The organism is Alsobacter sp. R-9 (assembly GCF_054612375.1).
In genome coordinates this window covers 1-44,674 of record NZ_JBTSWJ010000009.1, presented here as the reverse complement: position 1 = coordinate 44,674, position 44,674 = coordinate 1, and the positions used below count along the sequence as shown (strand labels likewise).

The window sequence follows — 44,674 nt, the reverse complement described above, 5'->3', positions numbered from 1 at the left end:
AGCGCCAGCACACGCGGCTCGCTGCCTGACCGGCTCAACCGAATCGAGTCCCCCGACATCGCATTGCCTCAAGAATATCGGTTACGAAACGACCCTCGGCTCAGCCCGTTCGACCACCAGGATCCGCCCCCTGGAGTCGGTTTTGCTGGGCACCGTCGTTGTTCGGATACTCCAATATTTAGCGGCTTGGGTCAATTCATCCCCCACATCTTGCCCCTTGGGGAAGAGTCCGAGGGTCCCGGTTGTCAACAGGTTTCCCCCCAGCCGAAGCAGCGAGTCGAGGGGGGCGAGCGCGCGGGCGCTCAGGACGTGGACCGGACCGGGAAGGGTGGGCAGTACGTCCTCGACCCGCCCATTGTGGATCGTGGCCGGCAGCTTCAGGATTCGTGCGACTTCCCGCAGGAAGGCGCATTTGCGGCCATTGCTCTCGATGAGGTGGACACGGAAGCCCGGGCGGTTCCGGCCCATGATGGCCATGACGAGTCCCGGAAACCCGGCACCCGAGCCGATGTCGACCCATGTCGTGGCCGAATCGGGCGCCAGAGCAAAGAGCTGGGCGCTGTCCGCGAGGTGGCGCAACCAGACGGAGTCGAGCGTACCAGGACCGACGAGGTTCTTGGCCGCCTGCCATCGACGCAGCATGTCGACATACTGTTCGAAGAGGGCTTCCGTTTCACGTGAAACGGGCACCGCCGCCAGCGCGTCGCGACGATCATCATTGCTCATGGATCACGCGGCCCTGCGGCGACGCGAGTGAGCGACGAGCAGCGTCAAGGCGGCAGGCGTCATCCCCTCGATCCGCCCAGCCTGCCCGATTGTCCTCGGTCGGGCCGCGGTAAGCTTGTTCCGCAGCTCGGTCGAAAGGCCCGACAGCGCGTTGAAGTCGAGATCCGCCGGCAACACGAGCGCTTCATCCCGTCGGTACGCCTCGACGTCCGCCGCCTGCCGATCGAGATACACCGCATAGCGGGCATCCGATTCAACACGATCCACGGCCCAGGAGGGAAAGCCGGCCAGGTCAGGCCAGATCCGCGCGACGTCGGCATAGCCGACATCCGGAGACGCGAGCAGATCGAAGGCGGAGCGGCGTTGGCCGTCCTGGTTGACGCGAAGCCCGTGCCGGGCCGCCTCCGTCGGGGTGACCCGACAGGCTTCCAGCCGTGTTCTCAGCGCGCGCAGGACATCCATCCGCTCACGGAACCGCCTCGAGCGCTCCGACCCCACCAAACCGATCGCCTCGCCCCACTCCGTCAGCCTGTCATCGGCATTGTCGCAGCGAAGGCTGAGGCGGTACTCGGACCGCGAGGTGAACATGCGATAGGGTTCCGACACGCCGCGGGTCGTGAGGTCGTCGACAAGGACGCCGAGATAGGCCTGGGCCCGATCCGGGACAACGCCGTCCTGCCCGGCCGCGTATCGCGCCGCGTTGATCCCGGCGATCAGCCCCTGCGCCGCGGCTTCCTCATAGCCGGTGGTGCCGTTGATCTGGCCAGCAAGGTAAAGGCCTCTCAGGGCACGGCACGCCAAGGTCGTGTCGAGCTCGCGGGGATCGACGAAATCATACTCGATGGCATAGCCCGGCCGCAGCATCGATGCCGATTCGAGTCCCGGGATCGTGGCCAAAAGAGCGCGCTGCACATCCTCTGGAAGAGAGGTCGAGATTCCGTTCGGGTAGACCGTCGGATCGTCCAGGCCCTCCGGCTCGAGAAAGATCTGGTGGCTTGTTCTGTCTCCGAATCGAACCACCTTGTCCTCGATTGACGGGCAGTACCGGGGGCCGCGGCCCTCGATATCGCCCGAGAACATCGGCGACCGGTGCATGTTGGCGCGGATCAGCGCATGGCTGTGCTCTGTTGTACGGGTGATCCCGCACTGAATCTGGGCCTGTGCGGGAGCTGCGCTCATCCACGAAAAGAGCTCCGGCGGATCGTCGCCAGGCTGCATCTCGAGCTGGTCCCACGCGATCGTCCGACCGTCGAGGCGAGGCGGGGTGCCCGTCTTCAGCCGGCCCATGCGAAGACCGAGCGCCTTCAGTGACGCAGAGAGGGACCGGGCCGGCGGCTCCCCGATCCGACCGGCGGGAATCTTGACCTCACCGATATGGATCAAGCCGTTGAGGAAAGTCCCCGTGGTAACGACGACGGCACCCGCCCCTATGGTCTCCCCGCCAGCGACAACGCCAGCCAGGACGCCGTCGCTCACGCTGAGACCCTCGCACGGGGCCTCGATCACCGTCAGACCCGAGCTGGCCTTCAGGAGGTCCTGCACGGCAGCCTTGTAGATTTTCCGGTCGGCTTGCGCCCTCGGACCGCGAACGGCTGGGCCCTTGCGGCGATTCAGCAGCCGAAACTGGATTCCGGCACGGTCAGCGGCACGGGCCATGATCCCATCGAGCGCGTCGATCTCGCGGACGAGGTGCCCCTTGCCAAGGCCACCAATCGCCGGATTGCACGACATCTCGCCCACCGTCTCCCAGCGGTGGGTCAAGAGGGCCGTTCGAGCGCCGAGTCGCGCGGCGGCCGCGGCAGCCTCCGTGCCTGCATGGCCCCCGCCCACGACGATGACGTCGAAGCTTTTCATCAGCTGCCCGCGTCCGGTTTCACGTGAAACGTCATTTGCCAATACAGAAGCTGGAAAACAAGCGGTCGAGCACGTCCTCGACATCAACTCGACCGATCAGCGCGTCGAGGGACCGCAGCGATAGCCGTACGGCCTCCGCGGCCAGCTCAAGACGATCAGGCTGGAGATCCGCGAGAGCGCGGTCCAGATGGTTCGCCGCCGAATCGAGCGCCGCCCGATGACGCGCGCGCGTCAAGAGCGCCGGCTCCGCCGTGCCGGCGGTAACGATATCAACGATTCGTTTCAGGAGTGAATCGAGTCCATCGCCGCTAAGGGCGGAGATGGGGAGGCGACCGTCATCGACATGTTGCGAGTCCGAATCGATTTTCGTGGCAACGCTCAGGACAGGTTCCGCCAGCCCCGGCTCCGGATCGGACGGGTCGTCCCAGGGCGTGAGCCAGAGAATCAGGTCGGCCCGTGCCGCGTGGGCAAGCGCCCTCCGCACCCCCTCCGCCTCGACCGGATCCGCCGTTGCCCGAACGCCAGCCGTATCGACAATGGTCACCGGCACGCCGCCCAGTTCGAGATGAACCTCCAGCGCATCCCGCGTGGTCCCGGGGACCGGGGAAACAATGGCGACATCGCGCCGGGCCAGGCGGTTCAGAAGCGTTGACTTGCCTGCGTTCGGAGGCCCGGCGATGACGACCACCGCTCCCTCCCGCAAGCGCTCGCCCCGCCGGCCATCCGCCAGGACAGCGAGGATGGCGCCGCGGAGGTGGGTGATGGTGCTGCGCAGCGGCTGCAGGTCCTCCTCCGGCACATCGGCCTCGTCGGAGAAGTCGAGCTGGGCCTCGATGCGCGCAAGAACCTCGACCAGGGGCTCCTGCCACCCGGCGACGGCCTGTCCGAGCGCGCCCTGCATCTGGCGCAGCGCCTGGCGTCGCTGAGCCTGCGTCTCTGCATCGATGAGGTCGGCAAGGCCTTCCACCTGCGAGAGGTCGAGCTTCCCCGCCTCCCATGCCCTCCGGGTGAAGGCTCCGGGCTCGGCGGGTGCGAGCCCCAGCCCCGCCAACGCCTCGATCAGCGAAGCGACGGTCGCCGAACCCCCGTGAAGGTGGAACTCCGCGAGATCCTCGCCGGTGAAGCTCGCCGGGCTCGGAAACCAGAGCACCAGAGCCTCGTCGATGATCTCCTGGGTCTGCGGATCGCGGAGACGTCGCAGCGAGGCACGGCGCGGCTCCGGCGCGCGTCCGGCGATGGTTTCGAGGGCGAATCGAGTCCGGGGCCCGGATACGCGGACGACGGCAACGGCGCTGCGGCCCGGCGGCGTCGACAGCGCGTAGATCGTCCCGGACTCCATGGGCCGTGTCCGGCCGGGCGAAGGCCCGGCGTCAGGTGTTCATCGACTCGAAGAAGTCGCCGTTCGTCTTCGTCTGGCGCAGCTTGTCGAGGAGGAACTCGATCGCGTCGACGGTTCCCATCGGATTGAGAATGCGGCGCAGGACGTACATCTTCTTGAGCACGTCCGGCGGCACCAGGAGTTCTTCCTTGCGCGTCCCGGACCGCGTGATGTCGAGCGCCGGGAAGACGCGCTTGTCCGAGACCTTGCGGTCCAGGATGATCTCGGAGTTGCCGGTGCCCTTGAACTCTTCGAAGATCACTTCGTCCATGCGGCTGCCGGTGTCGATCAGCGCGGTCGCGATGATCGTCAGCGAGCCGCCCTCCTCGATGTTGCGCGCCGCGCCGAAGAAGCGCTTGGGCCGCTGCAGGGCGTTGGCGTCGACGCCGCCGGTGAGCACCTTGCCGGAGGACGGAACGACCGTGTTGTAGGCCCGGCCGAGGCGGGTGATCGAATCCAGGAGGATCACCACGTCGCGGCCATGCTCGACGAGCCGCTTGGCCTTCTCGATGACCATCTCGGCCACCTGGACGTGCCGCGAGGCCGGCTCGTCGAAGGTCGAGGACACGACCTCGCCGCGGACGGAACGCTGCATGTCGGTGACTTCCTCGGGCCGCTCGTCGATGAGCAGCACGATGAGGTAGCACTCCGGGTGGTTCGACGTGATCGACTGGGCCACGTTCTGCAGCAGCACGGTCTTGCCGGTGCGCGGCGGCGCCACGATGAGGGCGCGCTGGCCCTTGCCGATCGGGGAAACGATGTCGATGAGGCGGGCCGAGAAATCCTTGCGGGTCGGGTCCTCGAGCTCCAGCTTGAGCCGCTTGTTGGGATAAAGCGGCGTCAGGTTGTCGAAGTTGACCTTGTGCCGGGCCTTCTCCGGATCCTCGAAGTTGATCGTGTTGACCTTGAGGAGCGCGAAGTACCGCTCGCCTTCCTTGGGGCTGCGGATCTGCCCCTCGACCGTGTCGCCGGTGCGCAGCGCGAAGCGGCGGATCTGGGACGGGGAGACGTAGATGTCGTCAGGGCCGGCCAGATAGTTCGAATCGGGGGAGCGGAGAAAGCCGAAGCCGTCGGGCAGGACCTCGACGACGCCCTCGCCGATGATCTCGACCTCGTTGGAGGCGAGCTGCTTGAGGATGGCGAACATCAGCTCCTGCTTGCGCATGGTGCTGGCGTTCTCGACCTGCAGTTCCTCGGCGAAGGAGAGCATCTCGGTCGGCGACTTCGCCTTGAGGTCCTGCAGCTTGATTTCCCGCATGGAAATGTCCTGGAAGGCGCCCGGAAAGGAGGCGTGGGGCGCGACACGAGTGGGAACTTGCGAAACGTGGAGCTGGAGCAGCCAGTTCCACCGTGGGCCTGTGTCGAACGGCGGCTCGCGGAGCGCAACCGGAACAGACCGACGGCCATCGAGGAGGGTGTGCGACCGTTACTCCGATTCCGCCGGCCGGGCAAGCCCCGGCGCAACGGCCCAGTCTGAGGCGGTTAAAATGGCTTCACGATGACGAGAATGACGATCCCGATCATGAGCAGCGTCGGCGCTTCGTTCCAGACGCGGAAGAAGCGCTGCGGCCGCGTGTTGCGATCCTCGGCGAAGGCGCGGCGCCACCCGCCCATCATGCCGTGCACGGCCGAGAGCGCGATGACGAGCGCGAACTTGCCGTGCATCCAGCCGGAGGACAGCCATCCTCCTGCCCAGACCAGGTAGAGGCCGGCCAGCCACGCCACGATCATGGCCGGCGTCATGATCGCCTTGTAGAGCCGCCGCTCCATCACCTTGAACGTCTCGGACTGCGGCGAGCCGACGGGAGCCTCGCAGTGGTAGACGAAAAGACGGGGAAGATAGAGCAGCGCCGCCATCCAGGAGATGATGGCGACGACATGCAGGGCCTTGATCCACTCGTACACGCGGCTCAGCCCTTCCGGATCCGGGCGACGAGTTCCGCGACGTGCTCCGGCGGCGTCTCGGGCACGATGCCGTGGCCGAAGTTGAAGATGTGCCGGCCCCCGCCGAATTGCTGGAGCACCCGGTCGATCCCCTGCCGCATGGCGTCGCCGCCGGCGACCACGGCCAAAGGATCGAGGTTGCCCTGCACGGCGAGCCTCGGCTGCACCTCGCGGGCCGCCCAGGCGCCGTCGACGCCCCAATCGAGGCCGGCGGCGTCCGCGCCCGTCTCCCACACCCGGGCGTGGCCGGTCCCGGCGCTGCGGGTGAAGACGATGATGCGCGCGCCCGGGACCTGCGCCCGCACGCCCTCGATGATCCGCCGGATCGGCCCCAGCGACCAGCGCTCGAAGGCGGCCGGCGTCAGCGCCCCGGCGAAGCTCTCGAAGATCTGCACCGCATCGACGCCCGTCCTGAGCTTGCGGACGAGATAGGCGATGGACGCCCGCACCAGCCGGTCGATCAGCGCCTCGAGGAAGGCCGGGTCGCGGTAGGCGACGAGGCGGGCCGGCGCGAGCTCCGGCGTGCTCTTCCCCGCGATCATGTAGCTCGCCACCGTCCAGGGAGCCCCGCAGAAGCCCAGGAACGTCGTCTCGGCCGGGAGGGAACCCTTCACCCGCTCGATCGCCTCGAAGACCGGGTTGAGCCGGTTCAGGTCGATCTCCTCGCTGAGCTTCGAGAGGTCGGCCATCGAGGTGATCGGAGGCAGTCGGGGACCCTCGCCCTCGGCGAAGCTCACCGGCTGGCCCAGCGCGTCGGGCACGACGAGGATGTCGGAGAACAGGATCGCTCCGTCGAGGCCGTAGCGCCGGATCGGCTGCAACGTCGCCTCGGCGGCCATCGCCGGGGTGTAGCAGAACTCCATGAAGGAGGACGCCTTGGCCCTGAGCTCGCGGTACTCGGGCAGGTAGCGTCCCGCCTGCCGCATGATCCAGATCGGGGGGATGTCCAGCTTGTGGCCGGAGAGGACGTCGAGGAGCGGCTTGCCCGTCCGGGCCGGTTGTTCAGAGGGCAAGGAATAAGACCACTTCTTTGAAAGGACTCTCTTGAGTCTGTTTCTAGACCGGGAGATGCCGGGTTTCCAAGCCGTCCACAGGTCCCCCACAGCTTTGCCCGGTCCGGTTCAGGGTTCGGTCCGTGCCGCCCGGCATGCGGCGGTCGGCGGGACGTTCACGATTTCTTAACCTTTACCGTTCGTTAACCACCCAGACCGAAACCCGGCGGGGCCGACAGGGCACCCCGTCCCGACGCTGTGCATGCAAAGGCGCTCGATGCGTCCCCGCCGCCGGGCCTGTTGATCGCAATCCACCGGCGGGCGACAGTCGGAACCGAGCCGGCGCCGGGGAGGCCGAGTCGTCCCCGCCGTCCACAGTCCTCCACAGGCCCCGGGATAACCCGCGGCGCGAGCCCGTCCGGTGAACCGCAGCTATTTCCACCTCCACCTCGTGTCGGACGCGACCGGCGAAACCCTGATCGCCGTGAGCCGCGCCGCGGCGGCCCAGTACCAGGGAATTTCCGCCATCGAGCACGTCTACCCGCTCGTCCGGTCGTCGGCCCAGCTCGACAGGGTGCTGAACGAGCTGGAGTCCGCCCCCGGCATCGTCCTCTACACGCTCGTCGAGCCGGAACTCGCCCAGCGGCTGGAGGCGGCGTGCAAGGAGTTCGGGTGCCCCTGCCTGTCCGTCCTCGACCCGGTCCTGACGCTCTTCCAGTCCTATCTGGGGACGGCATCGACGCAGCGTCCCGGCGCCCAGCACGTGCTGAACGGCGACTACTTCAAGCGCATCGACGCGCTCAACTTCACCATGCTGCACGACGACGGACAGCTGCCCGCCGACCTCGACGACGCCGACGTGATCCTCGTGGGCATCAGCCGGACCTCGAAGACGCCGACCTCGATCTACCTGGCCAACCGCGGCATCAAGACGGCCAACATTCCGCTCGTACCGGGAATCCCGGTCCCTCCCGGTCTCGAGGAGGTTCGCCGCGCCCTCGTCGTGGGTCTCGTCGCGACGCCCGAGCGCATCGTCCAGATCCGGCAGAACCGCCTGCTCACCCTCAATGCGTCCGGCGACAGCCCGTATGTCGACAAGACGGCGGTGACCGAGGAGATCGCCGCTTCGCGCAAGCTCTGCGCGCGGCACAACTGGCCGGTGATCGACGTGACGCGCCGATCGATCGAGGAGACCGCGGCCGCGGTCATCGAGCTCTACCGGACGCACCGCATGCGGTTCATCGTGGAATGAGCGCCGGCCATCCGCTCTGGCTGGCCGACCGGCCGCTCGTCCTCGCCTCGAAGAGCGCGACCCGGATCGCGATGCTGGAGGCGGCGGGCCTGCCGGTCGAGGCCGTCCCGGCTGCCATCGACGAGCGTGCTCTGGAAGACGAGACGCGACAGGTGGGCGGGGATGCGGCCACGGTCGCGGCATCCCTGGCGCGGGCCAAGGCGCTGGCGGTGTCGTCCGTGATGCCGGGCCGGATCGTGGTCGGCGCCGACCAGACGCTCGATCTCGGCGGCGAGGCTCTCCACAAGCCGTCCGATCGCGCCGCGGCGATCGGGCAGCTGCGCAGGATGGCCGGGCGCGACCACGTCCTCCATTCCGCGGCCTGCATCGCACGGGACGGGGTGGTCGTGGCGGACGTCGCGGCGGACGCGCGGCTGCGGGTGCGTGATCTTTCCGAGGCGAGCCTGGCGCGATACTGCGATGCCGCGGGGGATGCCGTGACCGCGAGCGTGGGCGCCTACCAGCTGGAAGGGCCGGGCATCCATCTGTTCTCCGCCATCGACGGCGACCACTTCACCATCCTCGGACTGCCCCTCCTCCCGTTGCTGGCCGCACTGAGACACGAGGGCTGGGTGGTCCCATGACGAAACCGGCTCCAGCGCCGCCGAAGGCGTGCGTCATCGGCTATCCCGTCGCGCATTCCCGGTCGCCGCTCATCCACGGGTACTGGCTGGAGACGCTGGGCATTTCCGGGTCCTACGGCCGCGAGGCCGTCAAGCCGGAGGATTTCCCCGCGTTCGTTGCCTCCATGCGTGAGCGGGGCTATGTCGGCGGGAACTGCACGGTGCCCCACAAGGAGGCGGCCTTCCGCCTGGTCGACCGCGCCACGGAACGCGCCCGGACGATGCAGGCCGTCAACACGCTGTGGTTCGAGGACGGACTGCTCTGGGGCGACAACACCGATGGCCTGGGCTTCCTCGCCCATCTCGACGACAGCCTGCCGGGATGGCGGGAGCGCACGCGGACGATCCTCGTCCTCGGTGCCGGCGGCGCGGCGCGGGGATTGGTGGCGGTCTTCGCAGCCGAGCATCGCTTCGCGATCCGCCTCGCGAACCGCACGGCTGATCGCGCGGTGGCTCTCTCCCGGGAGTTTCCGGGCGTGACCGGCCACGGCTGGGACGCGATACCGGCGCTGCTCCGGGAGGCGGACCTCGTCGTGAACACGACGTCGCTGGGCATGGAGGGACAGCCGCCGCTGGAGATCGACCTCGCGCCGCTGCGTCCGTCCGCGGCTGTGGCGGACATCGTCTATGTGCCGCTGGTGACGCCTTTGCTCGCACAGGCGGCCGCGCGAGGACACCGGACCGTCGACGGTCTCGGCATGCTGCTGCACCAGGCGGTGCCGGGTTTCGAGCGCTGGTTCGGCCGCCGACCGGCGGTGACGCCGGCGCTGAGAGAGCGGATCGTGGCGGACCTGCTGAAGCCGAAGGACCCGTGATGACCTTCGTCCTCGGGCTGACTGGCTCCATCGGGATGGGGAAGTCGACGACGGCCAGCCTGTTCCGACAGGCCGGCGTCCCCGTTCACGACGCCGATGCCACCGTACACGATCTCTATGCCGGCGCGGCCGCGCCGCTCGTCGAGGCCGCATTCCCCGGCACGACCCGCGACGGCGTCGTCGACCGGGCGGCGTTGTCCGCTCGGGTGCTCGGGCAACCGGAGGCCATGGCGAAGCTCGAGGCCATCGTGCATCCGCTGGTGGCGGCGGCCCGGGATGCATTCCTAGTGCGTCACGAGGGGGCGCCGCTCGTGGTGCTCGACATTCCCCTGCTCTTCGAGACGGGCGGGGAAGGCCTTTGCGACGCGGTGGCTGTGGTCTCGGCCCCCGCGCCTGTGCAAAGGGAGCGCGTCCTGTCGCGGCCGGGGATGACCCCGGAGCGGTTCGAGGCGATTCTGGCGCGGCAGGTGCCTGATTCGCAGAAGCGGGCGCGGGCCCACCTCGTGATCGACAGCGGCCGGGGCGTGCCCGCGGCGGCGCGGCAGGTGGCCGAGGCGATCCGCATCCTCGCGCACCGGCGGGGACGGCGCCGGCAAGGGTGAGACAAGAGGGTCTGGCATGGCCATCCGCGAGATCGTGTTCGACACGGAGACCACGGGGCTCAACCCGAACGGCGGGGACCGGATCGTCGAGATCGGCTGCGTCGAGATGCTGAACCACATCCCGACGGGCAACACGTTCCACGTCTACCTGAACCCGGAACGGGACATGCCGGAGGCGGCGTTCGCCGTCCATGGGCTGTCCTCGGCGTTCCTGGCCGACAAGCCCGTGTTCGCGGCGGTCGCGGAGTCCTTCGTGGAGTTCATCGGCGATGCGCGGCTCGTGGCGCACAATGCCGCGTTCGACATGGGCTTCATCAACGCGGAGCTTGCCCGTCTCGGCTTTCCGGCGGTCGAGGAGCAGCGCGTCGTCGACACGCTGCTGATCGCGCGACGCAAGCATCCCTTCGCCCAGAACAGCCTCGACGCCCTCTGCCAGCGCTACGGGATCGACAATTCGCGCCGCACCAAGCACGGCGCGCTGCTCGATGCCGAGATCCTGGCCGAGGTCTACATGGAACTGCTCGGCGGCCGGCAGGCCGACCTGGGCCTGTCGGTGTCGGCGGGAGCCTCGGCGCCGGGCCGCGGCGGGACGGTGGTACCCCTCACGCTGAAGCGGCCCGAGCCGCTCCCGTCCCGTCTGGACGCCGCGACGCTCGCGGAGCACGCGGCGTTCGTGGCGACGCTCGGCGGCACCGTCCTCTGGAAGGACTACGTCGACGAGGAAGGCGAGCCGCGGGACGCCGCCGCCTCGGCCTCCTGAACGCAAGAAGCCCCGCCGGAGCGGGGCTTCGTCGCAAACTCGAAGGCGGGCGCCGTCAGGAGACGGGCTGGTCCTGCATCTCGTTCAGCCGCTGGCGGAACAGCGCCGCGAAGTCGATCGGATCGATGAAGAGGGGCGGGAAGCCGCCGTTGCGCACCGCATCCGCGACGATCTGGCGCGCGAAGGGGAACAACAGGCGCGGGCACTCGATCATCACGACAGGATGGCGATTCTCGGCCGGGATGTTCAGGAGCCGGAACACGCCCGCATAGAGCAGCTCGAAGCTGAACAGCAGGTTCGGCGCCTCGCCGGCGCGACCCTCGAGCGTCAGCTCGACCTCGAAGTCGGTGTCGGACAGCTGCTTGGCGTTGACGTTCACCGAGATCTGGATCTGCGGCGGATTGGCCTGCGGCGCCAGCGAACGCGGGGCGTTCGGGTTCTCGAAGGACAGGTCCTTGATGTACTGGGCGAGCGCGTTGAGGGCGGGAGCCGCCTCTTCAGCGCCGGGCGCGCCATTTCCGTTGGTGGTCATCACAATCTCCATCGCCCGCGGCGCGGGCCTATCCCCCCCGGGCGGCCGGGCGACCGCCGTCGCGCTGCGGGCTAGCATGGATGACGGGGCGGAACAAGGATTGGCGCCCGAGGTGAATTCTCCGGGCGGGTGGATGTTGTTCGGGGAATTCCATATATGGTCGGGGGGACGGCGCCGGGCCGCTCCCGGACACTGGACGGCTCGACGATGCAGGACGGCTTCGATCTCACGACGATCATCTTCCTCGCCCTCGCGGTGTTCGTCATCTGGCGGCTGCGCTCGGTGCTGGGGCAGCGGACGGGTCACCAGGGCCCGCCTGACACGATGATGCGTCGCCCCGAGCCGAAGGCGCCTGCGCCGGCGAACGACGCCAACGTCGTGCGGCTGCCCGGCCGGGCCAACGAGTCGACGCCCGTGGCCGACGACCCGGACCGCTGGAAGGGCATTGCCGAGGTCGGCACTCCGCTCGCGGCCGGGCTCGACGCCATCGCCAGGGCCGACGGCGGCTTCGATGCCAAGGGGTTCGAGGAGGGCGCCAAGTCTGCCTACGAGATGATCGTGACGGCCTTCGCGCAGGGCGACCGCCGGACCCTCAAGGATCTCCTGTCGAAGGACGTGTTCGACGGATTCGTGGGCGCGATCTCGGAGCGCGAGAAGCGGGGCGAGCGCGTGGAGACGACGTTCGTCTCGATCGACAAGGCCGAGTTCGTCGACGTCCAGCTGAAGGGCAAGCAGGCGCAGGTGACGATGCGCTTCCTCTCCAAGCTCATCACCTCGACCTACGACCGCGAGAACGCGGTGGTCGACGGCGCGCCGGACAAGGTCGTCGACGTCACCGACGTCTGGACCTTCGCGCGCGAGGTCGGCACGCGCGACCCGAACTGGAAGCTGGTCGCCACCGAGGCGGGTCACTGACCGTGCCATGGGCCGGGCATGGCGCCATGCCGTCCGATTCAGCCTTGAACCACTTCGCCGCCGCCCAGCCGGGCGGCGGTTTCGCGTCGCGTCCGCCGCGGCGCTGATCCTTGCGGGGCTGGCCGTGACGGGTCCGGCGAGCGAATCGGCTGCCTCGGAGCAAAGCCGCGCGGGTCCGCAGGGCTCGACGCTCCGGCCGGTCTCCTTCGAAGGTCTCCCCGGGTGGGCGGCGGACGACCACGCCGCGGCCTTCGCCGTCTTCCGCCGCAATTGCGAGGCCATGCTCGCCGGAACCCCCGAGCTCCGGCCGGGCCTCACGCCCGGGGACGACCTGCTCCGCGTCTGCCGCGAAGCCCTCGCCGCGGACCTAGTCGACGGTTCGGCCGCGCGTCGGTGGTTCGAGCGGTCCTTCCGGGCATGGCAGGTGCTACCGGCGTCGGGAGTGCCGTTTCTGACCGGGTACTACGAGCCGGAGATCGAGGGCTCCCGCGAGGCTGCGCATGGCTTTCCGACACCCGTCTACGCCCGGCCGCCGGACCTCGAGTCCTACCCGGAGGGCGCCCCCGGACCGCTCGCGGGTCTGACCGCGGCGCGGCGGACGCCGGCGGGTCTCGAGCCCTATCCCGACCGCGCCGCCATCGAGGACGGCGGCCTCGCCGGCCGGGGCCTTGAACTCGTCTGGCTGCGTGACGACGTCGAGCGCTTCCTCGTGCAGGTGCAGGGCTCGGCGCGCGTCCGCCTCGCCGACGGCACTGTGGCCCGCCTCGTCTATGCCGGGCGCAACGGCCACCCCTACACGTCCATCGGCCGAGTGATCGTGACCGAGGGCCACGCCACCCCCGAGGAGATGCACCTCGAAGGCCTCAAGGCGTGGCTGCGGGCCAACCCGTCCGAGGCCCGCCGCATCATGCGGCTGAATCGGTCCTTCATCTTCTTCGAGTTGCGAGGGGACCTCGACCCGGCGGAGGGGCCGATCGGAGCCGCCGCGCTTCCGCTGACGCCCCTGCGTTCGCTCGCCGTGGATCGCACGGCGTGGCCCTACGGCACGCCGGTCTGGGTCTCGGCCGACATCCCGTCTCGCGACGGCGCGAGGATGGAGACTTTTGCACGCCTGTTGGTGGCGCAGGACACCGGTTCCGCCATCGTCGGCGCGGCGCGGGGCGACCTGTTCTTCGGGTCGGGGGCCGCGGCGGGGGAGCAGGCGGGCCGGCTCCGGCACCGAACCGACTTCGTCGTTCTCCTGCCGCGAGAGGGAGCGCGATGACCGGGCGCCGGCGCCGCGTGCTGACGGCCGACGAGTTCGCGCTCTGGTCGCACGTCACCCAGCACGTCCACCCGCTGACCGGGAAGCCGCGCCCCGCGCCCGAGGCGAAGGCTGCGGAACCATCGCCGGCAGCCCCCGAACCGCGCCCCGCCGCGAACGGGCCGAAGCCGGCCGCCGCCGCCCCGCCGGCCAGGCCGCGCCCGGCCCCCGCGCCAACGATGCCGCCGATCGTGCCCCTCGAACGGCGCCTCCGGCAGCGGCTGTCGCGCGGCAGCCACCCCATCGACGCCGTCATCGACCTTCACGGGATGCGGCAGGACGAGGCCCACGGGGCGCTGCGGTCGTTCCTCGGCCGGGCGCAGGCGCAGGGTCACACGGTGGTGCTGGTGGTGACCGGCAAGGGCGGCCGCGCGGCGGAGTCCGCCGGAATCTTCGAGGAGCGGGGCGTGCTGCGCCGCTCGGTCCCGCACTGGTTGCGGATGCCGGACCTGCGCACCATGGTCGTGGGGTTCGAGGAGGCGGTCGAGCATCACGGCGGCGCCGGTGCGCTCTACGTCCGCCTGCGCCGCCGCCGCGGACCGGGGGCGTCGCCGTGACCCCGTTCGGCGCTCGCCTGCGGCAGCTGCGCGCCGAGCGCGGCGTGTCGCTGAAGGAGATGGCCGAGGAGATCGGGGTCTCGCCGACCTACCTGTCGGCGCTGGAGCACGGCCGCCGGGGCCGGCCGAACTGGGGCTTCGTGCAGCGCGTCATCCAGTACTTCAACGTCATCTGGGACGACGCCGAGGAGTTGCAGCGCCTCGCCGACGTGTCCCACCCCCGGATCGTGATCGACACCGCCGGCCTCTCGCCCCGTGCCACGCTGCTTGCCAACCGCCTCGCGCGCGGCATCGGCACTCTTTCGGCGGACGAGATCGAGGCCCTCCTCGCCCTCCTCGAAGGCACCGCGGGTCGCCCCGGCCCTTGATTCCGGCGGGCGGCGGTGTCAAGCACCCCGCAACAGCACCGGAGTCCCCATGACTGAACCCCGCTACGACGTTCTCGGCCTCGGCAACGCCATCGTCGACGTCCTCGCCCGCACCGAGGACGACTTCCTCATCGCCAACGACCTGCACAAGGGGTCGATGCGGCTGATCGACGAGGCGGAGGCCGAGCGGCTCTATGCCGCCATGGGCCCGGCGACGATCATTTCGGGCGGCTCGGTGGCGAACTCCATCGTCGGCGTCGCCTCCTTCGGGGGCCGCGGCGCCTACATCGGCAAGGTCAAGGCCGACGCGGTGGGCGAGGTCTTCACCCACGACATCCGTGCCATGGGCGTCCACTTCCCGACGGCCCCGGCAATCGACGGCCCCGCCACGGCGCGCAGCTTCATCCTGGTGACGCCGGACGGCGAGCGCACCATGAACACCTATCTCGGCGCCTGCCAGAACCTCGGGCCCGTCGACGTGGACCGGGCGACCGTCGAGGCCTCGGCCTATGTCTACCTCGAGGGCTACCTGTGGGACCGCGAGCAGGCGAAGGAGGCGTTCCGCAGCGCCGCCGACATCGCCCACGCCGCCGGCCGCAAGGTGGCGATCACGCTGTCCGACAGCTTCTGCGTCGACCGCTACCGCGATGAGTTCCTGGGCCTGATGCGCTCGGGACGGCTCGACATCGTCTTCGCCAACGAGCACGAGCTGATGAGCCTCTACACCACCGCCGACTTCGACACCGCGCTCGCCGCGCTGCGCGAGGAGAGCGTCACCGGTATCGTCACGCGGTCCGAGAAGGGCTGCCTCGTCGTCGAGCGCAGCGGCACGCTGGCCGTGCCGGCTCACCCGGTCGAGGAGCTGGTGGACACGACGGGAGCGGGCGATCTCTTCGCCGCCGGCGTCCTGTTCGGCCTCGCCCGCGGCTTCGACGCCACGACGAGCGCACGGCTCGGCGCGCTGGCCGCCGCGGAGATCATCCAGCACGTCGGAGCCCGGCCCGCCGTCAGCCTGAAGCGGCTGGCCGAGCAGACGGGCCTCCCCGTCTGACCGGAGTGATTCACGTGAAACATCCGGGACGGCCCCCCGCCGCCCCGGCGCAGTGATTCACGTGAAACACGGGAGCCCGGCGGCCGAGGCCTCGCCGGGCGGAAGGCTCACAGCTTGCGCAGCGCCACCTGCTCGATGCGGTGGCTGGCGCCCTTGGTGAGGATCAGGTCCGCGCGAGGGCGGGTCGGCAGCACGTTCTCGCGCAGGTTCGGCAGGTTGATGCGGTGCCAGATGGCGTGCGCCGTGGCCTCCGCCTCCTCGTCCGAGATCTGCGCGTACCTCTTGAAGTAGCTGCGCGGGTCACGGAACGCCGTGTCGCGCAGACGCATGAAGCGCTGCACGTACCAGGTCTCGAGCAGATCCTCGTCGGCGTCGAGATAGACCGAGAAGTCGAAGAAGTCGGAGACGAAGGGCACCGGCTTGCCGTCGCGCGGCATGCGGCTCGGCAGCAGGACGTTGAGCCCCTCGACGATGAGGATGTCCGGCCGGTCGACGCTGATCGTCTCGCCGGGGATCACGTCGTAGACGAGATGGGAGTAGACCGGCGCCTCGACATGGTGCTCGCCGGCCTTCACCTGCGACAGGAAGCGGATCAGGGCGGCGCCGTCGTAGCTCTCGGGGAAGCCCTTGCGCTCCATGAGGTTCTCGCGCAGGAGCACGGAATTCGGGTGCAGGAACCCGTCCGTCGTCACGAGGTCGACCTTGGGCGTGTTCGGCCAGCGCGACAGCAGCGCCCGCAGCACCCGGGCGGTCGTCGACTTGCCGGCCGAGACCGAGCCGGCGATGCCGATGATGTAGGGGACCTTCCCGTCCTCCGCGAGCAGGAACCGCTGCGTCGCCTTGAAGAGACCCTGCGTCGCCGCGACGTAGAGGGAGAGGAGGCGCGACAGCGGCAGGTAGATCGCCACGACCTCCTCGAGCGAGATCGGGTCGTTGAGCGACTGGATCTTCATCAGATCCTCGACCGTCAGCGTCAGCGGGGTGTCGGCGCGCAGCGCCGCCCACTCGTCCCGGCTGAAGGTACGGAAGGGCGAGACCTCGGCGATCTCGGCGGGGGGCACGCGGACGTCCATGCGCAAGCTTCCCGGTTGGCAGGCGCGGCCGGCTCACTCCGGCTTGCGCGATGCCTTCTCCTGGAGCCCGGACTGCGCGGTGCGCCGCCCCAGCTCGTCGAGGACATCCTGCAACGCCACGCCCCGGGCGCGAAGCACGACCAAGAGATGATAGAGCACGTCCGCGCTCTCCATCACCAGCGCCTTTCGATCGCCCTCGACGGCGGCAATGACCGCCTCCACCGCCTCCTCGCCCAGCTTCTTGGCGGCGTGGGCGGGACCCTTGGCGATGAGTTTCGCGGTGTAGGACTGCTCCGGCGACGCCTTGGCGCGCACCGCGAGGAAGGATTCGAGTTCGTCCAGCGTGAACGGCATCAGTCGAGCCTCACCGGGATGCCGGCCGCAGCCAGCCGCTCCTTGGCCTCCCGCACGGTGTGCTGGCCGAAATGGAAGATGGAGGCGGCGAGCACGGCGCTCGCGTGGCCCTCGGTGACCCCGGCGACCAGGTCGTCGAGCGTCCCGACGCCTCCGGACGCGATCACCGGCACGGGCACGGCGTCGGCGATGGCGCGCGTCAGGGCGACGTCGTAGCCCGACTTCGTGCCGTCCCGGTCCATGGAGGTGAGGAGGATCTCGCCGGCGCCGAGCTCGCAGACCTCCTCCGCGAAGGCGATGGCGTCGATGCCCGTCGGCTTGCGGCCGCCGTGGGTGAAGATCTCCCAGCGGCCCGGCTCGTCCGGCCCGGACACCCGCTTGGCGTCGATGGCGACGACGATGCACTGCACGCCGAACTTCTCGGCCGCCCGGCGCACGAACTGGCGGTCGTTCACCGCGGCCGTGTTGATCGAGACCTTGTCGGCCCCTGCCAGCAGCAGGGCGCGGATGTCGTCGACCGTGCGAACGCCGCCCCCGACCGTGAGCGGCATGAAGCAGGCCTCGGCCGTGCGTGTCACCACGTCCAGCAGGGTGCCGCGGTTCTCGTGGCTGGCGGTGATGTCGAGGAAGCAGAGCTCGTCGGCACCGGCCGCGTCATAGGCGATGGCGCTCTCCACCGGGTCGCCGGCATCGCGCAGCTCGAGGAACTGCACGCCCTTGACGACGCGCCCGTCCTTGACGTCGAGGCAGGGAATGACCCGGACCTTAAGCACGGACCCCTCCGGCGGCGGTGGCGGCCTGCGCCCGCGCGGCGATCAGCGCCAGCGCCTCGGCGGGGTCGAGCCGCCCGTCGTAGAGCGCCCGCCCCGTGATGGCGCCCTCCAGCACGGCGCAGTCCGGCTCCAGCAGGCGGCGCACGTCATCGATGGACGCGAGCCCGCCCGAGGCGATCACGGGAATGCCGACCGCGTGGGCCAGCGCCAGCGTCGCCTCGATGTTGAGACCCTTCAGGACGCCGTCGCGGGCGATGTCCGTGTAGACGATGGCGGCGACGCCGGCGTCCTCGAAGCGCCGGCCGAGATCCTCGGCCGACATCTCCGAGAGGTGCGCCCACCCTTCCACCGCCACGCGGCCGTCGCGCGCGTCGATGCCGACGGCGATCCGGCCGGGGAAGAGGCGGGCCGCCTCGCGGACGAAATCGGGGTCGCGGACGGCGGCCGTGCCGATGATGACGCGCCGCACCCCGCGCGACAGCCATCCCTCGACGGTCCGCATGTCGCGGATGCCGCCGCCGAGCTGGGTCGGCAGCCCCACGCGCGCCAGGATCGCCTCCACTGCCGCGGCGTTCATCGGCCGTCCGGCGAAGGCGCCGTCGAGGTCGACGAGGTGGAGCCACGGGAAGCCCTGCCGCTGGAAGGCCTCGGCCTGGGCGGCCGGATCGTCGTTGAAGACGGTGGCCTGCGCCATGTCGCCCTGCACGAGGCGGACGCAGCGGCCTTCCTTCAGGTCGATCGCGGGAAAGAGGATCACGGGCGCCACCTCAGGAAATTGGTGATGAGGGCGAGCCCGAGGGACTGGCTCTTTTCGGGATGGAACTGCGTGCCGGCGATGTTGTCGCGCCCGACGATGGCGGTGACGGTGCCGCCGTAGTCGGTCGTCGCCACCACGGTGGACGGATCGGCCGCCGCGAGGTGGTAGGAGTGCACGAAATAGGCGTGCCAGCCGGTCGGGCCGGTGGGAATCCCCGAGAGCAGGGCGTGATCCTGCTGCTTGTCGAGCGTGTTCCACCCCATGTGGGGGATCTTGAGCGCCGGATCGGACGGCTCGATCAGCACCACGTCGCCCGGGATCCAGCCGAGGCCCCGGCTGGTCACGTACTCGAGACCCCGCTCGGCCATGAGCTGCATGCCGACGCAGATGCCGAGGAACGGCCGGCCGCGGCGGCGAACGCTCTCCTCGAGCGCCTCGACCATGCCGGCGACGCCGTCGAGTCCGGCCCGGCAGTCGGCGAAGGCCCCGACGCCCGGCAGCACGACGCGCTCGGCGGCCAGGACGGCCTCGGGATCGCTGGTCACGACGACCGGCACCGAGAGGCCGGCCTCGCGCGCGGCCCGCTCGAAGGCCTTGTGCGCCGAGTGCAGGTTTCCGGACCCGTAGTCGATGATGGCGACGCTCATGGCCGCGGAGCCTCCGGGAAGAGGCCGAGCACCTGCGGCGCCGTCCCTCCCGGCACGGCGGCGGCGGGCCGCCCCCGCGACGCCGGAGGCGCGCCTGCGAGCCAGCGCTCGAAGAAGCGGCGGGAGGCCAGTTCCTCGTCCTCGCCGGCGACGACGTCGGCCAGGCGGTAGCCGCGTCGGCCGAGCGTCCAGCCACGCAGGTCCGGCGCCGCCACGGCCAGCGCCAGCCCCAGGAGCAGCTCACCGGCGACGAGCGTCCCGCCCGGCAGGTCGCCCAGCGCCACGACGGCCATCAGCGCCACGCTTGCGGCGAGGAAGACGAGCAGGGCAATCCAGGCGCGGTGGTAGAGAAGCCAGAGCACCGGGAACACCAGCGCCAGCCAGTGGAAGCCGTCCTTGACCAGCACGGCGCGGTCGAGCCCATCCGGCTGGCCGCGCTCGGCCTCCGCGGGGACGTGGACGAGATAGGTGGTCATGGCGCCCTCAGAGCGAGCCCTTGGTCGACGGAACCCGGTCGGCCTCCCGCGGATCGACGGACACCGCCTCGCGCAGCGCGCGGGCGAGGCCCTTGAAGCAGCTCTCGGCGATGTGGTGGTTGTTGTCGCCGTAGAGCGTCTCGACGTGCAGCGTGATGCCGGCGTTCATGGCGAAGGCCTGGAACCACTCGCGCACGAGCTCGGTGTCGAACGTGCCGATCTTGTCCCGGGTGAACGTCGTCCGGAAGACGAGGAAGGGCCGGCCGGAGATGTCGATGCTCACGCGTGTAAGCGTCTCGTCCATCGGCAGGTGGACGCTGGCATAGCGGCGGATGCCCTTCTTGTCGCCGAGCGCCTTGGCGAAGGCCTGGCCGAGCGCGATCCCGACGTCCTCGACGCTGTGGTGCTGGTCGACGTGCAGGTCTCCCGCGCAGGTGGCGGTGACGTCGAAGAGCCCGTGCCGCGCGAAGAGCTCGAGCATGTGGTCGAGGAAGCCCACCCCGGTCCCGATGCGGCACGACCCGGTTCCGTCGAGCCCGATGCTGACGGCGATGTCGGTCTCGGCGGTCTTTCGCGACAGGCTCGCGGAACGCATGTCACTCTCCTCGGGACGCCCGGACGGGGCGACAGGGCCGGCTTCTAGCAACTCGCGTGCCCGATGGCCACTGCCGCTGCCGCATGATTGGGCACGGTATGCGATAGCCCTGACGGACTCGTTGACGGCCGGCGCCCCCCGCGAGCGAGTGCCCATGAATCGGGCAGGGCTGCCGCCGCGTTGGTAATCGTCGCTCCGGTCGCCTACATCTGGGGCACCGATCGAAAAGGACCCGCCCATGGCTGAGCATGACGACGACCGGCGCTGGCGCGCCACCACCATCTGCATGGTGCGGCGCAACGGCCGGGTCGTCATCGGCGGCGACGGGCAGGTCAGCCTCGGCCAGACGGTGATGAAGGGGAACGCCCGCAAGGTCCGCCGGCTGGGGAAGGGCGACGTCATCACGGGGTTCGCCGGCGCCACCGCGGACGCCTTCACCCTCTTCGAGCGACTCGAGGGCAAGCTCGACCAGTATCCCGGGCAGCTCATGCGGGCCTGCGTCGAGCTGGCGAAGGACTGGCGCACCGACCGCTATCTGCGCCGCCTCGAGGCCATGCTGCTCGTCGCCGACCGCCAGGTGGGCCTGGTCCTCTCCGGCACGGGAGACGTGCTGGAGCCCGAGCAGACGGAGCACGGCAGCGCCGTCGCCATCGGATCCGGCGGCAACTACGCCCTCGCAGCCGCCCGCGCGCTCCTGCCGATGGGTCTCGAGGCGGAGGACATCGTCCGCCGCTCGCTGGGCATCGCGGCCGACATCTGCGTCTACACCAACCACAACGTCGTCATCGAGAGCCTCGCCACCGAATGACGCCCCTGCGCAAGGAGGACCTGACGGCCGCGGTGGAGGCGGGGATCATCTCCGCCCGCCAGGCGGACGCGCTGGCCGACTTCGCCGCAGGCCGGGCCGGGCGGGCGCGGCCCTCCGACGAGCGCTTCGTCATCCTGAACAACTTCAACGAGCTGTTCGTCGCCATCGGCCTCGTGCTGCTGGCGACGGCGGCGCATCTGGCGCTGCGTTTCGCGCCGCAGCCGCTGCCGTTCTACGCCGCCCTGGGCTTCGCGGTCCTGTCGTGGGGCATCGCCGAGGTCTTCGCCTTCCACCGGCCGATGATGCTGCCGGCCATCGTCGCGGCGCTGGCGGTATGTCTCTTCGCCGTCCAGGCGCTGACGCTGTCGGGCATCGCCATGCGCTTCAACGGCACGGCGATGCTCGGCTCCCTGTCGGTCTGGCAGGGGCAGGCGACGCTGATCGGCGGCCTGCTCGCCGTCGTGCTGCGTTTCCGGGTTCCGTTCCTGGTGCTGCCGCTGGCCGGGGCGGTCGCCGCCACGGTGACGATCGGCTCGGGCGACCTCGCCCTCCTCGTCGCTGGCCTGTGCGGCGTCGTGCTGCTGGTGCTGGCGGTGTGGTTCGACCTGCAGGATCCCGCACGACTGAAGCGGGCGAGCCAGTTCGCCTTCTGGCTCTACGTCGCCGGCTCGCCGCTCACCGTGCACCCGATCTTCCTGCTGGTGCTCGGCCTGCAGCAGGACGGCGGCGGCATCGCGCCGCTGACGATCCTCGCCATGGCGGCGGCCGTGACCCTGTTCGGCCTCGTCATGGATCGGCGCTCGCCGGTGATCTCGACGCTGGCCTACCTCGCCATCGCCTTCGGCACGACGCTGTCGAAGGCGGGCGGGAGCGGCGTCCTCGTCGTCGACAGCACCATGGCCATGATCGGCCTCTATGTCGTGCTGCTCGGCGTCGGCTGGCGCAGCGTCCGCCGCCTCCTGTTCCGCCTGCTCCCGGTGGGCAGGCTCTCCGACCGCCTCTCACCCGTAGCGTGACACCATGACCACCTTCTCTCCGCGCGAGATCGTCTCCGAGCTCGACCGCCACATCGTCGGCCAGCGCGACGCAAAGCGCGCCGTCGCCATCGCCCTGCGCAACCGCTGGCGGCGCCAGCAGCTGACCGGGACGATGCGCGAGGAGGTGCTGCCCAAGAACATCCTGATGATCGGGCCGACCGGCTGCGGCAAGACCGAGATCTCCCGCCGCCTCGCCCGCCTCGCCGGCGCCCCCTTCCTCAAGGTCGAGGCCACCAAGTTCACCGAGGTCGGCTATGTCGGCCGCGACGTGGAGCAGATCGTGCGCGACCTCGTGGAGGTCGGCATCGGGCTGGTGAAGGAGGCCAGGCGCAAGGACGTCGAGGCCCGCGCCCAGAAGGCCGCCGAGGAGCGCGTCCTCGACGCCCTCGTCGGGCCCGGCTCGAGCGCGGCGACCCGCGATGCCTTCCGCCGCAAGCTCCGGGCCGGCGAGCTCGACGACAAGGAGGTCGAGATCGAGCTCCAGCAGTCGGCCGGCGGGATGCCGATGTTCGAGCTGCCGAACATGCCCGGTGCCTCGGTGGGCGCCATCTCCATCGGCGACATCTTCGGCAAGGCGCTGGGCGGGCGCACCAAGACGCGCCGGACCACGGTCCGCGAGGCCTACGAGCCGCTGGTCGCCGAGGAGAGCGACAAGCTGCTCGACCAGGACCAGATCGTGGCGGAGGCCATCCGGCAGGTCGAGGACAACGGCATCGTCTTCCTCGACGAGATCGACAAGATCTGCGGCCGGGAGAACCGGGGCGGCGCCGACGTCTCCCGCGAGGGCGTCCAGCGCGACCTGCTGCCGCTCATCGAGGGCACCACGGTGTCGACCAAGCACGGCCCGGTGAAGACCGACCACGTGCTGTTCATCGCCTCGGGCGCCTTCCACGTCTCGAAGCCGTCCGACCTGCTGCCGGAGCTGCAGGGCCGGCTGCCGATCCGCGTCGAACTCTCTTCGCTGGACGAGAGCGACTTCCGCCGCATCCTCACCGACACCGAGGCGAGCCTCGTCAAGCAGTACGTGGCGCTCATGGCGACCGAGAACGTCACCCTGTCCTTCACCGACGACGCCATCGGGGCCATCGCCCGCACGGCGGTGCAGGTGAACGCCACGGTGGAGAACATCGGCGCCCGGCGCCTCCAGACGGTGATGGAGCGCATCCTCGACGACATCTCCTTCACCGCCGCCGACCGGGGCGGCGAGACGGTGACCATCGACGCCGCCTACGTGGAGAAGGCCGTCGGCGACCTCGCCCGCAACGCCGACCTGAGCCGCTTCGTGCTCTAAGGCCGGCCGGTGAAGGGGCGGGACCTCGGCCGCAGGACGGCCATCGTCAGCGCCGCTGCGGCCGCGTCGCGCGTCCTCGGCTTCGTGCGCGACGTGCTGCTGGCCGCCCTGCTGGGCTCCGGGCCCGTCGCCGACGCCTTCGTCGTGGCGTTCCGCATCCCCTCGCTCATCCGCCGCGTGCTGGGGGAGGGGGCGCTCAACGCCGGCTTCGTGCCGGTGGCGCAGCGGATCGAGGCCGAGGAAGGCCCCGCCGCCGCGGGGCGCTTCGCGGGGGAGGCCCTCTCCACCGTGGCATGGGCGCTGCTGCTGCTGACCGCGCTGGCGGAGGTCGTCGCCCCGTGGCTGGTGCTCGGCCTCGCCGGGGGCTTCGCCGACGATCCCGCGCGGCTCGACACCGCCACCCTCTATACCCGCCTGATGCTGCCGCTGGTCGCGGCGACCGTGTTGTCGGCCCTCGCGGCTGCCGTCCTCAACGCCGCGGGCCGCGTCGTGGCCGCCGCCGTGGCGCCGGTTGCGGTGAACGTCGTGCTCGTGGCGACGCTGCTCGTCCTCGGCCACCTCGACTGGCCGCCCGAGCGGCTCGGAACGGCACTCGCCGCCGCCGTCTCCGTGGCGGGGATCGTGCAGTGCCTCGTGCTCGTCCCGGCGCTCGCGGCTCTTCCCGCGCCGCCTCGGCCCGGGCGGCCGCGCCTCAGCCCGGAGGTGAGGCGGATGCTGGCGATCGGCCTGCCGGGGCTCGCCGTGGCCGCGGCCGGCCAGCTCGGCATTCTCGTCGCGACACAGGTCGCCTCGCACGAGCCCGCCGCGGTGGCTCGCCTCTACTACGCGGAGCGGCTCTTCGCGCTGCCGCTCGGCTTCGTCGCCGCGGGGGCGGGGGTGGTGCTGCTCCCGGAAATCGCCCGCCAGCTGAAGTCGGGCCTCGCCGTCGAGATGCTGGCGGCGCAGAACCGGGCGGTGGAATGGGCGCTGCTGCTGGCGCTGCCGGCCGCCGCGGCGCTCGTGGCGCTGGCCCAGCCGATCGTTTCCGTGCTATTCGAACGGGGCGCCTTCACGGCGCAGGACACCGCGGTCACCGCCGCCTGCCTCGCGGCGCTGGCCTGCGGGCTGCCGGCCGCCGCGGTGACACGGGTCGTGTCCCAGGCCTTCTTCGCCCGTGAATCGGTCCGGATTCCCGTGCTGGTGGCCGTCCTCTCCGTGGTGGCCACACTGGCTGTCGCGCTGGCGCTGGAACCTCGGCTCGGCGCCGCCGGCGTCGCGTGGGCCGTGACCGCGGGGGCATGGCTCAACGCGGCGGGGCTTCTCGTGCCGGCGGCCCGTCTCGGCTGGTACGAGGTGGACGAGCGGCTGGCGAGCCGGCTGCCGCGCATGGCGCTGGCGACGGCGGTCATGGCCTTGGTGGTGGGCGCGCTCGCGCTCGCGCTGGCGCCGTGGCTGCACGTTTCGGCGCCGATTCCGGCAAGGGCGGCAGTCCTGGGAGGTCTGTGCCTCTCCGGCCTCGTCGTGTACGCGGTCCTCGCGCTCGCCACCGGCGCGGTCCGCCGCGCCGACCTCGGCCGCTGACCGGCGCGCTGCGCCCTTGCGCTGCAGCGCCGCTGTTGCCATAAACCGCGGCCTTTTCCCCTCTCCACGGGGGATCCCATCCGGAGCAGAGCGATGACCGCCTTCCACCAGCGCGTCTTTTCGGGCGTCCAGCCCACGGGCAACCTTCACCTCGGCAACTACCTCGGCGCGATCCGCCGCTTCGTCGACCTTCAGGCGACGCACGAGTGCATCTACTGCGTCGTTGACATGCACGCGATCACGGTGGCCCAGGATCCGGCGGAGCTGACCGCCAACATCCGCGAGGTCACCGCGGCGTTCATCGCCTGCGGCATCGACCCGACGAAGCACATCGTCTTCAACCAGAGCCAGGTCGCCGAGCACGCCGAACTCGCCTGGGTGTTCAACTGCATCGCCCGCATCGGCTGGCTGAACCGGATGACCCAGTTCAAGGAGAAGGCGGGCAAGGACCGGGAGAACGCCTCGGTCGGGCTGTACGCCTATCCCACGCTGATGGCCGCCGACATCCTCGTCTACCGCGCCACCCACGTGCCGGTGGGCGAGGACCAGAAGCAGCACCTCGAGCTGTCCCGCGACATCGCGCAGAAGTTCAACAACGACTATGCCGCATCCATCGCGCGCGTCTGCAACGCGGAGGCCTTCTTCCCGCTGCCCGAGCCGCTGATCCAGGGCCCGGCGCCGCGGGTGATGAGCCTGCGCGACGGAACGAAGAAGATGTCGAAGTCGGACCCGTCCGACTATTCGCGCCTCACCTTCGCCGACGACGCCGACGCGATCGCCCAGAAGGTGCGCAAGGCGAAGACCGATCCGGAGCCGCTGCCGTCCGAGGTCGCCGGCCTGTCGGGGCGCCCGGAGGCCGAGAACCTCGTCACCATCTACGCCGCGCTCACCGACACGAGCCGCGAGGCGGTGCTGGCCCAGTTCGGCGGGTCGCAGTTCTCGACCTTCAAGAACGCCCTCGTCGACGTCGCCGTCGGCAAGCTCGGCCCGATCAGCGCCGAGATGAAGCGGCTGCAGGCCGATCCGGCCTACATCGACGGCGTGCTGCGCGACGGGTCCGAGCGCGCCCGCGCCATCGCCCGCCCGGTGATGGACGCCGTCAAGGACATCGTCGGCTTCATCCGGAGCTGACGGAAGGCTGCCGACCCGGGCGGAACTGGCCCGGAGCCTGCTTGTCCCGTCGAACCGCCCGCCGCCCACCCACGTTGTCGGCGGGCGGTGCAACGCCGACGCCACCGGAGCACGAGCGCGCATGACGGCCGCCCCTCGCCGCTGCTACGAACCTGGGCACCGCCCGAAATTCCTCGTCGTCGTCGACGAGACGCCCGAATGCGACCGGGCCGTCTACTACGCCGCCCGCCGCGCCGGGCGCATCGGGGCGGATCTCGTGCTGCTCTCGATCGCCGAGCCCGGCGAGTTCCAGCACTGGCTGGGGGTCGGCGAGGTCATGAAGGCCGAGGCCGAGGACGATGCCCGCCAGCGGCTCGAGGCGGCGGCCGCCCGCGCGCGCGCCGTCGCCGGCGTCGCCCCGCAGGTCGTCGTGCGGGAGGGCGAGGCCGCGGCCCAGATCACGGCGCTGATCGACGAGGACGAGGACATTTCCCTCCTGATCCTCGCCGCCGGGACGGGCAGCGACGGGCCGGGGCCCCTGGTATCGAGCCTCGCAGGCCGCGGAGCGGGCACCTTTGCCGTGCCCATCGCCATCGTCCCGGGTCACCTCACCGAGCGCGAGATCGACACCTTGTCCTGACCGGACCGGCGTCGACCGCGTCCTCTCGTCCGTCTTCGTTGCGCTCCGGCACCTTCTTCCGGACAAGGTGTCCCCGGAGGAGCGGATGAGGGGCGCGGGGCTGCCTCGCGGTCACGACGATTGATTCGCAACGCGATCCGCTCCACATACGGATTTGGCGAATTGCCCGTTCCACCGGCGGCCTTGAACCGCGCGCGTGAGGAGACCGACCATGTTCATCCAGACCGAAGCGACCCCGAACCCGGCAACCCTCAAGTTCCTGCCTGGCCGCACCGTCATGCCCGACGGGACGCTCGACATCCGGGACCGCCGCGCCGCCGAGCGCTCGCCGCTGGCCCGCCGCCTGTTCGAGGTCGCCGGCGTGACGGGCGTGTTCTTCGGCGCCGACTTCGTCACCGTGACGAAGGCGGAGGGTGAGTGGCAGCACCTGAAGCCCGCCATCCTCGGCGCGATCATGGAGCATTTCCTCTCTGGCGAGCCGCTGTTCGAGGGCGAGGCGGGCGCCGTGGCGGATGACGCCGACGGCGAGGAGTTCTTCGAGGACAAGGACGCCGGCACCGTCGCGACGATCAAGGAGTTGCTCGAGACCCGCGTGCGCCCGGCGGTGGCCGGCGACGGCGGCGACATCACCTTCAAGGGTTTCCGCGACGGCATCGTCTACCTGACGATGAAGGGCTCGTGCTCGGGCTGCCCGTCCTCGACGGCGACGCTGAAGCACGGCATCCAGAACCTGCTACGGCACTTCCTGCCGGACGTCCGCGAGGTCCAGGCGGTCTGAACCGCCTTCCGGATCGTATCCCTGGCCGCAGGCCCGCGTCCCGCCGGCGCGGGTCGTGCATGCCCGCCGGCCGTCCCGGAGACCCGCCATGCTCGACAAGACCGCCTCGCTGCCGCTGCCGGACGCCGCCCTGCGCCAGCTCTTCCTCGACGCGCGCACCCACAATGGCTGGTTGCCGAAGCCGGTCACCGAGGCGACGCTGCGCAGCCTCGCCGAACTGGTGAAGATGGGCCCGACCAGCGCCAACACCTGTCCCGCCCGGTTCGTCTTCGTGACGACGCCGGAAGGGAAGGAGCGCCTCAAGCCGCTGATGTCGGCAGGAAACCGGGACAAGACCATGGCGGCGCCGGTGACCGTGATCATCGGCATGGACATGGCGTTCTACGAGAAGATGCCGAAGCTCTTCCCGCACAATCCGGACGCGCCGAACTGGTTCAGGGGCAACCAGGCGTCGATCGACGAGAACGCGCTCCGCAACTCCTCGCTGCAGGGCGCCTACCTGATCATGGCGGCGCGCGCGCTCGGCCTCGATTGCGGCCCGATGGGCGGCTTCGACAAGGCGGGCGTCGACGCGGCCTTCTTCGCCGGCACGACAATCCGGTCGAATTTCCTCTGCAACCTCGGCTATGGTGACCCGGCGGCCCTGAAGCCGCGCCTGCCGCGCCTCGACTTCGAGGAATTCTGCAGCATCGCCTGAGGCACTGGCCTCGCCGGGAGGGGGTTCTTGCGCGTTCTCGCCATCGATACGGCGCTCGAAGCCTGCTCCGCCTGCCTCTACGACAGCGACACGGGCGAGGTCCTCGCCTCCGAGAGCCTCGCCATGGCACGCGGCCACGCCGAGGCCCTCGTGCCCATGATCGATCGCGTCGTTGGCGCGGTGGACGGCGGCTTCGAGGCACTGGACCGGGTGGGCGCCACCGTCGGGCCCGGCAGCTTCACCGGCCTTCGGGTGGCGATCTCGGCCGGACGGGCCGTGGCGCTCGCGGCGAACGTCCCCTGCGTCGGCGTGACGACGCTCGCCGCCTATGCCGCGCCGCTGATCGCCGCCGGCGTCGGCACGCTGGTCGCCTCGGCCATCGATGCACGCCATGGCGCGGTCTATTTCCAGGCGTTCGGACCCGCCGGCCGGACGATCGTGACGCCGCGGATCGTCTCGGTTCGCGATGCGGCGCGGCAGCTGGGGTCGGGAACGGTGCGGATCGCCGGCTCAGGCGCCTCCCTGCTGGCGGCGGAGGCGCGGGCCATCGGCCTCGAGGCGCAGGTCGAGGGCGAGACGCCCGCCCCCGACATCCTCTGGGTCGCCCGGCTCGCCGCCGCGGCGAGCCCCGCCCACGCCGAGCCCAAGCCTTTCTACCTGCGGCCCCCGGACGCCAAGCCGCAGGACCACGTGCGCGTGCCGCGCCGCTAGGACGGCCGCCGATGGCGCTGTCGGCCCTCTGGTCCTGGCTGAGCCGGCCCTCGCGCCCCTCCGTGCGCACGCTCTCCATGCGAGACGCCCCCCGCATCGCCACGCTTCACGCCCAGGGCTTCCACCATGCGTGGAGCACGTCGGACATCGAGGGAATGCTCGCGGACGACGCCGTTCTCGGGCTCGGAGCCGGGCGGGGCAGGGCCCTCGAGGGGTTCGTCCTGTCGCGCCGCGCCGCCGACGAGGCCGAGATCCTGACCATCGCCGTGGCGACGGGCGCCCGCCGCTCCGGCATCGGCCAGGCGCTGATGCTGGCCCACTTCGCGCAGCTCGCGGCGCGCGGCGTCCGCGCGCTCTTCCTCGAGGTCGACGAGGGAAACGTCGCCGCGCGCGCCCTGTACCGGCGCCTTGGCTTCGCCGAGGTCGGCCGCCGCAACGCCTACTACCGGCGCCCGGACGGCAGCAAGGCCACCGCGCTGGTGCTGCGCAGGCCCCTGACCTGATGGCCGGCCGGCTGCGCATCGCCTTCGTCCTCGCGGTGCTGGCGATCCTGCTGCCGCCGATGATGCTGCTCCAGTGGGTGTCCATCCGGCTCGGCTGGAGGCTCGCCCACACGCTTCCCGTGGCCTTCCACCGCCTCGCCTGCCGCCTCCTGCGCGTGCGCGTCGCGGTGGAGGGAGAGGCGGTCGCCGGCCGGCCGCTTCTGGTGCTCTCCAATCACACGAGCTGGCTCGACATCGTCGTCGTCTCGACGCTGGCCCCTCTGTCCTTCATCGCCAAGCGCGAGGTGGGGACCTGGCCCATCTTCGGCACGCTGGCCCGGCTCCAGCGGTCGATCTTCATCGACCGCACCCGGCGCAAGGGCGCGGCCGAGGCGAACCGGGAGATCGCCGAGCGGCTGGCGGGAGGCGATGCCATCGTGCTCTTCGCCGAGGGCACGACGGGCGACGGGCATCGCATCCTGCCGTTCCGCTCGGCCGTGGTCGGCGCCGCGCGCGACGCCATCGCCGAGGCCGGGCACACCGGCCACGTGCTGGTGCAGAGCCTGACCGTCGCCTATCCGCGCCGCGGCGGTCTGCCCGTCGGCCGCCGAGGCCGCGCGCTGATCGCCTGGCACGGCGACATGGACCTCGTTCCCCACCTCGCCGCCATCATCCGGGGAGAGCCCATCGACGCGGTGGTGGTGTGGGGCTCGACCCACGCCTTCGACGCGGAGTCCGACCGGAAGGCCGTGACCCGGGCCGCCGGGGCCGAGGTTCGCTCCACCTATTCGCGTCTCGTCAACGGCCTGCCACCGAGGGACGAGGAGGCGATTCGGGTTCTCTTGGACGCCGGAACCGTCTAAACAGCGTCTTTGAACGCATGGCAGGCTCGACCTGCCGGCAGGAGTGATTCGGTTGGCGCGGCCCGCGGGTCCGCACGGACGGGACATGACGAGCGCGACGAAGAAGGTCTACGTCAAGTCGTACGGCTGCCAGATGAACGTCTATGACGCGCAGCGCATGGCCGACGTCCTGGCGCCGGAAGGCTATGCCGAGACCGCCGAGATGGCGGACGCGGATCTCGTGGTCCTCAACACCTGCCACATCCGTGAGAAGGCTGCGGAGAAGGTCTATTCCGAGCTCGGCCGCGTCCGGGCCGTGAAGCGCGAGCGGGCGGAGGGCGGTCGCGACACGCGCATCGTCGTCGCCGGCTGCGTGGCCCAGGCCGAGGGCGGCGAGATCCTGCGCCGCGCCCGCGACGTCGACCTCGTCGTCGGCCCGCAGAGCTACCATCGCCTGCCGGCCCTGCTGGACGAGGCCGCGCGCGCCCCGGGCGTCGTGGATACGGACTTCCCGGCGGCGAGCAAGTTCGACGCCCTCCCGGCGCCGTCCGCCGAGAAGACGCTCGCCCGCGGCGTCACCGCCTTCCTCACGGTGCAGGAGGGCTGCGACAAGTTCTGCACGTTCTGCGTCGTGCCCTATACGCGCGGCGCCGAGGTGTCGCGCCCGGTCGACGCCATCGTGGCTGAGGCGGAGCGGCTCGCCGCGGCGGGCATCCGCGAGGTGACGCTGCTCGGCCAGAACGTCAATGCCTGGCAGGGCGAGGGCCCTGACGGGCCGTGGACGCTGGGGCGCCTGCTTGCGCGCGTCGCCGCGGTGCCCGGCATCGAGCGCCTGCGCTACACGACGAGCCATCCCCTCGACATGGGCGGGGAACTCATCGCCGCCCATCGCGATTTGCCGCAACTGATGCCCTACCTGCACCTGCCCGTGCAGTCCGGCTCGGACGTGATCCTCGATGCCATGAACCGCAGGCACACGCGCGACGACTACCGCCGGATCATCGAGGCGGTGCGGGCGGCGCGCCCCGACATCGCCCTGTCGTCGGACTTCATCGTCGGGTTCCCCGGCGAGACCGACCGGGACTTCGACGATACGATGCGCCTCGTCGAGGAGATCGGCTTCGCCTCCTCCTTCTCCTTCAAGTACTCCCCGCGGCCGGGCACGCCCGCGGCCGACCGGGGCGCCCAGCTGCCCGAGGCGGTGAAGTCCGAGCGCCTCGCCGCGCTGCAGGCGCTGCTCGACCGCCAGCAGAAGGCGTTCAACGCCGCGACCGTCGGCCGCGTCGTCGACGTGCTGCTGGAGAAGCCGGGCCGCCACCCCGGCCAGCTTGCCGGCAAGTCACCCTATCTGCAGGCCGTGCAGATCGACGGCGGGGACGCCGCGGTCGGCGACATCGTCCCCGTGCGGATCACCGCGACGGGTCCCAACAGCCTGTTCGGCGAGCGCGTCGACGCCGCGCCGCTTCGGGCCAGCGCATGAGGGCGCAGCGCATGAGGACACCGTGTCGGTGAGGCCCGAGGGAGGTCCCCGCTTTCCCCGGTCCGGCGGCCCGCAGGGCGTGGCGGAGACGGCCGAGATCAAGCTGACTTTCGCCGACAATCGCCTGGCGAGCCTCGTCTTCGGCCAGTACGACCAGAACATCGCGCATCTGGAGCGACGCCTCGGGGTGGTGGCCAACGCCAACGGCAACTACGTCGTCATCAAGGGCGCGCCCGAGATCGCCGAGCAGGCCCGCAGGGTGCTGGAGCGCCTCTACGAGCGGGTCCGGGGCGACACGCCGCTCACCACCGGGGACGTCGACGGCGTCATCCAGGAGACGGCGATGCAGGGCACGCTGTTCCCGGTCGCGGACCCCGCTTCGTCGGGCTTCGAGGAGATCGCCACCCGCCGCCGCCGCGTCCGGGCCCGCAACGCAGCGCAGCATGCCTATCTGCGGTTGCTGAAGCGGCACGAGCTCGTCTTTGCGGAGGGGCCGGCGGGCACGGGCAAGACCTGGCTCGCAGTCGGCCATGCGGTGTCGCTGCTCGAGAACGGCACGGTCGAGCGCCTGATCCTGTCGCGTCCCGCGGTCGAAGCCGGCGAGCGGCTCGGCTTCCTGCCCGGCGACATGAAGGAGAAGGTCGACCCGTACCTGCGGCCGATCTACGACGCGCTGTACGACTTCATGGAGGCACGGCACGTCGAGCGTGGGCTCCAGACCGGCATGATCGAGATCGCGCCGCTTGCCTTCATGCGCGGGCGCACGCTCACCAACGCCGTGGTGCTGCTCGACGAGGCGCAGAACACCACCGGCATGCAGATGAAGATGTTCCTCACCCGCCTGGGCGAGGGCTCGCGGATGATCATCAACGGCGACCCGACGCAGATCGACCTGCCGCCCGGGCAGAAGTCCGGCCTCGTCGAGGCCGTCCGCATCCTGCGCGGCGTCGAGGGCATCGGCTATGCCGCCTTCGCCGAGGGCGACGTGGTGCGCCACGACCTCGTGCGCCGGATCGTCGGCGCCTACGAGGCGGACCTGCGCGGGCCGGCGGAACCGCCGAAGCCGTGATGGGCATCGCGGCGGACATCGCCATCGAGGACCCGGGCTGGGACGAGGTTCCGGACGCGGAGGCCCTCGTCGAGACCGCCCTGGGCGCGGCTGCGGCGGCCTGCGGCATCCGGCTGATGCCCGGCGCCGCGGTGAGCGTGCTGCTCGCCGGCGACGGGCGCATCCGCGAGATCAACAAGGAGTGGCGCGGTCTCGACAAGCCCACCAACGTCCTCTCCTTCGCCGCGCTGCCGCCGGAGCGCCTGCGGCGGGACGCCTCGCGCACGCCGTTCCTCGGCGACATCGCACTGGCGCTGGGCGTGCTGCAGCGCGAGGCGGCGGAGGAAGGCAAGCCCCTGCGGGACCACATCTTGCATCTCGTGGTGCATGGCTTCCTGCATCTCGTCGGCTACGACCACGAGACCGAGGCGCAGGCGGCCGAGATGGAGGGGCTCGAGACCCGCATCCTTGCGGGGCTCGGGGTTCCCGATCCATATGGTAGCGACGCGGAGGCCCGGGCGACGGCCGCAGGGTCCCGCTGAGGCCGCCTTTCGCGGCAGGAACAAGACCGAGGCTCATGACATCCGACGATTCCAGTACCGCCACGCCCGCCGCCCGGCCCGCTTCCGCGGCCGAACGGCAGGCGCAGCCCGCTGACAGCTTCATCGACCGCCTTCTCGTGAAGCTCGGCTTCCGCAGCCCGGCCTCGATGCGGGACGACCTGGTCGATGCCCTCTCCGAGGGGGCGCCCGCGACCGACTTCTCGCCGCAGGAGCGGGCCATGCTCCGCAACGTCCTGCGGCTGCGCACGAACCGCGTGCAGGACGTGATGGTGCCCCGCGCCGACATCGTCGCGGTGTCCATCGAGATCACGCTCGGCGAGCTGCTGCGGGTGTTCCGCACTGCTGGCCACTCGCGCCTGCCGGTCTATGCCGAGACGCTCGACGACCCGCGCGGGATGGTCCACATCCGCGACTTCCTCGACTACATGGCCGGCCGGGCCGAATCCTCGCCCGGCCGCCGGCGGCGCAAGGCCCCGGTCGACGCCCCCGACCTCGGAAAGGTCGATCTCTCCACGCCCCTCTCGGCGGCGCGCATCCTGCGCCCGGTGCTGTTCGTGCCGCCGTCCATGCCGGCGCTCGATCTGCTGGTGAAGATGCAGACGCTGCGCACCCACATGGCGCTCGTGATCGACGAGTACGGCGGCACCGACGGCCTCGTCTCCATCGAGGACCTCGTCGAGATCGTCGTCGGCGAGATCGAGGACGAGCACGACGAGGACGAGACGCCAGAGATCGTGCCGGCCGCCGACGGCAGCTTCATCGCCGACGCGCGCGCCAGCCTGGAGGACGCGGCGGCCACCTTCGGCGTCGACCTTGCCGGCGACGAATCGGCCGAGGACGTGGACACGCTCGGCGGCCTCATCGCCACGCTCGCCGGCCGTGTGCCGGTCCGCGGCGAGATCGTCGCCCACAGTTCCGGCCTCGAGTTCGAGATCCTCGACGCGGATCCCCGTCGCATCAAGCGGCTGCGGGTTCATCCCGCCGAGAGCCGCACGCCGCCCGCCGGCCAGACGCTGGCGCTGCCGGCTCCCGACGCCCCGCAGGACGCGCCCTCGACGGCGGCCCCCTCCGACCGTTGATGCAGGATTTCGCGCACCGGATCGTGCTGGCCTGGGGCTGGCCCCGGGCCCTTCTCGCGATCGCCAGCGGCGCCGTCGGCGCGCTGGCGCTGCCGCCATTCGGCGTGTTGCCGGCGCTGGCCGTGTCCCTCGGCATCGCGGTGCTCCTGCTCGACGGGGCGGCCGCGGCGACGGGCCGGTTCGCCTGGCCGACGCTGCGCGCGGCGGCATGGACCGGCTGGTGCTTCGGCTTCGGCTACTTCGTCGCCGGCCTGTGGTGGCTCGGCGCGGCCTTTCTCGTCGAACCCGACCAGTTTGCCCTGCTCATGCCTCTCGGCGTGCTGGGCCTGCCGGCGGTGCTCGCCCTGTTCATGGCGGCCGGGTTCGTCATCGCGCGGATGCTCTGGAGCCCCGGCGCCGCGCGCATCCTCGCGCTGGCCGCGGGGCTCGGCATCTCGGAGTGGCTGCGCGGGCACCTGTTCACGGGGTTCCCGTGGAACGTCCCGGGGATGGCCTTCGCCGGCCACCTCGTCCTCGCCCAGGCCGCGAGCCTCGTGGGGCTCGAGGGGCTGACCCCGATCGCGGTGGCCATCGCGGCGGCGCCGGTCACGCTCCTCACCGGACACGGCCGCGCCCGCTGGGCGCCGACCGCGGCAGCGGTTGCCGCGCTGGCGCTACTCGCGGGCTTCGGCGCGCTGCGCCTCGCCACGGGCGAGGTCGCCGACGTGCCGGGGGTGAAGCTGCGGATCGTGCAGCCCAACATCCCGCAGGACGAGAAATTCCGGCCGGAGAACGGCCCCCTGATCCTGCGTCGCTACCTCGAGTTCAGCGACCGCGCCACGTCCCCCGAGCGCACCGGCGTGGCCGACGTGACGCACCTCGTCTGGCCGGAATCGGCGTTCCCCTTCGTGCTGGCGCGCGAGCCCGCGGCGCTGGCGCAGATCGGGGAGTTCCTGCCCAAGGGGGTGACGCTCGTCACCGGCGCCGTGCGCATGCTGGAGCCGCTGCCTGGCGAGGCGGGCCGGCGCTTCTTCAACGCCATCCAGGTGGTCGCGGACGACGGCACCGTGGTTGCCAGCGCCGACAAGGCCCATCTCGTGCCCTTCGGCGAGTACCTGCCCTTCTCGAACCTGCTGACGGCGCTGGGCCTTCGCCAGTTCGTCAACGCGCCGGGCGGCTTCGACGCGGCGCCGCGCCGCCAGAGGCTCGCCGTGCCCGGGCTGCCGCCGGTCGCCCCGCTCGTCTGCTACGAGGCGATCTTCCCCGGCGAGGTGCTGCCGGACGGCCCCCGCCCGGGGCTGCTGCTGAACCTGACCAACGACGCGTGGTTCGGCATCACGCCCGGGCCCTGGCAGCACTTCGAGCAGGCCCGGCTGCGCTCCGTCGAGGAGGGCCTGCCGCTCGTTCGCGCCGCCAACAACGGTGTCTCGGCGATCGTCGACCCCTACGGCCGGGTGCTCGCCTCGCTGCCGCTGGGCGCGGAGGGCGTGCTGGACGGCACGCTGCCACAGGCCATCGCGCCGCCTCCCTACGCGCGATACCCCCTGATTTCGCAGATCGTCTTGATACTTTTTTCCCTCTTCGCCGCACTTGGTGCACGGCGGGTTTGACACTCCCCGACGAATTGCAGAAACTTCGACGCAACCGGGGGTCGTTACCTCGGTCGAGACGGATCCAATTTCCGGATCCAGCCTTTTTCACCGCCTTTCATTCACCGGGCCGCAGTGCTCGGACCACAAATTTCGAGGTGTCGTTATGGTCACGAAGAAGTCTCCGAATCCGGTCGACAAGCATGTCGGCAGCCGCGTCCGGATGCGCCGCGTTCTCATCGGCATGAGCCAGGAACGTCTCGGCGATGCACTGGGACTTACCTTCCAGCAGGTGCAGAAGTACGAGAAGGGAACGAACCGGATCGGCGCCAGCCGTCTCCAGCAGATCTCGCAGATCCTCGGAATGCCGGTCGAATTCTTCTTCGAGGGCGCTCCGCTTCCCGAGGCCCAGGTCCCGGCCGACGGCTTCAGCGAGGTCTCCGATACGCCCTATGTCGCCGATTTCCTGGCGTCGAACGAGGGAGTGCAGCTCAACCGGGCGTTTCTGCGCATTCGCGACCCGAAGTTGCGGCGACGCGTGGTCGACCTGGTCACGGCCATCGCCGGGGAGGACGAGCTCCTCCACGAGGCCTCTGACGCAGCCAGCGGCGCCCTGCAGTCCGCCGTCTGATCGTTACCATGTCGTTCGTCATTAAGAACGTTTCCGCCGATTCGGCTTGACCTGACGAACGGACCCTGCCAGAGACCTCGCATCGGTGTGCCCGGCCCCCAGGCCGGGCGCCTTCAGCGCGAGCGAGGGTCCTGTGGCGCGGTCCAACTATCTGTTCACGAGCGAGTCCGTTTCCGAGGGCCATCCCGACAAGGTCTGCGACCGCATCTCGGACGAGGTGGTGGATGCCTTCTTCCGCGCCGCCGCCGACCAGGGCTGGAACCCGAAGGATGTCCGCGTGGCCTGCGAGACGCTCGCCACGACGAACAAGGTCGTGATCGCCGGCGAGACGCGCGGCCCGGCCACCCTGACGCGTGACTTCATCGCCCATACCGCCCGCCTCGCCATCCGCGACATCGGCTACGAGCAGGAGGGCTTCCACTGGGAGACCGCCGACATCGAGGTGCTGCTGCACGCGCAGTCGGTGGACATCGCCCAGGGCGTCGACTCGGCCGGCAACAAGGACGAGGGCGCGGGCGACCAGGGCATCATGTTCGGCTACGCCTGCCGCGAGACGCCCGAGCTGATGCCGGCGCCGCTCTACTACGCCCATAACATCCTGAAGCTGATGTCTCAGGCGCGCCGCAGCGGCGAGAGCGCCGTGCTCGGCCCCGACGCCAAGAGCCAGGTCACCGTCCGCTACGAGAACGGCAAGCCCGTCGGCGTGACGCAGATCGTCGTCTCGACGCAGCACCTCGACGGCAGCCTGACCTCGCACGACGTGCGCGGCATCGTCGAGCCCTACGTCCGCAAGGCCCTGCCCGCCGGCTGGATCGACGCCTCGACCATCTGGCACGTCAACCCGACCGGCAAGTTCGTCATCGGCGGTCCGGACGGCGACTGCGGCCTCACCGGCCGCAAGATCATCGTCGACACCTATGGTGGCGCGGCCCCGCACGGCGGCGGCGCCTTCTCGGGCAAGGACCCGACCAAGGTGGACCGCTCGGCCGCCTACGCGGCGCGCTACCTGGCCAAGAACGTCGTCGCGGCCGGCCTCGCCGACCGCTGCACGATCCAGCTCTCCTACGCCATCGGCGTCGCGCGCCCGCTGTCGATCTACGCCGACCTGCACGGCACCGGCAACGTTGACGAGGGTCGCCTCGAGGAGGCGCTGATGAAGGCGATGGACCTGTCGCCGCGCGGCATCCGCGAGCATCTCAAGCTGAACCGCCCGATCTACGCCCGCACCGCTGCCTACGGCCACTTCGGCCGCGCGCCGGAGGCGGACGGGGGCTTCAGCTGGGAGAAGACCGATCTCGTCGACGAGATCCGCAGCCACCTCTGAGACGCGGCGATGACCGGCGACGGTCGCGCCGGCGCCTTCTTCGGGCGCCGGAAGGGGCACCGGCTGCGGGCAGGGCAGGCGGGACTGTTCGACACGGTCCTGCCGGCGCTGCGCATCGACATCGCGTCGGGCGTTCCGGAACCGGCCGCCCTGTTCCCGGTCCCGGTGGAGGCCGTCCGCCTGGAGATCGGATTCGGCGGCGGCGAGCACCTGCTGGCCCGGGCGCGCGCCCATCCCCGCATCGGCTTCATCGGCTGCGAGCCGTTCGTCAACGGCATGGCAAAGCTGCTCGCGGCGATTGAGTCCGAGGGGTTGCGCAATATCCGCCTGTGGGACGGCGACGCCGCGGACCTGCTGCGCGTGCTGCCGGACGGCAGGCTCGAGACCGTCTATCTCCTGTACCCGGACCCTTGGCCCAAGCGCCGGCACAACAAGCGGCGCTTCGTCTCGGACGAGCGGCTGGCGGAGATCGCCCGCGTCCTGGCTCCGGGCGGGTCTTTCCGCTTCGCAAGCGACATCGACCACTATGTCGGGTGGACGCTGGCGCGCATCCTGAGATCGCCCGCCCTGCAGTGGACGGCGACGGGGCCGGACGACTGGCGCCGGCCCTTCGAGGGATGGCCGGGCACGCGCTACGAGGCGAAGGCGCTGCGCGAAGGCCGCCGGCCGAGCTACATCACCGCGTGCCGTCGCTGACGGCGGTCAAAGGCCGACGACGCTGCCGAGGCCGGGCGCGCCGCTGATGGCGTTTCCGGGGTCGCGCGCCCGCAGGAAGCGCACGACGCGCTGCGCCGTCACCCTGTTCAGCGTCTCGTAGCCATTGCGGAGCTTGCCGACGTGGATGGCCACGCCCTGGGGCTGCTTCTTCAGCCGCCGCAGCGCGTCCACCGTCTCCCAGGAGAAGTCGAGCGACCGGCAGACGATCAGCAGAAGGTCGTCCGGCGGGTCCGTCAGCATCTTTTCCGCGAACGGGGGCGGAACCTGCGCGAGCAGGTTGAGCGCAGCACCGGCTTCCGGGACGTTGCCGGACAGCGCATAGGTATAGACGTCGCTCTCGCACAGGGTTCCGGCCTCGGCCTTGCGGGCGGCATCGCCGGCCGGGACGGACGGGCCGAGCGTCTGCCACAGGGCACCGACGGCCTCCGCCAGCCCGGTCGCGGCGCCGGCCTCGACCGCCGCGTCCACTGCGCCGCTCTCGCGGTCGCCCAGCGTCGCGAGCAGGCGCTGGCGGACGGAGGCCTTGGCCACCTCGATCAGCTCCTTGAGCCTGTGCAGCGGCAGATCCGGGCGTTCGCCCAGCATGGCCTGCAGCGCCTCGTCGTGGCGGGAGCGGGAGACCAGCCGGCCGTATCCGCCGTCCGAGAAGCGGGCTTTCGGATTGCGCACCGCCGCATGGAGCACGACCTGGTCGCCGTGCTCGACGAGGACGTCGGTGACGGTCTCCGAGAGGCTGTCGCGCTCGGTGATGGCGATCATGTGGTTGCGCCCGAGTGCGAGCGCCACGTCCACGAGATCCTGGTCGGAAAGGCGGGGCGAGCGGGACAGGATGGGCCGTGCCACGAGGATTTCGTCCCGGGCCAGCCGGCGCATGAGGCCGGGCGGGGCGTTGTCGAGGTCGGCGAGGCGCTCGGCGAGTTCGGCGCGCGCATGCGCCTCGATCCGCGCCGCCAGCATCGAGATGACTTCGTCGAACACGGCCACGTGCTCGTCGCGCAGCCGCTCGCAGTCGCGCAGGAACAGGTCGGTGATCCGGCGGACGGTCTCGGCGTTGCGCTCCGGGTCGTTCGTCGCGGAGGCGGATCGAGGGTCGAAGCCGGAAACGGTGGCGGCTGGCATCAGGTGGTCCGGTGCGAGGTCTGCGAAGCACCATGCCTGCGCGGAATTGGGGTGCGCTTAAGCCGATCCGTCAAAATGTTCCGATCGGCTGCATCCGCTAGTCCTTCCACAAGCTAGGACTTGACCATCTTCTGCTTGGCCACCACGAAGCGCATGACGCGCTGCGCGGTCGGCACGCTGAGCGCCTCATAGCTGGCGAAGGCGTTCTTCAGCAGCGACTGCGGCGGATTCCGTCCGGACTTGGCGCCCAGCAGCAGCTTGAACGTCGGCCAGCCGAAGCGCACGCCCCGCACCACGAAGAGCAGCGGGTCGAAATGGGCGGCCCCGTAGGCCTGTCCCATCAGTTCGGGTTCCATCTTCGCGAGCCGGCCGATGCACACAAGCGCGTCCGCCACCTTGTCCTCGCGCAGCAGCCGCTGGACCGTGTCCTCGGTCAGCTCGCCCTGCGCCTCGATGGCGTCCACCCGCGGCACGGCCGCGAGCAGGTCCTCGGTCAGCACGATGGTGGAGCCGTCCGAGAGCAGCGTCTCGGTGCCCGCGTCCAGCGCGGCGTCGATGGAGGCCGCCGATTCCCCGGTACTGGCGATCAGGTCGCGGCGTGCACGCTCCTTGGCGGCCTCGACGAGCATGTCGAGCCGCTCGGTCGTGAGGTCGCTGCGCGTCTCCAGGATGTTCTGCAACCGAGGGTCGGCCATGGCCTTCTGGACGAGCGTCTCGAAGCCCAGGGCCGAGAAGGCGGCCGTGGTGTTTCCCGCGACCGAGCGCACCACGCGCTGGTCGCCGCGGCTCAGCAGCACGTCGGTCACGGCCTCGGTGAGGTTCTTGCGCACCGAGAGCGCGAGCAGGTGGTCCTGGCCCCGCTCGCGGGCGATCTCGACGAGGTCGCTCTCCTCGAGACGGGTGGAGCGCTGCAGCACGGGGCCGGCGACCTCGATGCTCTGGTCGAAGGCCAGGTCGCGGACCGTCTGGCGCGGGGCGTTGGCGACGTCGGCCAGCCGCTCGGCGAGTTCGACGCGGGCGCGGAACTCGATCTCGTGCGCGAGACGGACGATGACCTCGTCGAAGACGCCGACATGGTCCTCGTTGAGGTTCGGCGAGAGGTCGACGAACAGGCCCGTCAGGCGACGCAACGTCTCCGCGCGGCGCGCGTCCTCGCCGCTGGCGATGGCGTCCTCGACGTCCCGGACGAGCGAATTGAAGGCCTGCATTCTGCACTCCCTGACGGGGCGGAGAATGGCATGGGAATACTCACCAAAAGGTTCATTGGCGGCTTGATGCAAGTCGTGCGGGAGTGCAGGTCCGTTCGATCGTGCTTGCATCGGGACGGTTGCTGCGTATAGTGCGCGCCATCCAAGACATCTCATGGCGATCGTGATCGCATTGAGAGAGTGGGGCCGGCGAGGCTCCGCTCCCTTCGGCGCAACATGATCGGAACTGACGGACCACGGACGGCGTGAGCGAGCTCGACGAACCCAGGATCATCACGGACGGCGGCGTCGCCGCGCGCGTCGGCGCGGTGGTCGAGCCCGTCCTCATGGACCTCGGCTTCCGCCTGGTGCGCGTCCGCGTGTCGAGCCAGAACGGTTGCACCGTGCAGATCATGGCCGAGCGGCCGGACGGCACGTTCTCTGTCGACGACTGCGAGGCGGTCAGCAAGGCTGTGTCGCCCGCGCTCGACGTCGACGACCCGATCGACCGGGCCTACCACCTCGAGATCTCGTCGCCTGGGATCGACCGGCCGCTCGTCCGCGCCTCGGATTTCGGCCGCTGGGCTGGCCACGAGGCGAAGATCGAGATGGCTGTGCCCGTCAACGGCCGCAAGCGCTTCCGCGCTGTCATCGCCGGCGTCGAGGGCCCGGCGGTCGCCGTGGACCGCACCGACGCCAAGGCGGACGAGGAAAAGCGCGTGCTCCTCCCGCTCGCCGATCTCGGCGAGGCCCGGCTCGTTCTGACCGACGATCTCATCCGCGAATCCCTGCGCCGCGACAAGGCGGCCAAGAGGGCCGCGGCCGGCGGTGCCGCAGAGGGCGATGCCGACGAGAGCGACGGGGAGCAGGAGCCCGTTCCGCCCCGCAAGGCCGGCGGCGGCTCGCCGAAGGCCAAGAATTCCACGCCCGGGGCCCGCAAGCCCGGGGCCCAGAACCCGAAGACGCGGACCGGCGGCGACGCCCGCCCGGCACGCCGGACCCGAGAGAAGGAGTGACCTCCATGGCCGTCAGCGCCAACAGGCTCGAGCTTCTGCAGATCGCCGACGCAGTCGCCCGCGAGAAGGTGATCGACCGCCAGATCGTGCTCACCGCGATGGAGGACGCCATCGCCAAGGCGGCCCGCTCGCGCTACGGCACCGAGACCGAGGTCCACGCCGAGATCAACCCGCGGACGGGCGAGCTCCGGCTCTCCCGCTACCTGCACGTGGTGGAGCGGGTCGAGAACCCGGCCATCGAGATCGCCCTGCCCGACGCCCAGCGCTTCAACCCCGCCGCGCAGGTGGGCGACACCATCGCCGACACGCTGCCGCCTTTCGACTTCGGCCGCATCGCCGCCCAGTCGGCCAAGCAGGTCATCGTGCAGAAGGTGCGCGAGGCCGAGCGCGACCGGCAGTACGAGGAGTACAAGGACCGCATCGGCGAGATCGTCAACGGCGTGGTGAAGCGCGCCGAGTACGGCAACGTCATCGTCGACCTCGGCCGCGGCGAGGGCATCGTCCGCCGCGACGAACTGATCCCGCGCGAGGCGTTCCGGCCCGGCGACCGCATCCGCGCCTATGTCTACGACGTGCGGCGCGAGCAGCGCGGCCCGCAGATCTTCCTGTCGCGCACGCACCCGCAGTTCATGGCGAAGCTCTTCGCCCAGGAGGTGCCGGAGATCTACGACGGCATCATCGAGGTGAAGGCGGTCGCTCGCGATCCGGGCTCGCGCGCCAAGATCGCGGTCATTTCGCGCGACTCCTCGATCGACCCGGTCGGCGCCTGCGTCGGCATGCGCGGCTCGCGCGTGCAGGCCGTGGTCGGCGAGCTGCAGGGCGAGAAGATCGACATCATCCCGTGGTCGCCGGACGTCGCGACCTTCATCGTCAACGCACTGCAGCCGGCCGAGGTTGCCAAGGTCGTGCTCGACGAGGACGCGGAGCGCATCGAGGTGGTGGTGCCGGACGACCAGCTGTCGCTGGCCATCGGCCGCCGCGGCCAGAACGTCCGCCTCGCCTCGCAGCTCACGGGCTGGGACATCGACATCCTGACCGAGGCGGAGGAATCCGAGCGGCGGCAGAAGGAGTTCGTCGAGCGCACGGGCATCTTCATGGAGGCGCTGGACGTCGACGAGGTCGTCGGCCAGCTGCTGGCGTCGGAAGGGTTCCGGTCGGTCGAGGAGATCGCCTATGTCGAGCCGGCCGAGCTGGCCTCGATCGAGGGCTTCGACGAGGAGACCGCGGCCGAGATCCAGGCCCGCGCCCAGGACTACCTGGCCCGCATCGAGGCTGAGCTCGACGCCCGCCGCATCGAGCTGGGCGTCGCCGACGAACTCAAGGAGATCGACGGCGTCACCACGGCGATGCTGGTGAAGCTCGGCGAGAACGATGTGAAGTCGGTCGAGGACCTCGCCGGCTGTGCCACGGACGATCTCGTCGGCTGGAGCGAGCGCAAGGGCGGCGAGACGACCCGCCATGCAGGCTTCTTCGACGGCATCGAGATTTCCCGCGAGGAGGCCGAGGCCCTGATCATGTCCGCGCGCGTCAAGGCGGGCTGGATCGAGGCGCTGCCGGAGCCGGCGGCGGATGAGACGGAAGGCGAGGCCGAGGCCGAGGCGGCCGGGGCCTGAACGGCCGGAGGTCGCCGTCATGGCGCCGCGCCGGATTCCCGATGGTGACGACGGAGACGGCCTCGGCCGCCTCTGTGTCGCGACGCGAACGGTCAGGCCTGTCGAGGCGTTGATCCGCTTCGTGGCGGGACCCGACGGTGCCCTGGTGCCGGACCTCCGGAACCGCCTGCCGGGCCGTGGCGTGTGGGTCGGCGCGCAGCGGGCGCTGGTCGAGGAGGCGATGCGCCGCAAGGCGTTCGCCCGCAGCCTGAAGCAGCCGGTGACGGTGTCGCCGCGCCTCGCCGAAGAGGTCGAGGCGCTGCTGGAGAAGGCGGCGCGCGAGGCGGTGAGCCTCGCCAACAAGGCAGGAGCGGTGGTCTCGGGCTTTTCGAAAGTCGAGGCCGCCATCGGGCAGGAGAAACTGGCCGGCGTGCTGGAGGCCGCGGATGCGGCTCCGGACGGGGTCAGGAAGATCGCGCAGGCGTTGCGCCGGCGCTTCGGCCATGCGGCCGAAGCGGTTCCGGTCGTCGCGGTGCTCGATTCGACGCAATTGGGTTTGGCATTGGGACGGTCCCATGTGATACATGCTGCGCTCCTGGACGGGCCCGTGGGCCGCGCTGCACTCGCGCGGTTGCGGGCCTTGGAGCGCTACCGCGATCCGACGCCGCCTCCGGCGGCCGGTGCGGGCGATGATCACGCAGACGATTTGGCGACCGGTACCACGACGCGGGTTCCCGCAGGACAAGGGCGGAATGACTGATACGAAGAACAGCGGTGACAAGACGCTTCACGTCCCCTCGAAGACGTTGAGCCTCAAGCGTCCCGTGGAGCAGGGCGTCGTCCGCCAGAGTTTCTCCCACGGGCGCACTAAGGCCGTCGTCGTCGAGAAGGTGAAGCGCCGCGTCATCGGCCCGGGCGAGGCGAAGCCCGAGCCGGCTGCTCCGGCGGCGCCCGCCGCACCGCGCGCCGCGGCACCCGCCGCGTGTGGTTCGCCGGCGCGTGGCACGA

The 44,674-nt window shown here is 70.6% G+C and carries 49 protein-coding genes; 33 read left to right on the top strand and 16 right to left on the bottom strand.

Going from position 1 to position 44,674, the window contains the following annotated elements; all coding sequences use genetic code 11:
* Window positions 1–81: 81 nt before the first annotated feature.
* From rsmG to hemE, 6 genes are all read right to left on the bottom strand, one after another.
* Window positions 82–726, bottom strand: coding sequence for a 16S rRNA (guanine(527)-N(7))-methyltransferase RsmG (gene rsmG / locus ACX9GQ_RS15215; RefSeq protein WP_459630408.1), 645 nt, complete (start codon window positions 724–726; stop codon window positions 82–84).
* A 3-nt stretch (window positions 727–729) separates the two neighbouring features.
* Complete coding sequence (gene mnmG, locus ACX9GQ_RS15210) at window positions 730–2,580, bottom strand: tRNA uridine-5-carboxymethylaminomethyl(34) synthesis enzyme MnmG (protein WP_459630407.1); 1,851 nt, start codon at window positions 2,578–2,580, stop codon at window positions 730–732.
* Window positions 2,581–2,611: 31 nt separating this feature from the next.
* Window positions 2,612–3,919, bottom strand: coding sequence for a tRNA uridine-5-carboxymethylaminomethyl(34) synthesis GTPase MnmE (mnmE, locus tag ACX9GQ_RS15205; RefSeq protein WP_459630406.1), 1,308 nt, complete (start codon window positions 3,917–3,919; stop codon window positions 2,612–2,614).
* Window positions 3,920–3,950: 31 nt separating this feature from the next.
* The gene (gene rho, locus ACX9GQ_RS15200) at window positions 3,951–5,216 is read right to left on the bottom strand and encodes a transcription termination factor Rho (protein WP_459630405.1); all 1,266 of its coding nucleotides are present in this window, start codon (window positions 5,214–5,216) and stop codon (window positions 3,951–3,953) included.
* Window positions 5,217–5,440: 224 nt separating this feature from the next.
* Complete coding sequence (gene hemJ, locus ACX9GQ_RS15195) at window positions 5,441–5,863, bottom strand: protoporphyrinogen oxidase HemJ (protein WP_459630404.1); 423 nt, start codon at window positions 5,861–5,863, stop codon at window positions 5,441–5,443.
* A 5-nt stretch (window positions 5,864–5,868) separates the two neighbouring features.
* The gene (gene hemE / locus ACX9GQ_RS15190) at window positions 5,869–6,915 is read right to left on the bottom strand and encodes a uroporphyrinogen decarboxylase (RefSeq protein ID WP_459630403.1); all 1,047 of its coding nucleotides are present in this window, start codon (window positions 6,913–6,915) and stop codon (window positions 5,869–5,871) included.
* A 400-nt stretch (window positions 6,916–7,315) separates the two neighbouring features.
* Between hemE and ACX9GQ_RS15185 the strand changes: the two genes are divergently transcribed.
* From ACX9GQ_RS15185 to dnaQ, 5 genes are read left to right on the top strand one after another with little or no spacing between them, the layout of a single operon-like run.
* The gene (locus ACX9GQ_RS15185; RefSeq protein ID WP_459630402.1) at window positions 7,316–8,146 is read left to right on the top strand and encodes a pyruvate, water dikinase regulatory protein; all 831 of its coding nucleotides are present in this window, start codon (window positions 7,316–7,318) and stop codon (window positions 8,144–8,146) included.
* Window positions 8,143–8,769: a Maf family protein gene (locus tag ACX9GQ_RS15180; protein WP_459630401.1), complete on the top strand. Its 627-nt coding sequence runs from the start codon at window positions 8,143–8,145 to the stop codon at window positions 8,767–8,769. Before ACX9GQ_RS15185 ends, ACX9GQ_RS15180 begins: the two co-directional genes overlap by 4 nt.
* Entirely contained in the window at window positions 8,766–9,623 is an 858-nt protein-coding gene (locus ACX9GQ_RS15175; protein ID WP_459630400.1) for a shikimate dehydrogenase, read from the top strand. Before ACX9GQ_RS15180 ends, ACX9GQ_RS15175 begins: the two co-directional genes overlap by 4 nt.
* Window positions 9,623–10,225 carry a dephospho-CoA kinase gene (gene coaE / locus ACX9GQ_RS15170; RefSeq protein WP_459630399.1) on the top strand — a complete coding sequence of 201 codons (603 nt, stop codon included), beginning with the start codon at window positions 9,623–9,625 and terminating at the stop codon, window positions 10,223–10,225. Before ACX9GQ_RS15175 ends, coaE begins: the two co-directional genes overlap by 1 nt.
* Window positions 10,226–10,247: 22 nt before the next feature.
* The gene (gene dnaQ / locus ACX9GQ_RS15165) at window positions 10,248–10,985 is read left to right on the top strand and encodes a DNA polymerase III subunit epsilon (protein WP_459630601.1); all 738 of its coding nucleotides are present in this window, start codon (window positions 10,248–10,250) and stop codon (window positions 10,983–10,985) included.
* A 55-nt stretch (window positions 10,986–11,040) separates the two neighbouring features.
* Here dnaQ and secB read toward each other — a convergent pair whose 3' ends face one another.
* Entirely contained in the window at window positions 11,041–11,517 is a 477-nt protein-coding gene (secB, locus tag ACX9GQ_RS15160; RefSeq protein ID WP_459630398.1) for a protein-export chaperone SecB, read from the bottom strand.
* A gap of 207 nt (window positions 11,518–11,724) precedes the next feature.
* On the opposite strand from secB, the gene ACX9GQ_RS15155 reads away from it, so the two are divergent.
* The 5 genes from ACX9GQ_RS15155 to ACX9GQ_RS15135 all read left to right on the top strand — a co-directional run bounded on the left by ACX9GQ_RS15155 (window position 11,725) and on the right by ACX9GQ_RS15135 (window position 15,711).
* A complete protein-coding gene (locus ACX9GQ_RS15155) occupies window positions 11,725–12,432 on the top strand; it encodes a Tim44/TimA family putative adaptor protein (RefSeq protein ID WP_459630600.1) in 708 nt (235 codons plus the stop codon).
* Between the two features lie 124 nt (window positions 12,433–12,556).
* On the top strand, window positions 12,557–13,696 hold the full coding sequence (gene mltA / locus ACX9GQ_RS15150; protein WP_459630397.1) for a murein transglycosylase A: 1,140 nt from the start codon (window positions 12,557–12,559) through the stop codon (window positions 13,694–13,696).
* On the top strand, window positions 13,693–14,292 hold the full coding sequence (locus ACX9GQ_RS15145; RefSeq protein ID WP_459630396.1) for a Smr/MutS family protein: 600 nt from the start codon (window positions 13,693–13,695) through the stop codon (window positions 14,290–14,292). Before mltA ends, ACX9GQ_RS15145 begins: the two co-directional genes overlap by 4 nt.
* Window positions 14,289–14,660, top strand: coding sequence for a helix-turn-helix domain-containing protein (locus ACX9GQ_RS15140; RefSeq protein ID WP_459630395.1), 372 nt, complete (start codon window positions 14,289–14,291; stop codon window positions 14,658–14,660). Before ACX9GQ_RS15145 ends, ACX9GQ_RS15140 begins: the two co-directional genes overlap by 4 nt.
* A gap of 49 nt (window positions 14,661–14,709) precedes the next feature.
* Window positions 14,710–15,711, top strand: coding sequence for an adenosine kinase (locus ACX9GQ_RS15135; RefSeq protein WP_459630394.1), 1,002 nt, complete (start codon window positions 14,710–14,712; stop codon window positions 15,709–15,711).
* Window positions 15,712–15,818: 107 nt separating this feature from the next.
* Here the strand turns inward: ACX9GQ_RS15135 and coaA are convergent, their stop codons facing one another.
* The 7 genes from coaA to hisB are packed head-to-tail and all read right to left on the bottom strand — an operon-like array spanning window position 15,819 to window position 20,386.
* The gene (gene coaA, locus ACX9GQ_RS15130; RefSeq protein WP_459630393.1) at window positions 15,819–16,784 is read right to left on the bottom strand and encodes a type I pantothenate kinase; all 966 of its coding nucleotides are present in this window, start codon (window positions 16,782–16,784) and stop codon (window positions 15,819–15,821) included.
* A gap of 33 nt (window positions 16,785–16,817) precedes the next feature.
* Complete coding sequence (locus tag ACX9GQ_RS15125) at window positions 16,818–17,138, bottom strand: phosphoribosyl-ATP diphosphatase (RefSeq protein WP_459630392.1); 321 nt, start codon at window positions 17,136–17,138, stop codon at window positions 16,818–16,820.
* Window positions 17,138–17,911, bottom strand: coding sequence for an imidazole glycerol phosphate synthase subunit HisF (gene hisF / locus ACX9GQ_RS15120; RefSeq protein WP_459630391.1), 774 nt, complete (start codon window positions 17,909–17,911; stop codon window positions 17,138–17,140). Before hisF ends, ACX9GQ_RS15125 begins: the two co-directional genes overlap by 1 nt.
* Window positions 17,904–18,677 (bottom strand): 1-(5-phosphoribosyl)-5-[(5-phosphoribosylamino)methylideneamino]imidazole-4-carboxamide isomerase, encoded by a 774-nt coding sequence (hisA, locus tag ACX9GQ_RS15115; protein ID WP_459630390.1) that lies wholly within the window; start codon window positions 18,675–18,677, stop codon window positions 17,904–17,906. The genes hisF and hisA overlap by 8 nt, the downstream gene beginning before the upstream one ends.
* Window positions 18,665–19,315 carry an imidazole glycerol phosphate synthase subunit HisH gene (gene hisH / locus ACX9GQ_RS15110; RefSeq protein ID WP_459630389.1) on the bottom strand — a complete coding sequence of 217 codons (651 nt, stop codon included), beginning with the start codon at window positions 19,313–19,315 and terminating at the stop codon, window positions 18,665–18,667. The genes hisA and hisH overlap by 13 nt, the downstream gene beginning before the upstream one ends.
* Window positions 19,312–19,791 carry a DUF2628 domain-containing protein gene (locus ACX9GQ_RS15105; RefSeq protein WP_459630388.1) on the bottom strand — a complete coding sequence of 160 codons (480 nt, stop codon included), beginning with the start codon at window positions 19,789–19,791 and terminating at the stop codon, window positions 19,312–19,314. Before ACX9GQ_RS15105 ends, hisH begins: the two co-directional genes overlap by 4 nt.
* Window positions 19,792–19,798: 7 nt before the next feature.
* Window positions 19,799–20,386 carry an imidazoleglycerol-phosphate dehydratase HisB gene (hisB, locus tag ACX9GQ_RS15100; RefSeq protein ID WP_459630387.1) on the bottom strand — a complete coding sequence of 196 codons (588 nt, stop codon included), beginning with the start codon at window positions 20,384–20,386 and terminating at the stop codon, window positions 19,799–19,801.
* A gap of 238 nt (window positions 20,387–20,624) precedes the next feature.
* On the opposite strand from hisB, the gene hslV reads away from it, so the two are divergent.
* The 19 genes from hslV (at window position 20,625) to trmB (ending at window position 38,731) form a co-directional block, all read left to right on the top strand.
* Complete coding sequence (gene hslV, locus ACX9GQ_RS15095; RefSeq protein ID WP_459630386.1) at window positions 20,625–21,194, top strand: ATP-dependent protease subunit HslV; 570 nt, start codon at window positions 20,625–20,627, stop codon at window positions 21,192–21,194.
* Window positions 21,191–22,210 (top strand): hypothetical protein, encoded by a 1,020-nt coding sequence (locus tag ACX9GQ_RS15090; protein ID WP_459630385.1) that lies wholly within the window; start codon window positions 21,191–21,193, stop codon window positions 22,208–22,210. The genes hslV and ACX9GQ_RS15090 overlap by 4 nt, the downstream gene beginning before the upstream one ends.
* 4 nt (window positions 22,211–22,214) lie before the next feature.
* On the top strand, window positions 22,215–23,522 hold the full coding sequence (gene hslU / locus ACX9GQ_RS15085) for an ATP-dependent protease ATPase subunit HslU (protein ID WP_459630384.1): 1,308 nt from the start codon (window positions 22,215–22,217) through the stop codon (window positions 23,520–23,522).
* A 9-nt stretch (window positions 23,523–23,531) separates the two neighbouring features.
* Window positions 23,532–25,082, top strand: a complete 1,551-nt coding sequence (murJ, locus tag ACX9GQ_RS15080; protein WP_459630383.1) for a murein biosynthesis integral membrane protein MurJ — start codon at window positions 23,532–23,534, stop codon at window positions 25,080–25,082.
* Between the two features lie 93 nt (window positions 25,083–25,175).
* Entirely contained in the window at window positions 25,176–26,213 is a 1,038-nt protein-coding gene (trpS, locus tag ACX9GQ_RS15075; RefSeq protein ID WP_459630382.1) for a tryptophan--tRNA ligase, read from the top strand.
* 121 nt (window positions 26,214–26,334) lie between these two features.
* Window positions 26,335–26,832 carry a universal stress protein gene (locus tag ACX9GQ_RS15070; protein WP_459630381.1) on the top strand — a complete coding sequence of 166 codons (498 nt, stop codon included), beginning with the start codon at window positions 26,335–26,337 and terminating at the stop codon, window positions 26,830–26,832.
* 211 nt (window positions 26,833–27,043) lie between these two features.
* Window positions 27,044–27,610 carry a NifU family protein gene (locus ACX9GQ_RS15065; RefSeq protein WP_459630380.1) on the top strand — a complete coding sequence of 189 codons (567 nt, stop codon included), beginning with the start codon at window positions 27,044–27,046 and terminating at the stop codon, window positions 27,608–27,610.
* An 88-nt stretch (window positions 27,611–27,698) separates the two neighbouring features.
* Window positions 27,699–28,307, top strand: a complete 609-nt coding sequence (locus tag ACX9GQ_RS15060; protein WP_459630379.1) for a malonic semialdehyde reductase — start codon at window positions 27,699–27,701, stop codon at window positions 28,305–28,307.
* Between the two features lie 27 nt (window positions 28,308–28,334).
* Complete coding sequence (gene tsaB / locus ACX9GQ_RS15055; RefSeq protein ID WP_459630378.1) at window positions 28,335–29,018, top strand: tRNA (adenosine(37)-N6)-threonylcarbamoyltransferase complex dimerization subunit type 1 TsaB; 684 nt, start codon at window positions 28,335–28,337, stop codon at window positions 29,016–29,018.
* Window positions 29,019–29,029: 11 nt separating this feature from the next.
* Window positions 29,030–29,521, top strand: a complete 492-nt coding sequence (locus ACX9GQ_RS15050; protein WP_459630377.1) for a GNAT family N-acetyltransferase — start codon at window positions 29,030–29,032, stop codon at window positions 29,519–29,521.
* On the top strand, window positions 29,521–30,363 hold the full coding sequence (gene olsA / locus ACX9GQ_RS15045; RefSeq protein WP_459630376.1) for a lyso-ornithine lipid O-acyltransferase: 843 nt from the start codon (window positions 29,521–29,523) through the stop codon (window positions 30,361–30,363). The genes ACX9GQ_RS15050 and olsA overlap by 1 nt, the downstream gene beginning before the upstream one ends.
* Window positions 30,364–30,448: 85 nt before the next feature.
* Window positions 30,449–31,822, top strand: a complete 1,374-nt coding sequence (miaB, locus tag ACX9GQ_RS15040) for a tRNA (N6-isopentenyl adenosine(37)-C2)-methylthiotransferase MiaB (protein WP_459630375.1) — start codon at window positions 30,449–30,451, stop codon at window positions 31,820–31,822.
* Between the two features lie 28 nt (window positions 31,823–31,850).
* Window positions 31,851–32,891 carry a PhoH family protein gene (locus ACX9GQ_RS15035; protein ID WP_459630599.1) on the top strand — a complete coding sequence of 347 codons (1,041 nt, stop codon included), beginning with the start codon at window positions 31,851–31,853 and terminating at the stop codon, window positions 32,889–32,891.
* Window positions 32,891–33,412: an rRNA maturation RNase YbeY gene (gene ybeY, locus ACX9GQ_RS15030; protein WP_459630374.1), complete on the top strand. Its 522-nt coding sequence runs from the start codon at window positions 32,891–32,893 to the stop codon at window positions 33,410–33,412. Before ACX9GQ_RS15035 ends, ybeY begins: the two co-directional genes overlap by 1 nt.
* 35 nt (window positions 33,413–33,447) lie before the next feature.
* Window positions 33,448–34,512, top strand: coding sequence for a hemolysin family protein (locus tag ACX9GQ_RS15025; protein ID WP_459630373.1), 1,065 nt, complete (start codon window positions 33,448–33,450; stop codon window positions 34,510–34,512).
* On the top strand, window positions 34,512–36,101 hold the full coding sequence (gene lnt, locus ACX9GQ_RS15020) for an apolipoprotein N-acyltransferase (RefSeq protein ID WP_459630372.1): 1,590 nt from the start codon (window positions 34,512–34,514) through the stop codon (window positions 36,099–36,101). Before ACX9GQ_RS15025 ends, lnt begins: the two co-directional genes overlap by 1 nt.
* Before the next feature lie 145 nt (window positions 36,102–36,246).
* Window positions 36,247–36,711, top strand: coding sequence for a helix-turn-helix domain-containing protein (locus tag ACX9GQ_RS15015; protein WP_459630371.1), 465 nt, complete (start codon window positions 36,247–36,249; stop codon window positions 36,709–36,711).
* 133 nt (window positions 36,712–36,844) lie between these two features.
* The gene (gene metK / locus ACX9GQ_RS15010) at window positions 36,845–38,035 is read left to right on the top strand and encodes a methionine adenosyltransferase (protein WP_459630370.1); all 1,191 of its coding nucleotides are present in this window, start codon (window positions 36,845–36,847) and stop codon (window positions 38,033–38,035) included.
* 9 nt (window positions 38,036–38,044) lie between these two features.
* Window positions 38,045–38,731 (top strand): tRNA (guanosine(46)-N7)-methyltransferase TrmB, encoded by a 687-nt coding sequence (trmB, locus tag ACX9GQ_RS15005; RefSeq protein ID WP_459630369.1) that lies wholly within the window; start codon window positions 38,045–38,047, stop codon window positions 38,729–38,731.
* Window positions 38,732–38,737: 6 nt separating this feature from the next.
* On the opposite strand, the gene ACX9GQ_RS15000 is transcribed toward trmB, so the two are convergent.
* Window positions 38,738–39,871, bottom strand: coding sequence for a DUF2336 domain-containing protein (locus ACX9GQ_RS15000; protein WP_459630368.1), 1,134 nt, complete (start codon window positions 39,869–39,871; stop codon window positions 38,738–38,740).
* 113 nt (window positions 39,872–39,984) lie between these two features.
* Window positions 39,985–41,079, bottom strand: a complete 1,095-nt coding sequence (locus tag ACX9GQ_RS14995; protein ID WP_459630367.1) for a DUF2336 domain-containing protein — start codon at window positions 41,077–41,079, stop codon at window positions 39,985–39,987.
* Between the two features lie 245 nt (window positions 41,080–41,324).
* Here ACX9GQ_RS14995 and rimP point away from each other — a divergent pair, with 245 nt between their 5' ends.
* From rimP to ACX9GQ_RS14975, 4 genes are all read left to right on the top strand, one after another.
* A complete protein-coding gene (gene rimP, locus ACX9GQ_RS14990) occupies window positions 41,325–42,074 on the top strand; it encodes a ribosome maturation factor RimP (protein ID WP_459630366.1) in 750 nt (249 codons plus the stop codon).
* A 5-nt stretch (window positions 42,075–42,079) separates the two neighbouring features.
* Window positions 42,080–43,687, top strand: a complete 1,608-nt coding sequence (gene nusA, locus ACX9GQ_RS14985) for a transcription termination factor NusA (protein ID WP_459630365.1) — start codon at window positions 42,080–42,082, stop codon at window positions 43,685–43,687.
* A gap of 19 nt (window positions 43,688–43,706) precedes the next feature.
* A complete protein-coding gene (locus ACX9GQ_RS14980; RefSeq protein ID WP_459630364.1) occupies window positions 43,707–44,426 on the top strand; it encodes an RNA-binding protein in 720 nt (239 codons plus the stop codon).
* The coding region (locus ACX9GQ_RS14975) for a translation initiation factor IF-2 associated domain-containing protein (protein ID WP_459630363.1) at window positions 44,419–44,674 on the top strand (256 nt) is incomplete at its 3' end. The genes ACX9GQ_RS14980 and ACX9GQ_RS14975, both read left to right, overlap by 8 nt.

Excerpts from the sequence above, each read along its gene's own strand:
- rsmG (WP_459630408.1), bottom strand. The coding sequence starts at position 726 with ATGAGCAATGATGATCGTCGCGACGCGCTGGCGGCGGTGCCCGTTTCA.
- mnmG (WP_459630407.1), bottom strand. The coding sequence starts at position 2,580 with ATGAAAAGCTTCGACGTCATCGTCGTGGGCGGGGGCCATGCAGGCACG.
- mnmE (WP_459630406.1), bottom strand. The coding sequence starts at position 3,919 with ATGGAGTCCGGGACGATCTACGCGCTGTCGACGCCGCCGGGCCGCAGC.
- rho (WP_459630405.1), bottom strand. The coding sequence starts at position 5,216 with ATGCGGGAAATCAAGCTGCAGGACCTCAAGGCGAAGTCGCCGACCGAG.
- ACX9GQ_RS15180 (WP_459630401.1), top strand. The coding sequence starts at position 8,143 with ATGAGCGCCGGCCATCCGCTCTGGCTGGCCGACCGGCCGCTCGTCCTC.
- ACX9GQ_RS15175 (WP_459630400.1), top strand. The coding sequence starts at position 8,766 with ATGACGAAACCGGCTCCAGCGCCGCCGAAGGCGTGCGTCATCGGCTAT.
- coaE (WP_459630399.1), top strand. The coding sequence starts at position 9,623 with ATGACCTTCGTCCTCGGGCTGACTGGCTCCATCGGGATGGGGAAGTCG.
- secB (WP_459630398.1), bottom strand. The coding sequence starts at position 11,517 with ATGACCACCAACGGAAATGGCGCGCCCGGCGCTGAAGAGGCGGCTCCC.
- ACX9GQ_RS15155 (WP_459630600.1), top strand. The coding sequence starts at position 11,725 with ATGCAGGACGGCTTCGATCTCACGACGATCATCTTCCTCGCCCTCGCG.
- ACX9GQ_RS15145 (WP_459630396.1), top strand. The coding sequence starts at position 13,693 with ATGACCGGGCGCCGGCGCCGCGTGCTGACGGCCGACGAGTTCGCGCTC.
- ACX9GQ_RS15135 (WP_459630394.1), top strand. The coding sequence starts at position 14,710 with ATGACTGAACCCCGCTACGACGTTCTCGGCCTCGGCAACGCCATCGTC.
- coaA (WP_459630393.1), bottom strand. The coding sequence starts at position 16,784 with ATGGACGTCCGCGTGCCCCCCGCCGAGATCGCCGAGGTCTCGCCCTTC.
- ACX9GQ_RS15125 (WP_459630392.1), bottom strand. The coding sequence starts at position 17,138 with ATGCCGTTCACGCTGGACGAACTCGAATCCTTCCTCGCGGTGCGCGCC.
- hisH (WP_459630389.1), bottom strand. The coding sequence starts at position 19,315 with ATGAGCGTCGCCATCATCGACTACGGGTCCGGAAACCTGCACTCGGCG.
- ACX9GQ_RS15105 (WP_459630388.1), bottom strand. The coding sequence starts at position 19,791 with ATGACCACCTATCTCGTCCACGTCCCCGCGGAGGCCGAGCGCGGCCAG.
- hisB (WP_459630387.1), bottom strand. The coding sequence starts at position 20,386 with ATGCGTTCCGCGAGCCTGTCGCGAAAGACCGCCGAGACCGACATCGCC.
- hslV (WP_459630386.1), top strand. The coding sequence starts at position 20,625 with ATGGCTGAGCATGACGACGACCGGCGCTGGCGCGCCACCACCATCTGC.
- ACX9GQ_RS15090 (WP_459630385.1), top strand. The coding sequence starts at position 21,191 with ATGACGCCCCTGCGCAAGGAGGACCTGACGGCCGCGGTGGAGGCGGGG.
- hslU (WP_459630384.1), top strand. The coding sequence starts at position 22,215 with ATGACCACCTTCTCTCCGCGCGAGATCGTCTCCGAGCTCGACCGCCAC.
- trpS (WP_459630382.1), top strand. The coding sequence starts at position 25,176 with ATGACCGCCTTCCACCAGCGCGTCTTTTCGGGCGTCCAGCCCACGGGC.
- ACX9GQ_RS15070 (WP_459630381.1), top strand. The coding sequence starts at position 26,335 with ATGACGGCCGCCCCTCGCCGCTGCTACGAACCTGGGCACCGCCCGAAA.
- ACX9GQ_RS15065 (WP_459630380.1), top strand. The coding sequence starts at position 27,044 with ATGTTCATCCAGACCGAAGCGACCCCGAACCCGGCAACCCTCAAGTTC.
- ACX9GQ_RS15060 (WP_459630379.1), top strand. The coding sequence starts at position 27,699 with ATGCTCGACAAGACCGCCTCGCTGCCGCTGCCGGACGCCGCCCTGCGC.
- ACX9GQ_RS15050 (WP_459630377.1), top strand. The coding sequence starts at position 29,030 with ATGGCGCTGTCGGCCCTCTGGTCCTGGCTGAGCCGGCCCTCGCGCCCC.
- olsA (WP_459630376.1), top strand. The coding sequence starts at position 29,521 with ATGGCCGGCCGGCTGCGCATCGCCTTCGTCCTCGCGGTGCTGGCGATC.
- miaB (WP_459630375.1), top strand. The coding sequence starts at position 30,449 with ATGACGAGCGCGACGAAGAAGGTCTACGTCAAGTCGTACGGCTGCCAG.
- ybeY (WP_459630374.1), top strand. The coding sequence starts at position 32,891 with ATGGGCATCGCGGCGGACATCGCCATCGAGGACCCGGGCTGGGACGAG.
- ACX9GQ_RS15025 (WP_459630373.1), top strand. The coding sequence starts at position 33,448 with ATGACATCCGACGATTCCAGTACCGCCACGCCCGCCGCCCGGCCCGCT.
- lnt (WP_459630372.1), top strand. The coding sequence starts at position 34,512 with ATGCAGGATTTCGCGCACCGGATCGTGCTGGCCTGGGGCTGGCCCCGG.
- ACX9GQ_RS15015 (WP_459630371.1), top strand. The coding sequence starts at position 36,247 with ATGGTCACGAAGAAGTCTCCGAATCCGGTCGACAAGCATGTCGGCAGC.
- trmB (WP_459630369.1), top strand. The coding sequence starts at position 38,045 with ATGACCGGCGACGGTCGCGCCGGCGCCTTCTTCGGGCGCCGGAAGGGG.
- ACX9GQ_RS15000 (WP_459630368.1), bottom strand. The coding sequence starts at position 39,871 with ATGCCAGCCGCCACCGTTTCCGGCTTCGACCCTCGATCCGCCTCCGCG.
- ACX9GQ_RS14995 (WP_459630367.1), bottom strand. The coding sequence starts at position 41,079 with ATGCAGGCCTTCAATTCGCTCGTCCGGGACGTCGAGGACGCCATCGCC.
- nusA (WP_459630365.1), top strand. The coding sequence starts at position 42,080 with ATGGCCGTCAGCGCCAACAGGCTCGAGCTTCTGCAGATCGCCGACGCA.
- ACX9GQ_RS14980 (WP_459630364.1), top strand. The coding sequence starts at position 43,707 with ATGGCGCCGCGCCGGATTCCCGATGGTGACGACGGAGACGGCCTCGGC.